The 55,085-nt window shown below is 58.8% G+C and carries 58 protein-coding genes and 3 tRNA genes (2 of these 61 running past the window's edge); 34 read left to right on the top strand and 27 right to left on the bottom strand.

Annotated elements, in window-relative coordinates:
• The 4 genes in view from GOW98_RS10370 to GOW98_RS10355 are tightly spaced (at most 42 nt apart) and all read left to right on the top strand, a layout consistent with a single transcriptional unit that may run on beyond the window.
• Positions 1-300 carry the 3' portion of a GNAT family N-acetyltransferase gene (locus GOW98_RS10370; protein WP_170331663.1) on the top strand. The gene continues 192 nt to the left of window position 1, outside the view, so 300 of the gene's 492 nt are visible here — the last part of the coding sequence; its start codon lies beyond the left edge, outside the window; the stop codon is at positions 298-300.
• 42 nt (positions 301-342) lie between these two features.
• Positions 343-1,023 (top strand): molecular chaperone DjiA, encoded by a 681-nt coding sequence (locus GOW98_RS10365; RefSeq protein ID WP_170331661.1) that lies wholly within the window; start codon positions 343-345, stop codon positions 1,021-1,023.
• A gap of 4 nt (positions 1,024-1,027) precedes the next feature.
• Positions 1,028-2,005 (top strand): endonuclease/exonuclease/phosphatase family protein, encoded by a 978-nt coding sequence (locus tag GOW98_RS10360; RefSeq protein ID WP_170331659.1) that lies wholly within the window; start codon positions 1,028-1,030, stop codon positions 2,003-2,005.
• Positions 2,006-2,043: 38 nt separating this feature from the next.
• Positions 2,044-2,418, top strand: coding sequence for a hypothetical protein (locus GOW98_RS10355; RefSeq protein WP_170331657.1), 375 nt, complete (start codon positions 2,044-2,046; stop codon positions 2,416-2,418).
• A 3-nt stretch (positions 2,419-2,421) separates the two neighbouring features.
• Here GOW98_RS10355 and GOW98_RS10350 read toward each other — a convergent pair whose 3' ends face one another.
• The 5 genes from GOW98_RS10350 to GOW98_RS10330 all read right to left on the bottom strand — a co-directional run bounded on the left by GOW98_RS10350 (position 2,422) and on the right by GOW98_RS10330 (position 8,208).
• Entirely contained in the window at positions 2,422-3,966 is a 1,545-nt protein-coding gene (locus tag GOW98_RS10350) for a Ppx/GppA family phosphatase (RefSeq protein WP_170331978.1), read from the bottom strand.
• Between the two features lie 49 nt (positions 3,967-4,015).
• On the bottom strand, positions 4,016-4,705 hold the full coding sequence (locus GOW98_RS10345) for an HdaA/DnaA family protein (protein WP_170331655.1): 690 nt from the start codon (positions 4,703-4,705) through the stop codon (positions 4,016-4,018).
• Entirely contained in the window at positions 4,706-5,779 is a 1,074-nt protein-coding gene (locus GOW98_RS10340; protein ID WP_170331653.1) for an AI-2E family transporter, read from the bottom strand.
• Between the two features lie 90 nt (positions 5,780-5,869).
• Entirely contained in the window at positions 5,870-6,844 is a 975-nt protein-coding gene (locus GOW98_RS10335; RefSeq protein ID WP_170331651.1) for an isopenicillin N synthase family dioxygenase, read from the bottom strand.
• Positions 6,844-8,208 carry an FAD-dependent oxidoreductase gene (locus tag GOW98_RS10330; RefSeq protein WP_170331649.1) on the bottom strand — a complete coding sequence of 455 codons (1,365 nt, stop codon included), beginning with the start codon at positions 8,206-8,208 and terminating at the stop codon, positions 6,844-6,846. The genes GOW98_RS10335 and GOW98_RS10330 overlap by 1 nt, the downstream gene beginning before the upstream one ends.
• Positions 8,209-8,376: 168 nt before the next feature.
• On the opposite strand from GOW98_RS10330, the gene proS reads away from it, so the two are divergent.
• Entirely contained in the window at positions 8,377-9,723 is a 1,347-nt protein-coding gene (gene proS, locus GOW98_RS10325; protein ID WP_170331647.1) for a proline--tRNA ligase, read from the top strand.
• An 875-nt stretch (positions 9,724-10,598) separates the two neighbouring features.
• Here proS and GOW98_RS10320 read toward each other — a convergent pair.
• Positions 10,599-10,958, bottom strand: a complete 360-nt coding sequence (locus tag GOW98_RS10320) for a hypothetical protein (protein WP_170331645.1) — start codon at positions 10,956-10,958, stop codon at positions 10,599-10,601.
• A 385-nt stretch (positions 10,959-11,343) separates the two neighbouring features.
• Between GOW98_RS10320 and GOW98_RS10315 the strand changes: the two genes are divergently transcribed.
• Together GOW98_RS10315 and GOW98_RS10310 are read left to right on the top strand one after the other, a co-directional pair.
• The gene (locus GOW98_RS10315; protein ID WP_170331643.1) at positions 11,344-12,639 is read left to right on the top strand and encodes a lipoprotein-releasing ABC transporter permease subunit; all 1,296 of its coding nucleotides are present in this window, start codon (positions 11,344-11,346) and stop codon (positions 12,637-12,639) included.
• The gene (locus tag GOW98_RS10310) at positions 12,632-13,318 is read left to right on the top strand and encodes an ABC transporter ATP-binding protein (protein ID WP_170331641.1); all 687 of its coding nucleotides are present in this window, start codon (positions 12,632-12,634) and stop codon (positions 13,316-13,318) included. Before GOW98_RS10315 ends, GOW98_RS10310 begins: the two co-directional genes overlap by 8 nt.
• On the opposite strand, the gene GOW98_RS10305 is transcribed toward GOW98_RS10310, so the two are convergent.
• Complete coding sequence (locus GOW98_RS10305; protein WP_170331639.1) at positions 13,302-13,739, bottom strand: DMT family transporter; 438 nt, start codon at positions 13,737-13,739, stop codon at positions 13,302-13,304. The two genes, GOW98_RS10310 and GOW98_RS10305, sit on opposite strands and share 17 nt — an antisense overlap.
• A gap of 92 nt (positions 13,740-13,831) precedes the next feature.
• Between GOW98_RS10305 and GOW98_RS10300 the strand changes: the two genes are divergently transcribed.
• Complete coding sequence (locus GOW98_RS10300) at positions 13,832-14,236, top strand: c-type cytochrome (protein WP_170331637.1); 405 nt, start codon at positions 13,832-13,834, stop codon at positions 14,234-14,236.
• Positions 14,237-14,239: 3 nt separating this feature from the next.
• On the opposite strand, the gene GOW98_RS10295 is transcribed toward GOW98_RS10300, so the two are convergent.
• Both GOW98_RS10295 and GOW98_RS10290 read right to left on the bottom strand, forming a co-directional pair.
• Entirely contained in the window at positions 14,240-14,908 is a 669-nt protein-coding gene (locus tag GOW98_RS10295) for a hypothetical protein (protein WP_437436855.1), read from the bottom strand.
• Positions 14,909-14,966: 58 nt separating this feature from the next.
• Entirely contained in the window at positions 14,967-15,629 is a 663-nt protein-coding gene (locus tag GOW98_RS10290) for a DNA-3-methyladenine glycosylase I (protein WP_170331633.1), read from the bottom strand.
• 150 nt (positions 15,630-15,779) lie between these two features.
• On the opposite strand from GOW98_RS10290, the gene GOW98_RS10285 reads away from it, so the two are divergent.
• The 4 genes from GOW98_RS10285 to GOW98_RS10270 all read left to right on the top strand — a co-directional run bounded on the left by GOW98_RS10285 (position 15,780) and on the right by GOW98_RS10270 (position 19,488).
• Positions 15,780-16,445, top strand: a complete 666-nt coding sequence (locus GOW98_RS10285) for an NnrU family protein (protein WP_170331631.1) — start codon at positions 15,780-15,782, stop codon at positions 16,443-16,445.
• 71 nt (positions 16,446-16,516) lie between these two features.
• Positions 16,517-17,038, top strand: a complete 522-nt coding sequence (locus GOW98_RS10280; RefSeq protein WP_170331629.1) for a DUF2478 domain-containing protein — start codon at positions 16,517-16,519, stop codon at positions 17,036-17,038.
• 87 nt (positions 17,039-17,125) lie between these two features.
• Positions 17,126-18,373: a D-arabinono-1,4-lactone oxidase gene (locus GOW98_RS10275; protein ID WP_170331627.1), complete on the top strand. Its 1,248-nt coding sequence runs from the start codon at positions 17,126-17,128 to the stop codon at positions 18,371-18,373.
• The gene (locus tag GOW98_RS10270) at positions 18,370-19,488 is read left to right on the top strand and encodes an alanine racemase (RefSeq protein ID WP_170331625.1); all 1,119 of its coding nucleotides are present in this window, start codon (positions 18,370-18,372) and stop codon (positions 19,486-19,488) included. The genes GOW98_RS10275 and GOW98_RS10270 overlap by 4 nt, the downstream gene beginning before the upstream one ends.
• Before the next feature lie 34 nt (positions 19,489-19,522).
• Here GOW98_RS10270 and GOW98_RS10265 read toward each other — a convergent pair.
• Positions 19,523-19,606, bottom strand: a tRNA-Tyr gene (locus GOW98_RS10265).
• A gap of 116 nt (positions 19,607-19,722) precedes the next feature.
• Between GOW98_RS10265 and rlmB the strand changes: the two genes are divergently transcribed.
• The 4 genes from rlmB to GOW98_RS10245 all read left to right on the top strand — a co-directional run bounded on the left by rlmB (position 19,723) and on the right by GOW98_RS10245 (position 22,016).
• Complete coding sequence (rlmB, locus tag GOW98_RS10260) at positions 19,723-20,496, top strand: 23S rRNA (guanosine(2251)-2'-O)-methyltransferase RlmB (RefSeq protein ID WP_170331623.1); 774 nt, start codon at positions 19,723-19,725, stop codon at positions 20,494-20,496.
• 142 nt (positions 20,497-20,638) lie between these two features.
• The gene (locus GOW98_RS26250) at positions 20,639-20,788 is read left to right on the top strand and encodes a hypothetical protein (protein ID WP_367646830.1); all 150 of its coding nucleotides are present in this window, start codon (positions 20,639-20,641) and stop codon (positions 20,786-20,788) included.
• Between the two features lie 106 nt (positions 20,789-20,894).
• A complete protein-coding gene (locus GOW98_RS10250) occupies positions 20,895-21,347 on the top strand; it encodes a YHS domain-containing (seleno)protein (RefSeq protein ID WP_254437971.1) in 453 nt (150 codons plus the stop codon).
• 198 nt (positions 21,348-21,545) lie between these two features.
• Positions 21,546-22,016: a CoA-binding protein gene (locus GOW98_RS10245; protein WP_170331619.1), complete on the top strand. Its 471-nt coding sequence runs from the start codon at positions 21,546-21,548 to the stop codon at positions 22,014-22,016.
• Here the strand turns inward: GOW98_RS10245 and GOW98_RS10240 are convergent.
• From GOW98_RS10240 to GOW98_RS26245, 4 genes are all read right to left on the bottom strand, one after another.
• Entirely contained in the window at positions 22,013-22,579 is a 567-nt protein-coding gene (locus tag GOW98_RS10240; protein WP_170331617.1) for a hypothetical protein, read from the bottom strand. The genes GOW98_RS10245 and GOW98_RS10240 overlap by 4 nt on opposite strands.
• 72 nt (positions 22,580-22,651) lie before the next feature.
• On the bottom strand, positions 22,652-22,969 hold the full coding sequence (locus GOW98_RS10235) for a phosphoribosyl-ATP diphosphatase (RefSeq protein ID WP_170331614.1): 318 nt from the start codon (positions 22,967-22,969) through the stop codon (positions 22,652-22,654).
• Positions 22,966-23,727 (bottom strand): imidazole glycerol phosphate synthase subunit HisF, encoded by a 762-nt coding sequence (gene hisF / locus GOW98_RS10230; RefSeq protein WP_170331612.1) that lies wholly within the window; start codon positions 23,725-23,727, stop codon positions 22,966-22,968. Before hisF ends, GOW98_RS10235 begins: the two co-directional genes overlap by 4 nt.
• 103 nt (positions 23,728-23,830) lie before the next feature.
• The gene (locus tag GOW98_RS26245) at positions 23,831-26,047 is read right to left on the bottom strand and encodes a fused MFS/spermidine synthase (RefSeq protein ID WP_170331610.1); all 2,217 of its coding nucleotides are present in this window, start codon (positions 26,045-26,047) and stop codon (positions 23,831-23,833) included.
• A 243-nt stretch (positions 26,048-26,290) separates the two neighbouring features.
• On the opposite strand from GOW98_RS26245, the gene GOW98_RS10220 reads away from it, so the two are divergent.
• Positions 26,291-26,737 carry a DUF302 domain-containing protein gene (locus GOW98_RS10220; protein ID WP_254437970.1) on the top strand — a complete coding sequence of 149 codons (447 nt, stop codon included), beginning with the start codon at positions 26,291-26,293 and terminating at the stop codon, positions 26,735-26,737.
• A 105-nt stretch (positions 26,738-26,842) separates the two neighbouring features.
• Positions 26,843-27,214 (top strand): hypothetical protein, encoded by a 372-nt coding sequence (locus GOW98_RS10215; protein WP_170331608.1) that lies wholly within the window; start codon positions 26,843-26,845, stop codon positions 27,212-27,214.
• Positions 27,215-27,217: 3 nt separating this feature from the next.
• On the opposite strand, the gene hisA is transcribed toward GOW98_RS10215, so the two are convergent.
• Positions 27,218-27,940, bottom strand: coding sequence for a 1-(5-phosphoribosyl)-5-[(5-phosphoribosylamino)methylideneamino]imidazole-4-carboxamide isomerase (hisA, locus tag GOW98_RS10210; protein ID WP_170331606.1), 723 nt, complete (start codon positions 27,938-27,940; stop codon positions 27,218-27,220).
• 134 nt (positions 27,941-28,074) lie between these two features.
• Here hisA and GOW98_RS10205 point away from each other — a divergent pair, with 134 nt between their 5' ends.
• Entirely contained in the window at positions 28,075-28,473 is a 399-nt protein-coding gene (locus tag GOW98_RS10205; RefSeq protein ID WP_170331605.1) for a DUF2147 domain-containing protein, read from the top strand.
• A 3-nt stretch (positions 28,474-28,476) separates the two neighbouring features.
• On the opposite strand, the gene hisH is transcribed toward GOW98_RS10205, so the two are convergent.
• Together hisH and hisB are read right to left on the bottom strand one after the other, a co-directional pair.
• Positions 28,477-29,115: an imidazole glycerol phosphate synthase subunit HisH gene (gene hisH / locus GOW98_RS10200; protein ID WP_170331604.1), complete on the bottom strand. Its 639-nt coding sequence runs from the start codon at positions 29,113-29,115 to the stop codon at positions 28,477-28,479.
• The gene (gene hisB / locus GOW98_RS10195; RefSeq protein ID WP_170331603.1) at positions 29,116-29,703 is read right to left on the bottom strand and encodes an imidazoleglycerol-phosphate dehydratase HisB; all 588 of its coding nucleotides are present in this window, start codon (positions 29,701-29,703) and stop codon (positions 29,116-29,118) included. It abuts the gene before it with no gap.
• Positions 29,704-29,857: 154 nt separating this feature from the next.
• Here hisB and GOW98_RS10190 point away from each other — a divergent pair, with 154 nt between their 5' ends.
• On the top strand, positions 29,858-30,097 hold the full coding sequence (locus tag GOW98_RS10190; protein WP_170331970.1) for an Lrp/AsnC family transcriptional regulator: 240 nt from the start codon (positions 29,858-29,860) through the stop codon (positions 30,095-30,097).
• Between the two features lies 1 nt (position 30,098).
• Here the strand turns inward: GOW98_RS10190 and GOW98_RS10185 are convergent, their stop codons facing one another.
• From GOW98_RS10185 to GOW98_RS10170, 4 genes are all read right to left on the bottom strand, one after another.
• Positions 30,099-30,641: a hypothetical protein gene (locus GOW98_RS10185; protein ID WP_170331602.1), complete on the bottom strand. Its 543-nt coding sequence runs from the start codon at positions 30,639-30,641 to the stop codon at positions 30,099-30,101.
• A gap of 121 nt (positions 30,642-30,762) precedes the next feature.
• Entirely contained in the window at positions 30,763-31,623 is an 861-nt protein-coding gene (locus GOW98_RS10180) for a GNAT family N-acetyltransferase (RefSeq protein WP_170331601.1), read from the bottom strand.
• Between the two features lie 81 nt (positions 31,624-31,704).
• Positions 31,705-31,779 (bottom strand) — tRNA-Gly (locus GOW98_RS10175).
• Positions 31,780-31,813: 34 nt separating this feature from the next.
• Positions 31,814-31,888, bottom strand: a tRNA-Gly gene (locus GOW98_RS10170).
• A gap of 61 nt (positions 31,889-31,949) precedes the next feature.
• Between GOW98_RS10170 and GOW98_RS10165 the strand changes: the two genes are divergently transcribed.
• On the top strand, positions 31,950-32,189 hold the full coding sequence (locus tag GOW98_RS10165) for a hypothetical protein (RefSeq protein ID WP_170331600.1): 240 nt from the start codon (positions 31,950-31,952) through the stop codon (positions 32,187-32,189).
• Between the two features lie 14 nt (positions 32,190-32,203).
• On the opposite strand, the gene GOW98_RS10160 is transcribed toward GOW98_RS10165, so the two are convergent.
• The 3 genes from GOW98_RS10160 to GOW98_RS10150 all read right to left on the bottom strand — a co-directional run bounded on the left by GOW98_RS10160 (position 32,204) and on the right by GOW98_RS10150 (position 37,385).
• Positions 32,204-32,587 (bottom strand): MAPEG family protein, encoded by a 384-nt coding sequence (locus tag GOW98_RS10160; RefSeq protein WP_170331599.1) that lies wholly within the window; start codon positions 32,585-32,587, stop codon positions 32,204-32,206.
• Between the two features lie 77 nt (positions 32,588-32,664).
• A complete protein-coding gene (locus GOW98_RS10155) occupies positions 32,665-36,102 on the bottom strand; it encodes a pyruvate carboxylase (RefSeq protein WP_170331598.1) in 3,438 nt (1,145 codons plus the stop codon).
• A 125-nt stretch (positions 36,103-36,227) separates the two neighbouring features.
• Complete coding sequence (locus GOW98_RS10150; protein WP_170331597.1) at positions 36,228-37,385, bottom strand: alpha-hydroxy acid oxidase; 1,158 nt, start codon at positions 37,383-37,385, stop codon at positions 36,228-36,230.
• 266 nt (positions 37,386-37,651) lie between these two features.
• On the opposite strand from GOW98_RS10150, the gene GOW98_RS10145 reads away from it, so the two are divergent.
• Positions 37,652-40,045 carry an ATP-dependent helicase gene (locus GOW98_RS10145; protein WP_170331596.1) on the top strand — a complete coding sequence of 798 codons (2,394 nt, stop codon included), beginning with the start codon at positions 37,652-37,654 and terminating at the stop codon, positions 40,043-40,045.
• Here GOW98_RS10145 and GOW98_RS10140 read toward each other — a convergent pair.
• Both GOW98_RS10140 and GOW98_RS10135 read right to left on the bottom strand, forming a co-directional pair.
• Entirely contained in the window at positions 40,042-40,332 is a 291-nt protein-coding gene (locus GOW98_RS10140; RefSeq protein ID WP_170331595.1) for a DUF1330 domain-containing protein, read from the bottom strand. The two genes, GOW98_RS10145 and GOW98_RS10140, sit on opposite strands and share 4 nt — an antisense overlap.
• A gap of 379 nt (positions 40,333-40,711) precedes the next feature.
• The gene (locus tag GOW98_RS10135; protein ID WP_170331594.1) at positions 40,712-40,936 is read right to left on the bottom strand and encodes a DUF1127 domain-containing protein; all 225 of its coding nucleotides are present in this window, start codon (positions 40,934-40,936) and stop codon (positions 40,712-40,714) included.
• A 907-nt stretch (positions 40,937-41,843) separates the two neighbouring features.
• Between GOW98_RS10135 and mraZ the strand changes: the two genes are divergently transcribed.
• The 9 genes from mraZ (at position 41,844) to GOW98_RS10090 (ending at position 51,526) form a co-directional block, all read left to right on the top strand.
• Positions 41,844-42,347, top strand: coding sequence for a division/cell wall cluster transcriptional repressor MraZ (gene mraZ, locus GOW98_RS10130; protein ID WP_170331592.1), 504 nt, complete (start codon positions 41,844-41,846; stop codon positions 42,345-42,347).
• 4 nt (positions 42,348-42,351) lie between these two features.
• The gene (gene rsmH, locus GOW98_RS10125) at positions 42,352-43,344 is read left to right on the top strand and encodes a 16S rRNA (cytosine(1402)-N(4))-methyltransferase RsmH (protein ID WP_170331590.1); all 993 of its coding nucleotides are present in this window, start codon (positions 42,352-42,354) and stop codon (positions 43,342-43,344) included.
• Positions 43,341-43,709, top strand: a complete 369-nt coding sequence (gene ftsL / locus GOW98_RS10120) for a cell division protein FtsL (protein WP_170331589.1) — start codon at positions 43,341-43,343, stop codon at positions 43,707-43,709. The genes rsmH and ftsL overlap by 4 nt, the downstream gene beginning before the upstream one ends.
• A complete protein-coding gene (locus GOW98_RS10115; RefSeq protein WP_170331587.1) occupies positions 43,706-45,493 on the top strand; it encodes a peptidoglycan D,D-transpeptidase FtsI family protein in 1,788 nt (595 codons plus the stop codon). Before ftsL ends, GOW98_RS10115 begins: the two co-directional genes overlap by 4 nt.
• 22 nt (positions 45,494-45,515) lie before the next feature.
• Positions 45,516-46,997, top strand: a complete 1,482-nt coding sequence (locus GOW98_RS10110; protein WP_170331585.1) for a UDP-N-acetylmuramoyl-L-alanyl-D-glutamate--2,6-diaminopimelate ligase — start codon at positions 45,516-45,518, stop codon at positions 46,995-46,997.
• A complete protein-coding gene (locus GOW98_RS10105) occupies positions 46,994-48,388 on the top strand; it encodes a UDP-N-acetylmuramoyl-tripeptide--D-alanyl-D-alanine ligase (protein WP_170331583.1) in 1,395 nt (464 codons plus the stop codon). Before GOW98_RS10110 ends, GOW98_RS10105 begins: the two co-directional genes overlap by 4 nt.
• Before the next feature lie 24 nt (positions 48,389-48,412).
• A complete protein-coding gene (mraY, locus tag GOW98_RS10100; RefSeq protein ID WP_170331581.1) occupies positions 48,413-49,495 on the top strand; it encodes a phospho-N-acetylmuramoyl-pentapeptide-transferase in 1,083 nt (360 codons plus the stop codon).
• 150 nt (positions 49,496-49,645) lie between these two features.
• Entirely contained in the window at positions 49,646-51,046 is a 1,401-nt protein-coding gene (gene murD / locus GOW98_RS10095; protein ID WP_170331579.1) for a UDP-N-acetylmuramoyl-L-alanine--D-glutamate ligase, read from the top strand.
• A 99-nt stretch (positions 51,047-51,145) separates the two neighbouring features.
• Entirely contained in the window at positions 51,146-51,526 is a 381-nt protein-coding gene (locus GOW98_RS10090) for a glycine zipper family protein (RefSeq protein ID WP_170331576.1), read from the top strand.
• On the opposite strand, the gene GOW98_RS10085 is transcribed toward GOW98_RS10090, so the two are convergent.
• On the bottom strand, positions 51,523-52,701 hold the full coding sequence (locus GOW98_RS10085; protein ID WP_170331968.1) for an NAD(P)/FAD-dependent oxidoreductase: 1,179 nt from the start codon (positions 52,699-52,701) through the stop codon (positions 51,523-51,525). The genes GOW98_RS10090 and GOW98_RS10085 overlap by 4 nt on opposite strands.
• 125 nt (positions 52,702-52,826) lie before the next feature.
• On the opposite strand from GOW98_RS10085, the gene GOW98_RS10080 reads away from it, so the two are divergent.
• The 3 genes from GOW98_RS10080 to GOW98_RS10070 all read left to right on the top strand — a co-directional run.
• The gene (locus GOW98_RS10080) at positions 52,827-53,120 is read left to right on the top strand and encodes an antibiotic biosynthesis monooxygenase family protein (protein WP_170331574.1); all 294 of its coding nucleotides are present in this window, start codon (positions 52,827-52,829) and stop codon (positions 53,118-53,120) included.
• Positions 53,121-53,288: 168 nt separating this feature from the next.
• Entirely contained in the window at positions 53,289-54,452 is a 1,164-nt protein-coding gene (gene ftsW / locus GOW98_RS10075; RefSeq protein ID WP_170325742.1) for a putative lipid II flippase FtsW, read from the top strand.
• Positions 54,452-55,085, top strand: partial view of a UDP-N-acetylglucosamine--N-acetylmuramyl-(pentapeptide) pyrophosphoryl-undecaprenol N-acetylglucosamine transferase gene (locus tag GOW98_RS10070; protein WP_170331572.1) — the 5' portion only. The gene runs 464 nt beyond the window's last position; 634 of the gene's 1,098 nt are visible here — the first part of the coding sequence; it begins with the start codon at positions 54,452-54,454; the stop codon falls past the right edge of the window. The genes ftsW and GOW98_RS10070 overlap by 1 nt, the downstream gene beginning before the upstream one ends.

The raw sequence follows: 55,085 nt of genomic DNA, 5'->3' as shown, positions 1-55,085 counted from the left end.
TACGCCGCATTTCGCAACGGCCCGGGCTATGCGCAATGCCGCGAGCACACGATCCAGTTGGCCCCAGAGGCGCGCGGGCAGGGCGCTGGGCGGGCTTTGATATCCGCGCTTGAAGACACGGCGAGGACAGAGAGTGTGCATGTGCTGATTGCCGGCATTTCCTCGGCCAATCCGGGGGCGGTCGCTTTTCACGCGGCGCTTGGGTACACGCAGGTCGGGGTCATGCCCGAGGTCGGATTTAAATGGGGTAAACGGCTGGATCTTGTGCTGATGCAGAAAATTCTTTCGCCTGACGAATAGGTTGCACCTGACAGTTGCGATTTGGGGCGCTAGGGTGCGCTCATGTCGATCTGGACCCGAATATCCGATGCGCTAAGTGCGCTAGCCCAGGGCGAAAGCCTGACCGCCGTTTTTGAGAAGCTGCGCACGCCGCCCGAACGCTCGGTCGCGTTTGCGATTGCTGTGATTGCGCTGGGCGCAAAGATGGCCAAGGCAGACGGTCAGGTGACGCGGGACGAGGTCACGGCCTTTCGCGATGTCTTCCAGATCGCGCGAGAGGATGAGGCCGGCGCGGCCCGCGTGTTTGACATGGCTCGGACAGATGTTGCCGGCTATCAGGACTATGCCCGCAAGATCGCGAACATGTTTGCCGATGACAGCACGACCCTTTGTGACCTGATGGAGGGGTTGTTTCACATCGCCATGGCCGACGGGTTCTATCACCCGAACGAAAACGAGTTTCTGGAACAGGTCAGCCGGATTTTCGGTCAAACCGACGCTCAATTCATGGCCTTACGCGCGCGCTTTGTACCAGACGCGCCCAAGGACCCTTACACGGTTCTGGGCGTGCCGCGTGACATGCCGTTGCCCGATATCCGCAAGGTCTGGCGACAATTGGTGCGCGACACGCACCCCGATGCGATGATGGCCCGTGGCGTGCCCGAAGAGGCCATTCGTCTGGCCGAAAAGAAGATGATCGACATTAACCGCGCCTGGGACGAGATCAACGGCGCGCGGGCCTGAACCGATGCGGCTGGCGACCTACAATATTGAATGGTTCGCCAACCTGTTTGATCGCAGCGACAATCTGGTCGTGGATGACAGCTGGTCCGGTCGCCACAACGTCACAAAAGCACAGCAGGTTGAGGCCATCGCCAAGGTTCTGACGGCGATTGATGCGGATGCGATCCTGATTGTCGAAGCACCGAACTCTGGCAAATCACAGGACACCATCCGCGCGCTGCAGAGCTTTGCCGAAGCCTTTGATCTGCGCACCTCGCACGCGGTGATGGGATTTGCCAACGATACCCACCAGGAACTTGCCTTGCTGTATGATCCTGACGCGCTGACGGTGCGGCACGATCCGATTCCGGGCGACAGGGCAGCCCCGCGTTTTGACGAGGTGTTCCATATCGACCTCGATATCGACGCGACCGAAGATCATGTGCGCTTTTCCAAACCGCCGATGGAACTGGCGGTGCAAACCAAGGCCGGGGCGCAGGTGCGGCTGATCGGGGCGCACCTGAAATCCAAGGCCCCGCACGGGGCCGGGTCGCGGGACGAAGCGATCCGGATCTCGATCGCAAACCGGCGCAAACAGCTGGCTCAGGCGGTGTGGCTGTCGCGTCGGGTCAGGGCGCATATCGAGGGGGAAGAACAGGTCATTCTCCTGGGTGATCTGAACGACGGGCCGGGGCTGGATGAGTATGAGCATCTGTTCGGGCGCTCCTCAGTCGAGATTTTACTGCAGGCCGGGTTGTTCGACCCGCACGCAAAAGGGGCTGACCCGGCACCGTCCACAGCCCGGTTTGCCCGTCAGGACGGGCACCACCTCGAGGCGTTGTTGGACTACATCATGATCAGTGAAAACCTGCGCGCCCGGCGCCCGGCCTGGCGGATCTGGCACCCGATGAAGGATGCCGATCTACGGGATCTGCCAGACTTGCAACAGGCGCTGTTGACCGCATCCGATCATTTCCCGGTTTCGCTGGATATCGACCTCTGACCTTTAATCATGGGGCGTCAGGGTCTATATTTTTAGTTATGAAACATTTGCTTCCGATCTGCGCTGTCACAGCGGTTCTGACCTTGCCCGCCCAAGCCGAGGAAGAAACCGGCAAGTCCCTGATGGAGCAGGGAGCCGAGTTGTTCTTTAAAGGGTTGCGGCAGGAAATGGAGCCCACGCTCGAGGACCTGCAAGGCCTAGTCAGCCAGTTCGGTCCGGCAATGCAATCGTTTTTTGAACAGATGGGGCCTGCATTGGCTGAGCTAGCAGGTGAGATCGAGGATTGGAGTGCCTATGAGCCGCCCGAAATCCTGCCCAACGGCGATATCATCATTCGCAAGAAGCCGTTGCAGGACCAACCGGATGCCCCCGAGAAAACCGAAGAAGAAACGGATGAAGGAACGGAAATTTGACGTTCAGTCCCGGATGATCACGCGAGTGTCCGCCTTGAGAGCGTTCGCCATCGACGTAAACCGTGCTTCGGCCACCTCGTTGAACAATGGTCCTGCTGCAGTCGGCAGCAGTAGGTCAAGCTGGTGCTTCTTGGGGTAGAGGCGCAAGGTCCCCATAGGGGCGTCATTCTGCATCCAGAGCATTGCGCCGAACCGCATGGCCTTGCCCAAAATTTCAGCCTGCCGCTGATCTTTCTCGTCCAATAGCTTGTAAAGCGGTTCGAACCTGTTGCCCTCGCGTTTGTTGCGATACCGGTGCTGCAGGGCAAGGCCGATGAAAATCCGTTCCGAGTGCTTCAACCCGCCCAGATTGGCGCGGGTGACATAGTCAAAACAAACCTCTGCCCGATAATCGGGATGGGCGCGCCAACTGACGTCATGCAGCAGGCAGGCGGCCTTGATCAACCGGATACGCGCCTCGGGGGCTGATTTGAACAGTGGCATGACGAAATCGAACAGGTGTTTGCCGAACCCCGGCAGGCGGGCGTCTTTTGCCTCAGAGAACCGGCTGGCTTCGATCAGCGGGTCGCAGTCGCGCAGTGCTTGCGGCATCTGTTCGTACAGCAAACCTTCGCGAATGCCATAGCTTGAGATCGCAATATCCTTGGGTTTGAACGTCCGTATCAGACGCGCCAGCACATCCATCGCATAAGGGATCAGCGCCATGCGGGAGCTGGACACGCCAGCCAGACTGCGCAGTTCATCCGGATTGCCCTTTTCGATGAACTTGATGGTCTCGTGAACCTGCTTGGTGGTCATGCGGTATTCATGCAGCACGTTCAGCGGGTAACCCCGGCGCAGCATGTCCAACCGGGCAAAGGCGCGCCAGCTGCCGCCGACAAGGAACAGACGGTCGCGTTGCTTGCCCATCTGGTCGCGCAGCTCTTCCATGGTGGCTTTGATGTGGGCCTTGCGCGCCCGCCGTCCGCCCTTGATGTCTCGAAGTTTCAGCGGACCCAGGGCCGAGGTCACTCGGCGACCGACGTCACCGTCGCCGATCTCGGCCAGTTCCATGGAGGAACCACCGATATCGCAGATCAGCCCATAGGCACCGGGCCATCCCAGCAGCACGCCCTGCGCGGACAGCCGTGCCTCTTCCCCGCCATCAATGACCGAGACGTGAAGACCGGTTTCCGATTTGACCTCATCGCAAAAATCCGGGCCATCCTTGGCTTCACGCACGGCAGCGGTGGCGACGACATGCAGGCCCGGCAGGCCCAGATCGTCAGCAAGGCGACGGAACCGGCGCAGCGCGGCCAACGCACGCACCCGCCCTCGGGGGTTCAGACGACCGCTCTCGGACAGGCCCGCCCCCAATTCGCACATCACCTTTTCGTTGTAGAAATAGGCCGGAGACCGCGCGGCCCCGTCAAAGATTACCATCCGGACTGAGTTCGACCCGACATCGACAACGCCGACACGCGACAGCGCGCGCGCCTCGGGGTTGTCAAACAGCGGCTTTCCGAAAGGCCCCCAGTCCGGAATGTCGGTTTCGACGCTCTGATACATGTCTCTTCCAGATGATCCGATAACACTTTGCGAAATCACCGGGATTGGGTCAATTGTCTGGTTCGACATCTATTCCGTCCGAATTCAATACTCTGACTGCCAGAGTGCGCGTTATTTCACGCTTTTCCGAGAGGGCAATTTGATCCAGCCGCGCAACCACCTCGGCCGCGGTTTCAAAGCGGCGGTCCATGTGTTTGACCAGATAAGCGATGACCTCGGGGCCGGGGTTCAGTTGGCGGTCGATGAACAGTTTGGCAAGAACAGCGCCCAACAGTGCGTCGTCGGGCGGATCAAGTGCGACGTGATGCGCGCCTTCGATGCGGCTTTGCAGATCGGGCAACGGCAACTGCCACAGTTTCGGGACCAACCGTCCGGTCATCAGCAGGGCGTGGCCTTCAGCCAGAACAAGATTGTGCAGGTGGAACAAGGTTTTTTGTTGGTCTAGATCATCCGCGATCATCGGCACATCTTCGACCGCAACGGCGGTTCGGGCCAGCGCAGGCACGTCGTCATAGCGCAGGTCGCGGGCCTGAATGATCCGCCCCCCGGTTTCCGCCGCCCAGACATGAGCCAGATGGGTTTTGCCAGCCCCGGCAGGGCCGCTGAGTACCAGCTTGTTGCCGGGCCAGGAAGTGGCCGAAATCATCGCAACGGCCAGTGCGTTGGCAGGCGAGACAAAGAAATCCTCGCGGCCCAGAGCGGTTTTGGCCGGCAGATCAAAGCTCAGTTGTCGGTGCATTTATTCGTCGTCCTGCTTCAGCCCTTCAAGGCCGGTATACAGAGGGCTTTCCAGATAGAGCGAGGTCAGGAACCGGGCCACGACACCCAGCGCCGCGGCAACAGGTACTGCGACCAGCATACCCACAAAACCGAACAAAGCGCCAAACACTGACAAGGCCAGCAGCAGCCAGACGGGGTGCAGACCCACCGAACTGCCGACCAGTTTGGGGGTCAGGAAATTGCCCTCGGTCACCTGACCCAAGGCAAAGATACCAGCGACCAAACCGATATGAACCCAGTCCCCCCAGAACTGGAACAGCGCAAGGCCGATGGCCAACGTGCCGCCAATCAATGCACCCAGATAAGGGATGAAGGTGACCAGCCCGGCAATGAACCCGACGATCAGGCCGAATTGCAGGCCGACGATCATCAGCGCAACTGCGTAATAAGTCCCAAGGATCAGACAGACGGTCCCCATACCGCGTACGAAAGAGGCCAGCACGTCATCAATCTCACCCGCCAGACGTTTGATCGTGGGGGCGTGATCGCGGGGCAGCAGCTCTCCGATCCGGGCGATCATGCGGTCCCAGTCCATCAGCAGGTAAACCGCTACAACTGGTGCGATCACCAGCAGAACGGCGACGTTTATGGCAGAGCCAAGCGATGCGACGACCGATTGCAACAAATCGCCGGTTTTCGATTGCAGCGTTTCGCCGATTGAGACCAGCGCCTGATGCGAGCTGGAATTGGTGTCCAGCAGAGACGGGAAACGTTTCTCAATAAAGCCGCGCAGTTCTTTGAACAGGCTGGGCAGGACCTCGACCAGATCGATCAGCTGGGTGATCAAAGCCGGCACCACCATCAGGATCATCAGGACAAAGCCCAGAACACCGACGATGGTGATGATCCCGGTGGCCGCCATGCGCGACAGGCCCAGATTTTCCAGCCGGTCTGCGATTGGATCAAGGAAATAGGCAATCGCCCCGCCGATAACGAAGGGCAGCAGAACGTCGCCAAGTGCCCACATCAGCAGCACAAATACCACAGCGGCAACGCCCCAGTATCTGAGCTGATCCTTCACCGGCAAAGCCATGGCTGTCCCCTTGTTGTCGGCTCTTGCTGGTGTTCTTCGCTTATGCAGCGTCGTGATGCAAGCGCTTCATGACCCGAGGAAACCGTCGATTCAGTCGCTGAGCGTGCCCAGTTCGGGGGTCGCGTCGTGTGCTTCTTCGTCGGGCCAGTTGGTGCGCCAGATCTCAGCCGACCAGTGGCCGCAATGCACGGACGGACGGTCAAAGCCGGGCAGGGGGTCCAGCAATGGCGCGACGACCACATCATGACGGGGCACGGCGAAATAAGGAAAGGAATAGCGTTCCCGGCCCGAGCGGTTGACCACCCGGTGTGGCGTGGATTTCAGGCGACCGCCCGACCACAGCTCCAGCATGTCGCCAATGTTGACGATGAAACCGCCCGGCGGGCAATCGGGGGTGATCCAGCCTCCGTCGCGGGTCTGAACCTCGAGCCCACCGACCGGATCGGGGGCAATGATTGTCAGCGCGTCGGTGTCCTTGTGCGGGTGGATGCCATAGCCGCCCTCATCTGGTGACTGAGGGGGATAATGCAGCAGCGTCATGTTGGTCATCGGCTGGAGGAACGCATCGCGCAGTTGGCGTTCTGGCAATCCCAATCCGGACTCCAGCGCGCCAATCAGCATGTCCGCCACACGATCCAGCTGTGCCCAATAGCCAAGGATAACCTCGCCCGCCTTGGGCACCTCGCGCGGCCAAATATTCGGACCGTAGAGCGCGCAATCCTTGCGAATGGGCGAATCCGCAGCCGTTTCGCAATGCAACTTATATCCTTCGTACTTGTCGGCCTTGCCCGAGCCGTCATTGGGCGTGAAGAACCCCATCGGAATAAACCCGCGATAGTTCTCACGGGTGATAGCCTGATCCCATTTGGCGCTTTCGTCGATGCCAAAGATGGCCTGCACACAAGTGCGCACTTCGGCGACCGTTTCCAGTGGAATGCCTGTCCCTGTTATCGACAGAAAGCCGATCTCAGTGAAGGCGTCCATCACCTGCTGGACGGTGCGGTCATAGTCGGCATGGTCGGGATCATGCAGCGGGGCGATGTCGATTGTGGGGATACGGTCCATCAGTGAATCCTCACACCCTGACGGTCTAGCTCAGCATGGACAGGGGCAAGGTTCAATTCGTGCACATCCTGATTGCTTTTCAACGACAGCGCCGCCGCGATCCCGGCGCCCTGACCCATAACAGCGCAGCACGCCATGTTGCGGGTGGCGGCATGGGCCACTTTGTCCGCCCCGTGCGAGCGCCCCGCGACCAGCAGGCCCTTGATCTCTTTGGGTAGCATCGAACGATAGGGCACCTGCATATACCGCCCGGTCGTGGGTAGGATCAGGATGCCATAGCCGTCGATGAATTCAGGGTAGATGCCGATCGTGTCCTCGAACCGGCCCTGATGGCGGGCGTCGTTTTCGGTCATGTTGTACACCGCGTTGATCTTGCGGGTGTCGCGGATTCCGATGGTCATCCCGAAATTCCGCAGCCGAGCGTTCTCGCACCCGGGCATGTAGCGACGCAGCGCTTCGATGGCTAGCATCGACTGACGACGGCCCTCGATCTCACCCTTTGTCAGGCTGTCAGGATCGGTGCCGTCGATCTCGGCCAGATGGACGAGGTTCATATAGGTCAGCTCACCTGTGTCATGCATCGCACCCCACGTACCCGCGATGGTATTCAGATGAGGCGGGATCAGACCCTCTTCGATGGCCTGCTGGAAGGGCTTCTTGACAAAGGGCGAGAACATGTCGTCCTCTTTGCCGCTGGTCTCGATGTTCCATTCGCCACCGCCACCCCAATCCTTGTAGGTCTGCGGGTCGGCCTTCACGCCCTCCATAAAGGCGCGCTTGTCGACGCCCGCCAGATGGAACATGACCGAGGCGGCCATCATGTCTTCATGCGCGGTTTTGTGGGTGGGCGCACCGGCCCGATGGGCCACATCTGCGTCTCCGGTGGCGTCGATGACAACCTTGGCCAGGATCGCCTCACGCCCGGCTTTGGATTCGGTGATGATGCCGGTGATCCGGTCGCCCTCCATAATCGGAGCGACGAACTGGCGATGCAGCATCGGATGCACGCCCGCCTCTTCGACCAGCTTGTCGGCAACTAGCTTGAACCCTTCGCTGTCCAGCTCATAGCTGAGCGACTGGCTTTCTGGCACTGCCGCGCCCATATCCTTGGCGCGGGTCTCGAACTCCATGCCGATACCACCAGCCTCAACGGTTTGTTCGTGGCGATACCATGCGAACCCCTCGACGCCCACGGCGGTGATGTTGCCGCCCATGCAGCCGAAACGGTCAACCAGAGACACCTCGGCCCCGGCACGCGCTGCGGCCAACGCGGCGGCAAGGCCCGCGGGGCCTGAGCCAACAACCAATATGTCGGTTTGGTGAACAACAGGGATCTGACGGGCGGGTTCCTGAATGGTCTGCATCGGCGCCTCTTGGAATTTACATTCCTGACACAATTGAGAAACCTGACTGGCGGGTCAATCAAAAAACCGACTGACCTGAAGTCGCAAAATCACCAATGGCCGATTGCCCCCGGCGGGGCTTTGGAATAAGGACCTTTGAAGTCCAAATTCACCCTTAAAGGTTCACCAATGCGCCTCAGCCGTTACTTTCTGCCCGTTCTCAAGGAAAACCCCTCCGAGGCTCAGATCGTCAGCCATCGGCTGATGCTGCGTGCGGGGATGATCAAGCAAGCTTCTGCCGGGATCTATTCGTGGCTTCCGCTAGGCTTCAAGGTTCTGCGCAAGCTGGAAAACATCATCCACGAAGAGCAGGCGCGCGCGGGCCATATTGCGATCCAGATGCCCATTATCCAGTCGGCGGACCTGTGGCGTGAATCCGGGCGGTATGACGATTATGGTCAGGAAATGCTGCGTATGAAGGATCGGCATGACCGTGATATGCTTTTCACTCCTACCGCCGAAGAACTGGTCACCGATATCTTCCGCGGCCATGTCAGCAGCTACAAGGATCTGCCGCTGACCCTGTATCAAATCCAGTGGAAATTCCGCGATGAAATCCGCCCGCGCTTCGGCGTGATGCGGGGCCGCGAGTTCTACATGAAGGACGGCTACAACTTCGACCTGACCAAAGAGGACGCGCTGCACGCCTATAACCGCCATCTGGTCAGCTATCTGCGTACCTATGAGCGGATGGGCCTGCAGGCCATCCCGATGCGCGCGGATTCCGGCCCCATTGGTGGCGATGACACGCATGAATTCCTGGTGCTGGCCGATACCGGCGAGTCCGAGGTGTTCTATGACAGCGCCGTCACCGACCTGACCTTTGGCGACCGTCAGATCGACTATGACAGCCGTGAACAGTGCCAGGCCATTCTGGAAGAGTTCACCTCGAAATACGCTCGCACGGACGAAACCCATGACGAGGCGCTGTTCAACCAGGTCCCCGAAGAGCGTCGCCGCGTGGCGCGCGGGATCGAAGTAGGCCAGATCTTCTACTTCGGCACCAAGTATTCCGAGGCGATGGGCGCGACCGTGCAAGGCCCCGATGGCAAACCAACGCCCGTCCATATGGGTAGCCACGGCATCGGCGTCAGCCGCCTGATCGGCGCGATCATCGAGGCCAGCCATGACGACAAAGGCATCATCTGGCCCGAGGGAGTGACGCCGTTCCATTGCGGTATCGTCAACCTCAAGCAAGGTGACGAGGAAGCGGATGCGGCGTGCGAGAAACTCTATGGCGCGCTGACCGCGCTGGGGCTGGAGCCGCTGTATGACGACCGCAACGAGCGGGCAGGGGGCAAGTTCGCCACCATGGATTTGATCGGCCTGCCGTGGCGCATCACCGTTGGCCCGCGCGGCCTTAAAAACGGCGTAGTCGAACTGACCAGCCGCCGCACCGGCGAAAGTGAAGAACTGAGCCCCGAGGCGGCTGTGACCAAGATCGCCGAGATTTATCAACGCGCAAACAACGCTTGAAAGGGTTGTTCCAGTCTTCAATAGGTTCCGGTCTTTCTTGCTGTGCTACCGCGCAACCTCAGTGACCGAGGAGTTGTCGAGGCTAAACGGGCGGCGCTTATAGCCGCCCAAAAGAACGAAGTCATTGAGCGTTTTTTGGGAGCGGAGGATCGACCAATGGGAAGATTGTGTCGTCGAAAGAACCGATAGCTGAATTTGAGATTGGCCCCGTCTCTGCGCCAGAACGTTTTAAAAGGCAAAAGTCTTCACGACGCCATGAACCGCGCGGCTGAGAATTGCCCTCGGGATATGCAGTACTTTCTCAGAAGAAGAACTGCCTTTTTCTGACGGTTTGCAGATTAACCGTGACGAGATTGGTTAGGATCGACCCGGGTATTTGCTTTGGAAATAGTGTTTTCGGCAGAAGGGGCGAAAGAAGACTCTGCTCGTTGGGGCACGAAATTCGTTGGGGTACGAAGTCCATTTGATTTTGTATCGCGTTCCGTTTTTAAAGATTCCGAACTGATCCGACTAAGACTGCTCTCGAAATCACGATAAGGTGCGATAGAAGTCCCCGCCGATTTTGGTGGAATAACACACTTCGCAGCCGGAAGGTTGAACCGGTTCCCAATAGGTCCGTTGCCTTAGGTTTCGGGTCAACTTGTTGTACCGGTCTCGGAACCAGCGCAACCGTGGATAGCTTTCTTGATAGTCTGACAGTGACGTTTCGGCGAGGCCTACAGCCTTGTCGCACGTGGGATCACTTTGCGGACCAAGCAATGAGCGGTTTTTTAATGTTCGAAACAAATGCCCGAGTGCATGATCAAAATTCACCAAGCCGTCTGACACGGGTGACCGAGGTCCTTGCACTGAATGGTGCAGTCTTACTGGGCTTTTTAGGTGCGTTGCGGTTCTGGCCGTTTTGCCAGAATGTCTCCATCCGCACTGTTGCCGCGTGGTACCACGATCGGACGTCCAAGACGCCGGACCAAGTCCCTGAATTCAAAGCCCAGAAAGTGCAAGCCACAGATCCGTGCATCTGTTGCGCGATCTATGACGCACAGTCGCCCCTGACGGAAAGCCAAGCGATAGCCTTTGTTTTTCAGGATATCGGTCAAACTTGCCCAACTTGGCGCTGTGGCAAAAAGTGGGCGCATTGTTGCCCGCAAAAGCGCAGCAGTTTCGCAATCCAGTTCTGAAGATGCGTTTGGGACCAAAATCGGGTCCAACATTTCGGTATTACTCTTTACAAACATGAGCGACCCCCGCTCTTAAATTGTTTAAATACTGTCCCCCTGTCCCCTAAGATGACAAAGTTTCCCAAAATAAGCAAAAGATGAAATAATATTGCTTAAGTAATGTTGCATTTTGAGTTCATTTTCTCGCGCAACGACCATATTGACTTCATAGCTGAAACAATTGGGGCTTGTCTGTGAACGGTGTCACAACCAAAGGTGTAACCTTTGGAGCTCCTGTCTCCTTTTGCCAGAGCGTGCGGATTCGTTTCAGATGTGATTCGCTGTGTCTTGGGTTCCGCACAGGTCGTAAGGTCGCTCGTCCTAGTGCACGATGGGCATAACCAGCTTGACCATCTGGCGAAATGCCGAAAGGGTCGCGCCAAACGAAAGCACCGGAGCAGACATGGCCAAGACGCCCCCGCCCTTTGCCTCATTCGAATGGAAGATCGCCTGGCGGTACCTGCGCGCGCGCCGCGCCGAAGGTGGCGTCAGCGTAATGACGTGGATCTCGCTGATCGGGATCACACTGGCCGTGTTCGCGCTGATTGCCACGCTGGCGGTGCGGTCGGGGTTTCGGTCCGAATTCGTGGGTACGATCCTGGGGGCCAATGCGCATGTCACGGTCTACTCGGCGGGGAGCTTGGATGCGCAGGGGCGTCTGGACCGCACGATCGAGGATTTTGACAGTGTGGCCGACCGGATTGCGCAGGTGCCGGGCGTGGTTCGTGCGGCGCCGCTGGTCAAGGGGCAGGTGCTGATTACCAATCGCGAACGCAGCAGCGGGGTCGAGGTATTTGGCATCCAACCTGACGATCTGTTGGACCTGCCGGGTATTGCCGAAAGCGAACAGGCGGCGGGTGATCTGTCCGAATTCCAGAATGAGGAGTTCGTCATTGCCATCGGCTCGGGCGTTGCGCGCAGCATTGGTGCCACGGTGGGGGATACGGTCAAGCTGACCTCGCCCAACGGTGTAAAGACCGCCTTTGGCACCTCACCGCGAGTCAGCGCCTATCGGGTGGTCTATGTGTTCTCTGCCGGGCGCTATGACATCGACCGCACGCGCGTCTACATGCCGTTCGAGCAGGCGCAGAGCTTTTTCAATCGCGAAGGCGTGGCTGATGAGATTGAGGTCATGGTCGAACGCCCCGAAGAACTGAATCCGATCGTGATTCCGATACTTGAGGCCGCTGGCGAGCGCAGTCAGATCTGGACATGGCAGGACGCTTCGGGCGGGTTCCTGCGGGCGTTGGAAGTAGAAGACAACGTGATGTTCATCATCCTGTCGATCCTCGTTCTGATCGCGGCGATGAACATTGTCTCGGGCCTCATAATGCTGGTGAAGAACAAGGGGCGCGATATAGGCATCTTGCGCACTATCGGCCTGAGCGAAGGGTCGGTCCTGCGAGTGTTCTTTATCTGCGGAGCATTCACGGGGATTATTGGCACGGTGATGGGCGTGGTTCTGGGGTGTCTGTTCGCGATCTATATCGACCCGATTTTCAGCTTCGTGAACTTTGTCATGGGCGGCGGTGTCTGGGACCCCTCCATCCGTGGAATTTACGCTTTGCCCGCTGAGTTGCACCTGTCAGATGTGCTCAAGGCTATTGGGCTTTCTCTGGGCCTGTCTTTTTTTGTCACCTATTTCCCCGCCCGCCGCGCGGCGCGGCTGAACCCGGTTGAGGCGCTGCGCTATGAATGATGTGACGATGCGGCTGGATGGTCTGACCAAGACCTATCTGAAAGGCACGCCGGGCGAGGTTCAGGTGCTGCGTGGTGCCGATTTAGAACTGTGCGCGGGTGAGGCGGTCGCGCTGGTTGCGCCCTCTGGCGCAGGTAAATCGACACTGCTGCACATCGCTGGTCTGCTGGATACGCCCGATCATGGCTCGGTTGAGGTCGCTGGGCAGAGCGCAACGGGCAAGGGCGACCGGACCCGCACTGCTTTGCGGCGGCGGGATGTGGGGTTTGTCTATCAGTTCCACCATTTGCTTCCGGAATTCACCGCTTTGGAAAACATCACCCTGCCGCAACTGGCCAATGGTGTTTCGGAAAAGGCGGCGCAAGACAGGGCGATGTCTCTGCTGGACCGTGTCGGCGTCGCGGCGCGTGCGGGCCACCGCCCTGCTGCCTTGTCCGGGGGCGAGCAGCAGCGTGTAGCCTTCTGCCGAGCGCTGGCCAACAAACCGCGCGTCCTTTTGGCGGATGAGCCGACGGGAAACTTGGACCCAGAAACTTCAGATCAAGTGTTCGACGCGCTGATGGCGCTGGTCCGTGACGAGGGGCTTTCAGCGTTGATTGCGACTCATAACATGGACCTTGCAGCCCGGATGGATCGCAAGTTGCGGCTGGACGGGGGTGTGCTCAAGCCAGTTGAGTGATGGCGACCCCTGCAGCCATCACGGCGATGCCGCCAGCGCGTATCCATGTCAGCGGGGTGACCTGTGCCCCGAACAGGCCGAAATGGTCGATGGCCGCGGTGCTGATCAACTGCCCCAACAAGACAAAGAATACCGCGTTTCCGACGCCGAAATGCGGTGCGACATGGGTTATCGAAAGCACGTAGAACGCAATCAGGACGCCAGCCAGCAGCAGATGTTTCGGGGCTTGGGCTATTTTGGACAGCGCCCCGAACCCCGGAAACAGAACCATCACCAGCGCGGAAGCGCCGAAAGCGATTGCGAACAGGACAACGGCAGCGGTGGTCGGTGACTCAATCAGCCGTCCCAAGGCCGCGTTCAACGCCGCAAGGATCGGCACGCCAATCCCGGCGGCCAGCATGATGGCTGCGTATTGTGTCATTGCCTGTATCCTCCTGCTGCGTTGATCTGGATCATTGCGGCAAGCTGGCTCTCGGGCAAGCCTGTAAATGTCAATCGGGGCAGGAGGATATGATGATCGGACCGATACGGAATGCAGTTTCAATAGGCCTGCTGGCTCTGGCGACACAAGCCAATGCTCAGGATGTCGAGACGGGTGCCGAGCTGTATCGGCACTACTGCGCGACGTGTCATGGGATTGATGCCACCGGGCATGGCCCGATGGCAGGTGTGCTGGTTATTCAACCAGTCGACCTGACCAAACTGACCGGGGAAGACGGCGTGTTTCCAACCGCCCGCGTCGTAGGGCGGATCGACGGGCGCGACCCGTTGGTCAGCCACGGCAGCCCGATGCCGGTCTATGGGCCTTACTTCGACGGCCAGGACACCTCGATGAAAACGCCTGAGGGGCAACCGATCCTGACGAGCCAACCGATTGTGGATCTGGTCGCTTATCTGGAGACACTGCAGAAGCAGTAGGCGTTAGTGGCAAATCCCGTCGATTTCCGCACCACTCCAGGGAATTACGATGTCACGCTCGCGCGGTTGGTCTGGCAGTGCTGAGAGATCGAAGTGCACGCCCAGCATGTCATGCAGACGCTGGGTGCGCGGGGCCTTTGGGTCCAGCGCCCGACAGCAGACATATTCTTCGACAATCGCGCCCTGTTGTTCAAACCCGTAGGTCAGAAAATCGGACGACGTGTTAAGATCAAAGAGATATGGGTCCTTGTTGCCGCCATGTTCGGCCGCGGCCCGCAACGGGTGATAGCCGGTGGTTTTACGGTTCTGCCATTGCCAGACATGGGTCAGTTCATGTGCCAGCAGCATGGCTGCGATCAGGTTCATCTGCTCGGGGAAGTCGGACATGTAGTCCTCAAGATACCAGTCGCGCGTGAAATAGACCTTGTTGAACAGGGCAACGGCGGCGGGTTTTGCAGTTACGACGCCCTCGGTCGGGGGTGGCAGGATACGTTCACGGCAGGCAAGGCGCGGGCGTTCCTTGCGGTAGAAGGTGATTGGCGCAACCGGGGCACCTTCGACCAGACGCACGCGGTCCAAATTCAACGTCTCACCTTGAACAGCGCCGGCAAAGGCGCGTTCCTCATCCGTCAGCGGTCGCCCGCAGGAGGTAAGCAGGAAAAGAAACGTCATCAAAATGCGCCAAGCCATGTTCAAAGCCTAATGTGAAGCGCTCTCGCTGCAACTGGTTTTACAGGCTCATCGCCAATACCCGGCTAATTTCGGTCAGTGAGCGACCGGATTGGTTCATCCATGTGTTAAAGGCATCCTGCACCGCCGTCATTGCCTTTTTGGAACCGGGCGCCTTATCGACCACACCTTCGGCAACCAACCGTGCTGTGACATCGCGCGACAGGATGAAACTATCGCGTCCGGCAAAGCGCATGGCATATTGGGCCGAGGCCCCGCCCAGACGTGATCCGCGTTTGCCCAGCATAGCCAACAGGCCGATATAGTCGGTCGAAGGCCAGCCACCCAGAATCTGACCGACCCCGCCTTCCTGTCTCAACTCCAGCAGAAACGCGGCATTGTCCCGGACGGTTGCTATCTTGGTGCCGTTGCGAACGATGCGGGTGTCCTGCAACAGCGAGTCGAACTTCTCATCATCCATAAAAGCGCAGCGACCAACGTCAAAGCCGTCAAAGGCAGTCTCGAACCCGTCCCACTTGTTTTCTATGACCTTCCAGTTGAACCCAGCCTGAAAGATGCATTTTGTGATGACCGAAAGCCACCGATCATCCGGCATAGCGGCCAGCTCGGTCACGCTTTTGGGTTTGCTCAGCATTGCCTCCAAAGCGTCAGGCCCGCCGTGGCGGTCGGCGGCCATGGTAAAAATCTCATCGAAATGGTGCATCGGAGTCCTCCGACGGCAGGGTCGCGTGTTCGTCGCCGGGTTGCAAGCTCTGGTTCTTGTCCGAATACTGCTTGCGCGTCCGACTTGATTTCGGACAAAGACCACCCCGTATCAGGGGCGTAAACCAAGGCACCACTTACGGAGATTGAAATGCTGGGTTGGGGCCTTTTCCTTGCTGCGCTTGTTACATTTCTGCTGACGCACATGATTCCGGCGCGGCCCGCGATGCGCGGCCGATTGATCGAGGTGATGGGGCGTAGGACGTATTTCGCGGCGTATTCTGTGTTGTCGCTGCTTGTGCTCGGCTGGTTGATCGTCGCCGCCGCACAGGCGCCTTATGTCGAGGTTATCCCGCCGTTCCCCGTACTGCGCTGGGTGCCACTACTGGTGATGCCGGTGGTGTGCTGGCTGGCCGTAGCCGGGATGTCGATCCAGAACCCGTTTTCCTTCGGCGGCTTGGGGCATCGCCCGTTCGATCCGGAAAACCTTGGCATCCTGCGTGTGACGCGCCACCCTTTGTTGGCGGCGCTGATGCTGTGGGCGCTGGCGCATTTGCTGGCCAATGGCAGCCTGTCTCATGTGATCCTGTTCGGTCTGTTCGCTGGATTCGCCGCGCTGGGCATGGCTTTGATCGACCGGCGTAAAGAGCGTGAGATGGGGATCGAATGGACACGCTTGTCCCGCAATACCGCGCGATTTTCTCTGCGGGCTCCGCGCCCCTGGCCCAGCCTGTGGGTTTGGCTGGTTTCACTTGCCGCCTTTGCGGCTCTGCTTCATCTGCACGCGCCTGTGATCGGCCTATCCCCGTTACCGTAACGCGGGGAGTGGCCGTGCAGGGTCTCGCGTGCTATCTGGAATGTCACACTTTGGACTGAGAGGGTCTTTCAATGTATCTGGCCTATGTCACCACCACCGAACGGGGCGCCACCGACCGCTTGCTGAGCGCCGTTGCCGAGCATCTGCAGGCCGCCGGAGCCCATCTGGCCGGTGTGGTTCAAACCAACACCGAATGCGCCGACAGCAGCAAATGCGACATGGACGTACGCGTTCTGCCGGACGGAGAGACCATCCGTATCTCGCAATCCTTGGGTGAACATGCGCGCGGCTGCCGTCTGGACCCTGCGGCGTTGGAGCAGGCGGTGGGATTTGTCACCAACTCGCTCGAAGATGCACCGCAGCTGCTGATCATTAACAAGTTCGGCAAGCACGAGGCTGACGGGCGTGGGTTTCGCCCGGTGATCGCCGAGGCGCTGGCGCAGGATATCCCTGTTTTGGTTGGCGTGAATGGTCTGAATACTGAAAAGTTTCAGGAGTTCACCGGAGATGCGGCTGAACAAATCAGCCCCAGCGTCGAGGCCGTTACCGAATGGTTCGATCGCGTTACGGCGCAACGTGTAGCTGCAGCCTGACGTAAGTTTCGTTGGGTAACGCACTGTAAACCTGACTTGTTTCAACCTGCATGTGCTGCAATCCTCTGACCTCGGAGGAGGCAGTACATGTGGACCAACTGGGCCGGAAACCAGAGCGCGGACACGGCGATCACGCGCCCCAGCACGATTTCCGAATTGCAGCAGGTGATGGCGGAATCGTCCAGCCTGCGCGTCGTCGGGGCAGGTCATTCCTTTACTCCCATCGTTGCGGGCGGGGACCGGATTTTGGACCTGTCCAAGCTGGATTTACCGACTTTGGGCGACGGGGTTGGTGACCGCATCTGGGTCAATGCAAATGCGCGGCTGAGGGATCTGTCTCCGGCGCTGGCCGCGCAAGGGCTGGCCTTTCGCAATCTTGGCGACATCAACGCGCAATCGCTGGCCGGGGCGGCTTCGACCGCGACGCACGGGACCGGGCGCACGCTGCCCTGTCTTTCGGCAGAGATTACCGCCGCGAAGCTGATCACCGCGGATGGGGATGTCCTGTCCACCGACGACATCCCGCTTGAGATGGCACAGGTCACGCTGGGGATGCTGGGCGTTCTGACCGAGGCGCAAATCTCGGTCGTGCCGAAATACAATTTGCGCCGCCGGGTGCGGTTGGCCGATCTGCAGGACAGTCTGGCTAATATGCATCAGAACTGGGCCGAGAACCGGAATTTCGAGTTTTTCTACATCCCTTTCACCGGCAAGGCCGTTGAAATCCGCCACGACCTGTCCGATGCGCCCGAAAGTACGGCGCCGCGTGATCTGGACATGATCGCCGTCAAAGTGCTGAAACTGGCGCGGAATGCAGGCAAGTTCAGCGGCGGGCTCCGTAGTATGCTGCTGAAGCTGTTGACCCTGGCGCAATCGGACGAAGACTACGTAGGCGAAAGCTGGCGAGTTCTGTGCAGCGACCGTCACATTCGCTTCAACGAGATGGAATATCACCTGCCGCCAGACTTGGCCGGGGACGTGTTGCAAGAGGTCATCACCCGTCTGCACCGCGATCACAAGGATATCTATTTCCCGATTGAGGTGCGCCAGACCGCTGGGGACACGGCCTGTCTATCTCCATTTCAGGGCGGTCCGCGGACTTCGATTGCCGTTCATACGGACGCGAGGGAAGATCACCGCAGGTATTTCGACGCGCTGGAGTCGTTGTTTGTCGAGGCAGGAGGGCGTCCACACTGGGGCAAGATGCACAGTCTGACCCACAAGGAGCTCTCGGGAATATATCCAGATTTCGACCGCTTCTGCGTGCTGCGAGAACAACTCGATCCCGGCGATAAGTTCCTTACCCCCACATTGGCCAGGCTGTTTCGGCCATGAGTGAGTACCTGCAAAACCTATCCGAAACGCTGCGCGCCTATGGCGTGGATAAGCCGGTCGCCGTGATCGATCTGGATCGGCTGGAGGCAAACTGCGCCCTTGCCGTCAGCGGGGCCGATGCCGGGTTTGATTGCCGTCTGGTCGCCAAGTCTCTGCCCTGTCTACCGCTGTTGAATCACATACGGGGGCGGATTTCGACCTCGGGGCTGATGACCTTTTCCGAGCCGATGTTGCGAGCGCTTTTGCAGGCCGAGCCCAAAACGGATCACTTGATGGGCAAGCCGCTCCCTGTCAGCTCAGTCGCGCGGGTTTTGTCGGAATGTCCAGATGCCTCCGCACGCGTTCAGTGGTTGGTCGATTCTCCGGAACGGCTGCAGGCATATCTGGCCCTTGCAGCGGGTCGGCAATCGGTCCTGCGCCTGTCACTGGAAGTTGATACCGGCCTGCATCGGGGCGGATTCCAGCCCGAGCACGTGGCAGAAATTGCACAGGAAATCGACGCCAACCCCAATGCGCGACTGTCCGGTGTAATGGGGTACGAGGTGCATCTGGCGAAGCTGCCGGGTTTCCTGCGCAAGCGCGCCGTTCGCGCCTGTGCTGACGCGTTCGATCTCGCCGTTTCTGGTTTGCCGAACAGGGGCAAGGGGCTATGCCTGAACACCGGCGGCAGCCTGACGTTTCAGTCCTATCGCGCGGGGGATAACGCGACCGAAATTGCTTTCGGTTCGGTATTGGTAAAACCCACGGATTTCGAACACGCCACAACTCAGCGCTTTCAACCCGCGGGGTTCATCGCGTCACCGGTTCTGAAAACCATGCCGGGTAACCCGCTGCCCGGGTTGAATTTTCTGGCTCGGCGAAAAACTGACCTTGCGATTTTCGGAGGGTATTTCCCGGCCAAGCCCGTATTCCCCTACGGATTTGGCTATTCGTCCATCTTCGGACGGTCGAGCAATCAGGAGGTCTGGACAGGTCCGCAAGCCGCCACCGTCAAACCCGGTGACATAGCCCTGCTCCGCCCAAGCCAAAGCGAGGCGGTGCTGAACCAGTTCGGGGTCATACTGGCGGTCAGGGGGGAGCAGGTGGTCGCGGAATGGGAATGCCTGCCGAATTAACGGCCGGTTGCACTTTGTCACCATCTGAGGAAGATGGTGGGCGACCCTGGAATCGAACCAGGCGTGCGTCTCCGCGAGGGAGTTACAGTCCCCTGCCACACCTTGCGGCCTGTCGCCCACTGTCAGGCGTTGCACCTGACGTGGAGGCGTGATTACTAGCGCCTTAAAGGAGCGTCAACAGGAAAATACCGCTTTGACGCAGGAAACCGAATTCCCGGCCCGGAGGCCCAAGAAATGAAGAAACCCAAGTGGGTCGTTGAAAAGGAACAGGCGCGCAAAGCGGCTGCTGCGGAAACCGTCTGGCTGTTCGGTCTGCACGCCGTGCGCGATGCTTTGATGAACCCCAAGCGGCAGAAACTACGCTTGATTGTGACGCGAAATGCGCAAGACAAACTGGCAGAAGCGATTGAATTCGCTGGGATCGAGGCCGAAATGGTCGACCCGCGCAAATTCACCGCGCCTATTGATCCGGGGTCCGTGCATCAGGGTGCAGCTCTTGAGGTCAAGCCGCTGGACTGGGGCGGGCTTGCCGAGAACTGTATCGGGCGCGAACACCCCCGCGTGATTCTGTTGGATCGTGTGACCGACCCGCACAATGTCGGGGCGATTCTGCGCTCGGCCGAAGTTCTGGGGGCCAGTGCGGTGATTGGCACGCGGCACCATTCGGCACCGGAAACCGGTGCGCTGGCTAAGACCGCCAGTGGCGCGCTGGAGCGTCAGCCCTATCTAAGGGTCCGCAATCTGGCCGATGCCATTGTGGAACTGCAGAATATGGGATTTCTGGTGCTGGGTCTGGACGGTGAGGCGAAAGACACCATCGAAACGGCACTGGGCGGAAAACTGGACCAGCCTGTCGCGTTGGTGCTGGGGGCTGAAGGGCCGGGTCTGCGGCAAAAAACCAAGGAAACTGTGGACTTTCTGGTGAAAATCGACGCAGCGGGCGGGTTTGGTTCCCTCAACGTCTCAAATGCTGCCGCGATCGCCCTATATGCCTCAAGGCACAGATAGACAGGAGAGTCTCATTTCCAGCCCGTCGAAAATCGCCACCTGCTGCTATTGCGGGACCCGTGCTGCACTTGTCCTGAAGGGTAAGCAACGTCACGAGTTAAGCTGTTCAAGCTGCGGTGCGCCGTTGCATGACCTCAAGATGGTGCCCAAGCGCAAACTGGTCGAAAAGCAGACTAAGCGCGATATGGGAAAATTTGCGGGATCGCCTAAGAAAAAGAAGAAAAAGAACAAGGGTGTGTTCTCGCGGGTACTGGATGAAGCGTGGGATGTGATCGAGGATATCTTTGACTGACGTGGCGCTGGTGCGACACAGGTGATCACAACCCCGTTAAATGGGGTTCCACTGGGCGGTAAAAATTGCATCTTGAGACCCTGATGTCTGAAATCCGAATACCGTAATGCTGATCCGACGTTTCCTTCTTGGCGCGATGTTCGCCGCTTTGATCGCTCCTGCCGCGACGGCGCAGGAGATGCCCGTGTATTTTGAGGCGGATGGAGCAGCCTTGGCCGGGTATGACCCGGTTTCGTATTTCAAGGGCGACGCACCAGTTCAGGGGCAGCCAAAATACGCGGTGGTCTGGAAAGGGGCCGAATGGCATTTTGCCTCGGCTGAGAACCAAGAGGCATTCGAGCGTGATCCACGTGCCTTTGCGCCTCAGTTCGGTGGGTATTGTGCATATGCCATGGCGAAGGGGATTCTGGTCAGTACCGACCCGCTGGCTTGGCAAGTGGTCGATGGTCGTCTGTACCTGACCCACTCGCCTGAGATTGAACAGATGTGGCGCGAAGCGACGGCTGAGTATATCCGAATGGCCGAAGCGCACTGGCCCGTTGTTCTGTACGAGCAATAAGCGGAGGTCCGCTCTTTGTGACATGTCATCACAAAAATGCGCACCCCCTCTTTTTTTCTCTCAACTTATGCCTAAATGTCACAGTGACCGCGGAACGGAACTGCCGCGGGTCATTTCACTGTCCCTCGTTCCAACAACTGGCGCTCAGGTTCGACCTGGGCGCTTTTTTCTTTTAGGCACCCGGATTAGGGTGCCTGCATGAGCGAGCATTCCGACGATTTTCTGAAAGACATCCTGCAGCGCACCAAGGTGATTGCTGTGGTTGGTGTGTCAATGAACCCGGTGCGGCCCAGCTATTACGTTGCGCGATATCTGTCGTTGAAGGGCTATACGGTCATCCCGGTCAATCCCGGACATGCAGGGACCGAGCTGTTTGGTCAGACCGTCAGGGCCTCACTGACCGAGATTTCCGAACCAGTGGACATGGTCGATATCTTCCGCCGGTCCGAGGCCGTGCCGCCGATTGTGGATGAGGCGTTGGCTGCTTTCCCAAACCTGCGCACGGTCTGGATGCAAATCGGAGTCGAGCATCCTGAAGCTGCCGCCACAGCACAGGCGCGCGGCGTGGACGTGATCATGAACCGTTGCCCCAAGATCGAATATCAGCGCCTGTTCGGCGAGTTGCGCATGGGGGGATTTGCCACCGGTGTGATCTCGTCTAAAATTTAGCCGCCGACATAGGGTAACAATTCACCGTATTGTTCCTGCTGACGCTTTTGCAGCACGACCTCGCGCGGCACCCACTCGTACTTCGTGTCTTCGACCAGCGGAGACCAGAACAATACGCCACCGTAACGCCACGGATCCAGCACCACGCCGTCATACATCGTCTCACCCTTGCGGCTGATGATGGCGGTGCTGTGGTCGATCCTGAACGGGTTGTCTGCATTTGCAATGGCGCGGTGCAGGTCCAGCGTTTGGAAGTTCTCTTGCTTCAGCCGGCGTTCGATATCTTCGGCCCAGTGCCAGCACAGCCCGCGCGGGCGCACACCTTTGTTGACCTTGGCGTTGTGGATCAGCGGTGGGTCGGTGATTTCATACTCCTGAACCAACTGTGCAGTATAGGAATAGGCGACACGGGCGGCGCGGTCGGCTTCTTCCGGGTCGATATCGGGGCCGAGGTTACGGATTTCGGACGCCAACCGTTGCACGTCATCCCCGCTGGGTGGCGGCGCGATTGAACACGCGCCCAGCGTCACTAGGGCCAGAACAATGGCCAAAGCTCGGATCATCCTAATGCCCTTTGATCTGTGGATCGTGAAGCCCGATCATAATGGGAAGGGCAGGGGGACGGAACCCCGTGCTTAACCCTTGGGGCGCGCGGCTTTTTCAGCGATGCCGCTGATGCCCTGACGCCGTGCCAATTCAGTGAGAACATCGTCGAGCGCCACGTCACGAGCGGCCAGCATGACAAGCAGGTGATAGAGCACATCCGCAGCCTCAGCCGTCAGACCAGCCTTGTCGTTCTTGACGGCTTCGATGATGGCTTCAACGGCCTCTTCCCCGAACTTCTCGGCGCATTTCTCAGGGCCTTTGGCCAACAGCTTGGCGGTCCAGCTGGAATCCGGGTCAGCCCCCTTCCGCGCCTCAATAGTAGCGGCCAGATCGTGCAGAATGCTCATGTTAGCCTCATGGGGATACCCGCGGCGGCCATGTGTTCCTTGGCCTTGCGGATGGTGTATTCGCCGAAATGGAAGATCGAGGCGGCAAGCACGGCACTGGCCCCGCCTTCGGTCACGCCTTCGACCAGATGGTCCAGATTGCCGACACCGCCTGAGGCGATCACCGGCACATCCACAGCATCGGAAATCGCACGCGTCAGAGGCAGATTGAACCCAGCCTTGGTGCCGTCGCGATCCATCGAGGTCAGCAGAATCTCACCAGCGCCTTTAGAAACGACGGTTTTGGCGAATTCTACCGCGTCGATGCCGGTGGGTTTACGACCGCCATGGGTGAAAATCTCCCACTTTCCGGGACTGACTGTTTTGGCGTCGATGGCGCAGACAATGCACTGGCTGCCGAACTGATCCGCCGCTTCCGCGATCACATCCGGGTTGGCCACTGCGGCCGAGTTGAAGCTGACCTTGTCGGCGCCCGCCAGCAGCAGGGCGCGCACGTCATCCTTGGTGCGCACGCCGCCCCCCACCGTCAGCGGCACAAAACACTGTTCCGCTGTACGCTGAACCACATCGAACATGGTGCCGCGATTTTCGTGCGTGGCGTGAATGTCGAGAAAACAAATTTCATCTGCGCCTGCCGCGTCGTAGGCCTTAGCGGATTCCACCGGGTCGCCGGCATCGCGCAGGCCAACAAAATTCACGCCCTTGACCACACGGCCATCAGCGACGTCAAGGCAGGGAATGATGCGGGTCTTCAGCATGTCGGCGTCCTTTGTTGCCGCACCTCTACCGGCAAAGCTGCGCCGAGGCCAGAGCCGAAAACTGGATAGCGCCGCGCCGCTGGTTGTGCAGCGCGGCGCGGTGTTAGTGTTTTGCGAGTATTCTGAGGGCTGAAAGCAGGTTGGCTTTGTCGTCTGTCCAGGGAGCCCGACCATCGGTGGTCAGCAACTGCCAATTCCCAGCACTGGCAAACGCATCGATACGGTCTTTGTCGCGGCTTAGGATCACGACATAGGTGCTCAAAGCTCCTTGTTCTTGCGCTTCGGCGTCCACTTTGTCCGCCTGAACCGCCGCGTGTAGCCCTAACGTTTCAGAAGCCCGTGCCAACTGCGGCGCCAGATCGTAGAACTTATTGGAAATGTGGAAGACCAACGTGCCGCCTTGGTTCAGTTGGCGCAAATAGGCTTCGATCGCTTCCTGCGTTATAAGGTGCAGTGGAATTGCATCTGAGCTATAGGCATCGAGCACCATGATATCAAAAGAAAACTTTTGGTGCTCCAGCACAATTCGCGCGTCGCCCAGATGAGTTTTCGAATCCGGAGCGCATTCGGTCATATACGTGAACAACTCCGGATTGCGGGCAATGCGATCCACTGTCTCGTCGATCTCAAAAAAGTCCCAAGTCTGATGGGGCTGCCCGTAACAAGCCAGCGCACCGGTCCCAAGGCCGACAATGCCGATATTGTCAGAATTCAAACCGTAGTCCGAAGTCAGGATTTCGGCCATTGGTCCGTCAGGGTGGTAGTACGAAGCTGCCACCGGTCGCGTGCCGGGCGGGGTGTGCCTTTGCAGACCGTGCGTAGTGGTGCCGTTCCTGTATACCCGGAACTCGCCGAGATCATAGACAGAGTGAGTGCCGAAAAAGCTGCGATCGCTGAAATGCAAATCTTGCTTTGGGAGCATGGTTGGCAGAAGAATGATCACCAGCACCCCTGCTATGCGAGCCGGTGCATTCCGGAACGCCAGCATTAACATGGCAACCAGAGCGGTGGTTGCGATCATGAGGACTGTTTCTGCATCCGCTGTGCTCCCGTCCTTGAACATGCTGATCGCAACGGAAATCGGGGCGGCAACGGCAATCCCAATCAGAGCATCACGCATTTTGAATGATCTTGCGTGGAGCAGAAACAAACCGCCCGCCGCAACAAGTGTTAGGGCAAATTCAATTTCCTGATTAAAAACAGCGGGCGCAATAATCGAGTTGAATAGCCCGCCGCAAGCACCTCCGACGGAAAGTGCAAGGTAAAAGGTTGTGAGGTGTTCCGCAGGAGGCCGGAGATCATAAAGAAGCCTGTGTGCATACAGGGCGACAAAAAACAGCAGCGGAATATACACCAGCATAGCGGTCAAAGGCTGTTGCGATGATCCGATTATGGACAACATCGCGACGCCAAATGCCATCATCAGCAGCACCGGAGTTCTGAGGCCGCTCAGGGTGAGCTGGCGCCACTTTGCGAAGGCAATAATGAACGTCAGGATATAGGTGGCCAGCGGTACAACCCAGATTAATGGGATGGCACCAAGGTCGGTGCTAAGCTTGGTTGTGGTGGCCAGCATCAAGGACGAAGGGATGAAGGCGATGAACACCCAAGCGGCAATTGTTCTTGCGCTCAGGGCCTTGCCCGCCTCGTGTGACGTTTCCTTGGTGACGGTTTCGGCGGGGCCGCGCAGGGCGATCATGCCGCTGATTGCCAGGAGAATGCCGAAAACAACAAAACCGACCGACCAGAACACGCTGATTTCACGGGCGCCGAAGAAAGGATCGGCAAGCAGTGGAAAAGACAGCAGTGCTAGTAGTGATCCGACGTTGCTTGCCGCATACAAAAAATATGGGTCATTGGCCGAAGGCCCGCCGGACCGCGAATACCATGCCTGAAGCAACGGCGCGTTCGCAGACAGTACGGCAAAGGGAACACCTACGCCCACTGCAAACAAAATGAGTGTTTGCAAAGCAATGGATTGCGATGAGTCAAACCTCCAGCCCTCTTGCGTGGCCAATGGAAGGAAGCTGAGCGCCAGCAGCCACAGGGTTAGATGCGTTACGAGTTGCCAGCGCAGAGTAAACCAGCGGGTCAGCATGTGAGCATACAGATACCCGAGGATCAGCATCAGCTGAAAAAACAGCATTGCCGTGGTCCAGACCGCCGGAGTTCCGCCGATTTTGGGTAAAACGAGCTTGGCAAACAGCGGTTGAACAAAAAACAGCAGACTGGCGCTGACAAAAATTGACGCGCAAAAACTGATGACCGGGGCATAGTTGCGCCAATTTTCAGTGGGTTGCGATACGTTTGAAAAGGACACAATGAAACTCCGGCATAAGATTTCGCATCAGCCGTATTGGTGAATTCTGACCTTTTTGCGGCTGATCTGTGCAAACTCGTTGCGAATCTGTGGAATTGTTCACGATTTGCGTTCGGTTGTCGGGCGTGCAGAGGGTGATAGAGATCGAGGTAACCGGCAATAGCCCGCCGATGCCGGAGTTGTGATTGCCACATCTCTCAAACCTGTGAAAACTGTCCCCAAATTCATCAGGAGATCAATGAGATGCGCAAACTCATTCTGACAACCGCTTTTGTAATTGGAGGAGCTGTCGCCGCAATGGCAGACGATATTATCAAGGTGAATACCGACAAATCGGTCTCTGAGGCGCTGGATGCGCTTGAGGCTGCTGTCGGCAACGCGGGCGCGACCGTGTTCGCTCGCATTGACCACGCGGCTGGGGCCGAAAAGGTTGGTCTGACTATTCCGGCAAATCAGGTTCTGATCTTCGGCAACCCGGCGCTGGGAACACCTGCGATGCAGATCGACCCGCGCGCCGGTCTGTTCCTGCCGCTGAAAGTGCAGGCTTACGAGGACGAAAACGGTCAGGTCTGGCTGGCCTATGAAGACCCGAAAGAGACGATGGACGAGCTGGATGACGTTGAGAAATCCCCCGTCATCGAAAAGATGCGCGGCGCGTTGGCCAAGCTGACCTCGGTCGCCGCTCAGTAAGTTCTGCAGCTACTCTGGCGCGGGGTGTCCTCAGTGATTTTGGGGCTGTGCCAATCTGTGATAAGGTTGGCGCATTTCAAAATACACAAATTTGGAGGACAGCTCATGAAAATTGCGGCAAAGAAGATCGGTGCGGTGGCGTGTGTTCTCGTAGTTGCCAGCGGGGCACAGGCTCAGGACTTCATGTCTCAAAAAGAGCTGCTGGCGACCATTCCGGGTGCAACGGTCCGGTCAGTTTCAAACCAGGACAACAAGACACCGTGGGTGCAGGCGTATAGCTCCGGGCGCAAGAAGGGTAAGCTGGCCGGCAACTTCGGTGGCGATACCTATGACGGAGAATGGTACGTTGATGGGGATGCCTGGTGCGAGAAGACCGGTGACTGGACCGGGTGTTTTCAGTTTGTAAGAATAAGTGAAAAAGAGCTGCAACCGTACAAGGATGGGCGGCCCCGAAAACACACCTGGAAGCTGGAATAGCTGTTACGCGCTTAGTGCAACCAGCGCCTCTTTCAGGTCAATCGCGCCATCATAGAGCGCCCGGCCGGAGATCGCGCCGTTCAGGTCCACGCCGCAATCGCGCAGCGCGATCAGGTCGTCCAGTGAGCTAACACCGCCTGAGGCAATCACCGGGATCGACACGGCGCGGGCCAGGTCGGCGGTGGCTTCGATATTCGGGCCCTGCATCGCGCCGTCGCGGTTGATGTCGGTATAGATAATAGCGGCGACGCCTGCGTCCTCGAAGCTGCGGGCTAGATCGGTAACCTGCACGTCGGTTTCCTCGGCCCAGCCCTTGGTGGCAACCATGCCGTTGCGGGCATCGATGCCAACGGCGACTTTGCCGGGGAAGGCTCTGGCCGCTTCGCGCACCAGATCGGGGTTTTCCACCGCGACAGTGCCCAGAATCACGCGGGCCAGTCCTTTGTCGATCCAGGTTTCGATGGTGGCCATATCGCGTATGCCGCCGCCTAGTTGGGCGGGGACGTCGCAGGCTTTTAGAATGGCCTCGACCGGGGCTGCGTTGACCGGCTCACCGGCGAAGGCTCCGTTCAGGTCCACCAGGTGCAACCATTCGCAGCCCGCTTCAACAAAGGCGCGGGCCTGAGCGGCCGGGTCTTCGTTGAATACGGTGGCCTTGTCCATTTCTCCGCGCAGCAGGCGTACGGCCTGGCCGTCTTTGAGGTCGATGGCGGGGTAAAGGATCATGATCGGCGGCCCTATATCAGTGTTACACGCGCGGGATATCGCACAGGCAGGGCAGGGGATGCAACGCGACGCTAAGTCATTCTTGCCCGTGCGCGCATCGCTCGTCAGACTGACGACAAATCAGGGAGGAAATCATGAAGAAAATTACCCTTGCGGCAGGCTTTGCAGTTCTGGCAACGGCGTCTTTAGCCGATCCGGCCGATGGTCTGTGGAAGACACAGCCGGGCGACGAAGGCGGTTATCTGCATGTCACCATCGCTCCGTGCGGTAGCGCGATCTGCGGCACCATCGACAGTGCCTTTGATAAATCCGGCAATCAGCAGCTGGCCTACGAGAATCTGGGCAAACAGATCATCTGGGACATGGAGCCGGAGGGCGACGGTACCTATGCCAATGGTAAAATCTGGGCGCCGGACCGGGACAAGACCTACAATTCGAAAATGACCCTGGACAGCCAGAACGAACTGACTGTCAAAGGTTGCGTTGCGGGGGGGCTGGTCTGCCGTGGACAGACCTGGACGCGCATTCAGTAAGCTTTACGGAGCCCAGGTCAGGAAGTTCCCGATCATCCGCAGGCCTACATCCTGGCTTTTTTCCGGGTGGAACTGCATCCCAACCATCGTGTCGCGGCCAATCACGGCCGTGACTTCTTGCCCATAGTCCACATAAGCCAACCGCTGCGCCGGATCGCTGACGCGGAAATGGTAGGAGTGGACGAAATAGACGTGGTCGCCGGATTCCACCCCGTCAAACACGGGATGTTCGCATTCCAGAACCAGATCGTTCCAGCCCATATGCGGGACTTTCAGCGCCCGGTCCGAAGGTTCGATCCGCACCACGTCGCCTGAGACCCAGCCCAGACCGTCGGTTTCGGTGTATTCGTGACCCTTTGAGGCCATCAGTTGCATCCCGACGCAAATCCCCAGAAACGGGCGGCCTTTCTGTTCGACAGCCTCGACCATCGCGTCATAGATGCCTTTGTGCCCGCGCAGTTCGGCGGCGCAGGCGGGAAAAGCTCCGTCGCCGGGCAGAACTAACCGGTCGGCCCGTGCGACGACATCTGCGTCCGAGGTTACGACGACTTCGCCCGCCTCAACCTCGCGCGCCATGCGCTGAAATGCCTTTTCGGCCGAGTGCAGGTTGCCGCTCTCGTAGTCAATGATGGCGGTCAGCATTTACAGCGCACCCTTGGTGGACGGAATCGCATCCGCTTTGCGCGGGTCGGTTTCGACTGCCAGCCGTAGGGCGCGGGCAACGGCTTTGAAGGCCGCCTCGGCGATGTGGTGGCTGTTGAACCCGTGCAACTGGTCGATATGCAGCGTGATACCGCCATGGGTGCTGAGCGCCTGAAAGAACTCGCGCACCAACTCGGTGTCGAATGTGCCGATCTTCTGGGTCGGCAGGTCCACATTCCAGATCAGGAACGGGCGCGCCGACAGATCCAGCGCGCACCGCACCTGCGCGTCGTCCATGGGCAGGTGGCACTCGCCATAGCGACGGATGCCCTTTTTGTCGCCCAAAGCCTGCGTCAAAGCCTGACCCAGCGCGATGCCGGTGTCCTCGACCGTGTGGTGGTCGTCGATGTGATAATCGCCCTTGGCGCGGATCGTCATGTCGATCAGAGAATGGCGCGCAAGCTGGTCCAGCATATGGTCAAAGAAGCCAACGCCGGTCTGGTTGTCGTACTGGCCGGTGCCGTCCAGATTGACCTCGACCGAGATCTCAGTCTCGGCGGTCTGACGGCTGATCTTTGCGCTGCGCATGGGCGAATTCCTTTTGCTACAGGCGCGCTTATAGACGGGGATGGGCGGGCATTTCCAGACCGCCCGTCGCATTCAACGCAAACTGTTGCAGGGGATTGCGCCCGGACGCGGCCCGTGTCAGCCTGCGGGCAAGTCAACCAACAAGGCCCGGCCCATGTCCACCTGCGTTTTCATCCAGATCCGCTGCAAACCCGGCACCACGTACAAGGTGGCCGAGGAAATCGCCCTGCGCGAAATCCACTCCGAGCTGTATTCGACCAGCGGAGAATTTGACCTGCTGCTGAAACTCTACATCCCGGAAACCGAGGATGTTGGCCATTTCATCAACGAAAATCTGCTGGTGATTCCCAACATTGAGCGGTCCCTGACCACGATGACCTTCAAGGCGTTCTGAGTCAGATCACCGTTTCCGAAGCAGGGGGGTGTTGGGCCACGACCAGTGCAGCGCCGCTGTTCGATTGCCTGTCCGCCGCGCCAGCGCGAAGCAACTGTAGCAGGCCAAACAGCAGCATCAGCGGAAGAGCAAGAGTTACCAGATGATTTCCACCCGCTAGCAGCGACCAAGCGATACCGGCTGCGCTGATCGTCAGTAAAACCGCAGCGTGCCTGCGCGCCTGTTGGGCATTTTCGGGTTTGTAGGTCAGAAACCCGTTGCGAGAAAACAAGGTCAGGTAAAGACCGGTCGCAAACACGCTGCCCAGAACAAGAGAATCGATGTTTGCGATCATCATACCTGCGGCATGGCTGTTGCCAGCCAGAAACAGCACTTCAATCAGCGGCGTGATCGCGACCATGAAGAGATTGATGCCCAGCAAAATGGGGTGCGGACTCATCAGTTTTTTCAGATACGCAACACAAACGACCGCCGCCAATACAGTCCCGACCCATCCTGTCACACGCAAGTCATCCGTGGCGCGGGACAGTACCAGAAAGCTCAAACCTGGCAGATTTTCGAAAACATCGAGCAGGAGGCGCTTTTGTTGGTTCCCTATCATTCGAAAGACGTCCCCGAATTTCTTGAATGCATTGAGTACTTACTTTGGATAATAAGCGGGCCCGTTAGCCCAACTCAAACGTCGTGACGCCGAATATACGGCTCAGATCGATATCCGGCTTGTAATTGGAGTACATCCGGGCTGTCTCAAATACTTTCTCTAGCCCAAGCTTCGTGGCCAGTGCAAAAGCAGCTTCATTCGGTTGCGGTATGTCGATGAAAACCTCGTGCCCGCTATGTTTCGTCGGCAAAGTCTCCAATAGACTGGCCAGCAGGCTTTCGGCTATGTCAGCGCGGTCTGCGAACAGTGGTCCGACCTTGTAACCATTCTTGCACGGGCGCATCGTTGCGTAGCCCTTGATTTGACCGTCCTCGGAATACACGCGCGAAATATGGGTTGGCGCGCTGATCCACCTTTGCAGAAACGCGTCGCGTGGGGCAGGGAAGAGTTGGCGGTCATAAGCAATTAACGCGTCGGAGGCGGTGGTGAGGGGTTCGACACCAGTCGATGGTGCTAGTGCCCGCCGAATTCCCGTTACGGTCTCCGAGAAGCGGTGATTGTTGTAGGCGAAAGTAAAGCCAGACTTGCGATAGTTGTGCTGCTGGTCGACGACTCCATCCAGCCCAATGTTGTGTTCGGCGCAGTTTTCCAGTGCATGCTGCCAGATCGCAAGCCCGTGGCCAGAGCCTCGGTGCTCGGGCCGGACGATATAGAAGCCGAGGAACGCAAACGCGTCGTCGTATTGGACGACCGATATAGAGGCGATCATCTCACCATTCAGAAACCCGCCCAGAAACCCGTCAGTATCTGCACCATGGAAACAAGCGGCATCATGATGGCCGGGGTTCCATCCTTCGTGTCCGGCCCAATCCACAGCCTCCTGCAACTCTTCTGCGGTAAGGGGGCGGATCACGTAGGCAGACATCGGGGCATCCTGTGTTGCGGAATACAACCAGAATGGTGCAAAGCCTGCGAAAGAACCAGTATGTTTGGAGAGGTTGGTATCTGGAGCGGGCGAGGCGATTCGAACGCCCGACCCTAACCTTGGCAAGGTTATGCTCTACCCCTGAGCTACGCCCGCATCAGATACATATGTTGGTCCGAAGACCTCTCAATGGAGCGGGCGAGGCGATTCGAACGCCCGACCCTAACCTTGGCAAGGTTATGCTCTACCCCTGAGCTACGCCCGCGCCGTTGAGTGAGGAGGGATGTATTAATTCCCACGCGGGGCTGCAAGCGGAAAAATACAAAATGACGGAAAAATCTTTCGACGGAATCTCGCGCGCCGTCCGTTCAAGACCTAGAGCATTAAAAAACAAGAGGGTTCGAGGACAGGAAATGACACGGATCGCAGATATGAAAATGGCACTGCTTGCTGCATTGATCGTATTAACGTCAGTGCTTTGTGCGCCGGACGGGGACAGGTTGAGTGAAGTTAAGCCGGTTCTTATGAAAGCTCCGCTGATTGAAACGCGGGTTTTGGCGGGTTGACCCCGCCACCCGGATCACAGCGCCATCACGAGATTAGCAATGGCCGCCACCAGAATGGCAGCGAATGTCAACAGCATCCCGATCTGGCGCAGAATCATGATCTGAGGGTTTCGACCAAACCCATATGCGTGCAACAAACGGCCCGCCAGCAACATGAGGCCCAACAGATTTACCATCAGCCCACTGGCCCCCTGCAATTCGACCATGGCGATCAACAGCAAGGCAAAGGGGGCATATTCGGCGCAATTTGAGTGTGTCCGCATCGCCTTGAGCATCGTTTTGTCACCGGCATCCCCGACCGATATTTTCGCGCTGCGACGGACGGCAATAACGTTGAGACTGAGCACAACGTAAAGAATGGCAATCAGGGCAGCGTAGATCGGGGTAATTGCAAGCATGAGGGGCCTCCGGCGGATCAAAGAAAAGGCCGCACAGTTTCCTGCGCGGCTCTTCAAAGATTAACTGGATTCTTGTTTTATTCCAGTTCGATCAACAAGTCCTTGGCGTCAATTTGACCGCCGGGCTGGACGTGGACAGCTTTGACCACCGCGTCGCGTTCGGCGTGGATGCCGGTTTCCATCTTCATCGCTTCGATGGTCAGCAGCATGTCGCCTTCCTTGACCTCCTGGCCCGCAGTCACAGCAATAGTTGCCACGACACCCGGCATCGGTGCGCCGACATGGTTGGCGTTACCTACCTCAGCTTTCGGACGCGCTTGTGTGGTTGCTGTCACCAGACGGTTCGGAACCCGGATCACACGCGGCTGACCGTTGAGTTCAAAGAAGACTTTGACCTCGCCTTTCTCGTCGGTTTCACCGATAGCCTGGCAGCGGATTTCCAGTATCTTACCCGGATCGATCTCGGCCGTGATCTCTTCGCCCGGCTCCATTCCGTAGAAGAAGGTACGCGTCGGCAGGGCGCGGACCGGACCATAGGTGCGGTGGCGACCCATGTAGTCCAGGAACACCTTGGGATACATCAGGTAACCGTTAAGGTCTTCGTCATCGACCTCTTTGCCTTCCAATTGCTTGGACAGTTCGGCGCGGGTGGCTTCCAGATCAACGGCGGGAACATCCTTGCCCGGGCGTTCGGTGTTGGGGGCCTCGTCCTTCAGCACCTTTTGGATGATGGTGTCGGGGAAGCCGCCCGGAGGCTGACCCAGGTTGCCGCGCATCATGTCCACGACCGATTCGGGGAAGGCCACGTCTGTATCCGGGCTTTCCACGTCATCGCGGGTCAGGCCCTGGCTGACCATCATTAGCGCCATGTCACCAACAACCTTGGACGATGGTGTCACCTTCACGATGTCGCCGAACATCTGGTTCACGTCGGCATACATCTGGGCGACCTCGTGCCAGCGCTCCTCCAGACCCAAGGAACGCGCCTGCGCCTTGAGGTTGGTGAACTGACCGCCGGGCATCTCGTGCAGGTAAACCTCGGATGCCGGGGCCTGCAGGCTGGATTCGAACGCCGCATACTGACCGCGCACCGCTTCGAAGTAGTCGCTGATCTCGCGGATCGCTTTGATGTCCAGACCAGTGTCACGCTCGGTGTGACGCAGGGCTTCAACCACGGTGCCCAGTGTCGCCTGCGATGTGTTGCCCGAGAAGCTGTCCATTGCGCAATCCACTGCGTCCACACCCGCTTCGGAGGCGGCTAGGATGGTGGCGCTGGCGATGCCGGCAGTATCGTGCGTGTGGAAATGGATCGGCAGGCCAACCTCTTCCTTCAGCGCGCGGATCAGAATCTTGGCCGAGGCTGGTTTCAGCAGACCGGCCATGTCTTTCAGGCCGAGAACATGTGCGCCCGCGTCGCGCAGCTCTTTCGCCATACCGACATAGTATTTCAGGTCATACTTGGCGCGGTCCGGGTCCAGAATGTCACCAGTATAACAGACGGTACCTTCACAGATTTTGCCGTTCTCGATCACCGCATCCATGGCGACGCGCATGTTTTCAACCCAGTTGAGCGAGTCGAATACACGGAACACATCGATATTCTGCGACGCCTGACGCACGAATTCCTGAACCACGTTGTCCGGGTAATTAGTGTAGCCAACACCATTGGCCCCGCGCAGCAGCATCTGGGTCATCAGGTTCGGCATCGCCTCGCGCAGATCGCGCAGACGCTGCCACGGGCATTCCTGCAGGAAACGATAGGCCACGTCGAAGGTCGCGCCGCCCCAGCATTCGACCGAGAACAGTTGCGGCAGGTTCGCGGCGTAGGTCGGAGCCACTTTGATCATGTCGATCGAGCGCATCCGGGTCGCCAACAGCGACTGGTGACCATCCCGCATGGTGGTGTCGGTGATCAGCAGTTGCCGCTGCGCTTTCATCCAGTCGGCCACAGCCTGCGGGCCTTTTTGCTCCAGCAGATTGCGGGTGCCCATTTTGGGCTCACCCTTCATCGCAGGGGGCTTAGCTTCCTTCAGGTCGGCCCGCGGCTCGGGACGATCCTTGGTTTCAGGGTGGCCGTTGACGGTGATGTCCGCGATGTACGTCAGAACCTTGGTGCCACGGTCGCGGCGTTTCTTGAACTGGAACAGGTCCGGTGTCTCGTCGATGAATTTGGTAGTGTATTCATTCGACAGGAAGGTCGGGTGTTTCAGCAGGTTCTCAACAAAAGCGATGTTGGTGGACACTCCGCGTACGCGGAATTCACGCAGGGCGCGGTCCATCCGGGCAATTGCCTTCTCGGGCGTTGGTGCCCAAGCGGTGACCTTGGTCAGCAGCGAGTCGTAATAGCGTGTAATTACCCCACCTGCATAGGCGGTGCCGCCGTCCAGACGGATACCCATACCCGTGGCTGAGCGATAAGCGGTGATGCGACCGTAATCCGGGATGAAGTTGTTCAGTGGGTCCTCGGTTGTCACGCGCGTCTGCAGCGCGTGGCCGTTCAGGCGAATCTCGTCCTGACTGGCTTTACCAGTAGCCTCGGCCAGCGTCTTGCCTTCAGCAATCAGGATCTGAGCCTGAACGATGTCGATGCCGGTCACTTCTTCGGTGACGGTGTGTTCCACCTGTACGCGGGGGTTCACCTCGATGAAGTAGAACTTGCCGGTGTTCATATCCATCAGGAATTCGACAGTACCGGCACATTCGTAGTTCACATGGGCGCAGATACGGCGGCCCAGATCACAAATCTCGGCGCGCTGCTCTTCCGTCAGATACGGGGCAGGGGCGCGTTCCACGACCTTCTGGTTCCGGCGCTGGACCGAGCAGTCCCGCTCATACAGATGGTAAATCTCACCATGCTTGTCGCCGAGGATCTGAACCTCGACGTGGCGCGCGCGGGTGATCATCTTTTCCAGATAGCCCTCGCCGTTCCCAAAGGCGGCTTCGGCTTCGCGGCGGCCTTCCAGCACTTTTTCTTCAAGCTCGTCCTCGGACAGGATCGGGCGCATGCCGCGCCCGCCGCCGCCCCAGCTGGCCTTCAGCATAAGCGGATAACCGATTTCGGCGGCCTCGGCCTTGATGGCGGCCATGTCATCGCCCAGAACTTCGGTTGCCGGGATGACCGGCACGTCAGCGGCGATCGCGACCTTACGGGCACTGGCCTTGTCGCCAAGGGCGCGCATGGTTTCCGCCTTGGGGCCGATAAAGGTGATGCCGTTCTGCACACAGGCATCCACGAAATCAGGGTTTTCGGACAGAAGGCCATAGCCCGGATGAATCGCATCAGCGCCGCACTCCTTGGCCACGCGGATGATCTCATCAATGCTCAGATAAGCAGCAACCGGTCCCATGCCTTCGCCAATGCGATACGCCTCGTCCGCTTTGAAGCGATGCAAGCCCAACTTGTCTTCCTCGGCGAAGACCGCGACGGTGCGTTTGCCCATCTCGTTGGCTGCCCGCATGACGCGGATGGCTATCTCGCCGCGGTTGGCGATCAGGATTTTGTTGAAGTCGGTCATATCAGGTCCCGGTCTTGGTGGTTTGGCCGTGTTCATAGGCGGACAATACGCGCTCGTATATCAGTCCTTCTGGGTAGAACCGGCATGTTATCGCTCGCAAACGCCGCCTTTTTGACGAGATTGTCTTACACACGCTGCGTTGCAGCATCAACTTTTGGGATTACCGACGGGATTTCCTGCAGGTTTGGAAGGCCCATTTGGCCCATATTGGCAATCATGTCCTGGCGCAGGATGTCGATGACATGCGCAGGACCACGTGTGCCTAAGGCACTGAGGCCATACAAAAATCCGCGCCCAAGCATGACAAAATCCGCGCCCAATGCTATCGCGCGCAGAATGTCCAACCCGCCCTCGATGCCACTGTCAAAGATCAGCGGCAGATTAGTCGCACTGCGGATCGCCGGAAGCACATTGATACTGGCCGGTGCGCCGTCAAACTGGCGACCTCCGTGATTCGAGACCCAAATGGCATCAACTCCGGCATGTTGCAGCCTCTGGGCATCGTCAGCCCGCATGACGCCTTTCACGATAAATGGCCCGTCCCACGCGTCCCGCAGCCATTTGACATAGTCCATGTCGGGCGAGGTGCGCAGCAGGTAACCAACATGAGCCGTTGGCGGAAGGGCGCTATGCCCATCTATATACTTGTCCAACGTCCGCATCCTGGGCATTCCGTTTTGCGCCATGCCCAAAGCCCAGGTTGGACGCAGGGCGATCTGGGCCAGCAGGCGCGGGGTCAACCTGGGTGGTTGAGTCAGGCCCGACCGTGTTTGCCGTTCCCGCCGCGAAGCGACCGGAACATCAACGGTTAGAACAAGTGTCGAGAAGCCAGCCGATTTGACGCGATTCAGAATGTCGGTGCGAATGTCCGGGTCTTTCGGTGGATATAGCTGAAACCAAGCGTTTTTTCCCAGATGGGGGGCCAGGTCCTCGGGGCTCTGGCTGGCGACGGTGGACAAAGTATAGGGCAGTCCCGCATCAGCGGCTGCACACGCCAACAGCTTCTCCGCGTTTGGCCAGACCAGCCCGGACATCCCGATCGGCGCGATGCCGAAGGGTAAGGGGAAGTCCTGCCCCAGAAAACGCGTGCTGGTATCACACTCTATCGGGCCATGCAGGATGGAGGGCAGCATTTCCACCTGATCCAGCGCGGCCCGGTTTTTATGTAATGTGGTTTCGGTTCCTGTACCGCTCGCCAGGTATTCCCAGACAAAAAACGGTACTCTTCGCCGCGCGCGACGTTTCAGGTCGGCAATGCCGGGAAATGAGCTGTGTAAATCCATACGAATTGATCCGACCTGCCGAGCGATTCTGCAAGCTTTCCAAGCGGCTGAGGCGAGTGAGGCTGGTTTTCAGGGCTGCCTGAGCTTCGCGCCAGTGTTGCGCTGGCATGGTGGCTTCGGCTGATACGAACGCAAACTTATCCAAAAATTTAGCACGGCGCGTTGCTGCGTAGCAGGTGGAGCAGGTGGAAAAAGAGTTAAAATCTACGCGAACAAGGGGTGAACAAACCCTTTCCCTCGACGCATAGACAGCGTAGTTTGAGTACATGAGCAGTTTCGACGAAATGGACGCCTTTGAAGGCGCATCACTGTCCGCGCGGGCTATGGCTGCGCGCCCCGCGCCCTATCTGGATGAATTGAACCCGGCCCAACGCGAGGCGGTGGAGCGGCTGGACGGTCCGGTTCTGATGCTGGCCGGGGCAGGGACGGGTAAGACCAAGGCCCTAACCGCGCGCATCGCCCATCTGCTGAGCACCGGGCGTGCGCGCCCGAACGAGATTCTGTCGGTCACCTTCACCAACAAAGCTGCACGAGAGATGAAAGAGCGTGTGGGTCGCCTGTTAGGGCAACCCGCTGAAGGGATGCCTTGGCTGGGCACGTTCCATTCGATCTGCGTCAAGCTGCTGCGCCGCCATGCGGAACTGGTCGATTTGAAATCAAACTTCACAATTCTGGACACGGATGATCAGCTGCGCTTGCTCAAACAGCTGATTCAGGCTGCCAATATCGACGACAAACGCTGGCCCGCGCGGATGCTGGCAGGAATCATCGACGACTGGAAAAACCGAGCCCTGACACCAGACAAGGTGCCTGCCGCGGATGCCGGAGCCTATAACAACAAAGGTATTGAACTCTACGCCCAATACCAGACCCGTCTGTGCGAGTTGAACGCGGTGGATTTTGGCGACCTGCTGCTGCACATGGTCACGATTTTCCAAACCCACCCGGATGTGTTGGAGCAATACCAGCGCTGGTTCCGCTACATTCTTGTGGACGAGTATCAGGATACCAACGTCGCCCAATACCTCTGGCTGCGTCTGCTGGCCGGGGCACATAAGAATATTTGCTGCGTCGGCGACGACGACCAGTCGATCTATGGCTGGCGCGGGGCCGAAGTGGGCAACATCCTGCGGTTCGAAAAGGACTTTCCAGGTGCATATGTGGTGCGGCTGGAGCAGAACTATCGTTCGACCCCGCATATTCTGGCCGCCGCGTCGAACGTCATCCGTGGCAATGAAAGCCGTCTGGGCAAAGAGCTTTGGACCGCTGCCGAAGATGGCGAAAAGGTTCGTCTGATCGGCCATTGGGATGGCGAGGAAGAGGCTCGCTGGATCGGTGAGGAAATCGACGCGATGCAGGGCGGTACGCGCGGTGTGCGGCCGATGAACCTTGATGAGATGGCGATCCTCGTGCGCGCCTCGCACCAGATGCGGGCGTTTGAGGATCGGTTTCTGACCATTGGTCTGCCTTACAAGGTGATCGGCGGCCCGCGATTCTATGAGCGGATGGAGATCCGCGATGCCATGGCCTATTTCCGGCTGGTGGTTAGCCCCGGCGACGATCTGGCGTTCGAGCGGATCGTGAACACGCCGAAACGCGGTTTGGGCGACAAGGCCCAACAAACGATTCAGATAATGGCGCGGGAAAACAGCGTTTCGCTCATCGATGGGGCGCGGATTGCGGTCGACAATGGCCTGATCAAAGGCAAAGGCGGCAAAGCGCTGCGCGAGTTGATCGACGGGCTGGCACGTTGGAATGCGATGACGCGCGGTCCGCGGATCGAGGTAGAAGACGACTCGGTGATTGATGATGGCGCGCCGATGCGGTTCGGAGAGCCCGAGGTCTCGCATATTGAGTTGGCGCAGATCATTCTGGACGAATCCGGCTATACCGCCCACTGGCAGAACGAAAAGACGCCCGAGGCGCCGGGCCGGTTGGAAAACCTCAAGGAACTGGTCAACCAACTCGACAACTTCGAGAACCTTCAAGGATTCTTAGAGCATGTCAGCCTCGTCATGGATAATGATCAGGAGGGCGATGGGGCCAAGGTCTCGATCATGACCCTGCACGCGGCCAAGGGGTTGGAGTTTCCCGCTGTGTTCCTGCCGGGTTGGGAAGACGGATTGTTCCCGTCGCAGCGGTCGATGGACGAATCCGGTCTCAAGGGCCTCGAGGAAGAGCGGCGGCTGGCCTATGTCGGTATCACCCGCGCCGAAGAGGTCTGCACGATCTCCTTTGCCGCCAACCGGCGGGTATTCGGGCAATGGCAGAACGCGATGCCGTCGCGATTCATCGACGAATTGCCCGAGGACCATGTCGAGGTGTTGACGCCTCCGGGCCTTTATGGCGGCGGGCAACCAACGGCTAGCATCGAAACCCGAGCGGCCGAGGCGAACGTCTACAACTCACCCGGCTGGAAACGGATGCAGGCGCGGCAGGGGCAATACGGCACGTCGCAGCCGCGCGAAAGCCGCAATACGGTGATCGACGCTACCGCAGTAGCCAGCTTCACCCTGGGCGAACGCGTGTTCCACCAGAAATTTGGTTATGGCGCCGTGATTGGTATCGAAGGCGACAAGGTCGAGGTGGATTTTGACAAGGCGGGCACGAAAAAGGTGGTCTCGCGATTTTTGTCGGCCAAGGACGACGTGCCGTTCTAAAGCCCTTCAACCAGAACCATGTTCGTTGTTGCTGTGCGATGTCGGATTTTGGCCAGTTCGATATAGTCCGGGTCGTCCTTCCATGCCTTTGCGGCCTCAAGGGATGGAAACTCCATCAGGACTATTCCGTTCTCGGCCCAATTGCCTTCGATCACGTCGATGGGTTTGGATGAAACTGTCAGTAGACGACCGCCGTGGCGGTCAAAGATCGGCATGAAGCCCTCAAGGTACGCCTGATAGCCCTCCGGGTCGTGGATCGAAATCTGCGCAATGAAATAAGCGGCCATTGGGAACTCCTCACAACTCGTTTGGGGCTCCATTCTACATACAGCCCCAAAAAAAGAAAAAAACGGCGGTTCCCAGGGAGGAGGAGAGGGAGCCGCCGTTCTTTTTAACATCAAGGCAGGGAGGAGGAGAGCCCCGATGTATCCGAACCCGGGTTTGATCCCGGTATGAGGAAGACGCGGCGACGTCAGGGAGGAGGAGAGACGTCGCCGCGCACTTTCAACACCGGGAAAGGGAGGAGAAATACCCGGTGTGTCAGTTTCCGGCGTTCAGGGCCGGTATAGGGTGCGGCGACATCAGGGAGGAGGAGAGATGTCGCCGCTGATATACAGGTCCTAAAGGGAGGAGGAAGGACCTGATCTCGGTTATGTCATTGCGCGCTTAGTGCGCGACGTGTTCTTCGGCCGCTTGCATCGCCAGACGGCGGATCATCGAGCGGTGCAGGCCCAGATCGGCCAGTTCGCGATTTGTCAGCCCGGACAGTTCGTTCACTGTCTGGCGGTAGACGCGATGGCGAACAAAACGGGTCTTTACAGCCTCAATCAAAGAGGCCAGGCCGGTCGCCGGAGCGCCCTTCAGCGCGGTCTGTTGTGTTGCTGCAGCCATCTGCGTTACTCGATTTTTCTTGTTGTTGCCGGTGTAACCCGGCGGTTGCTTGAGATTGAAAATAGGCTAATGCTGCAGATGCACAATAGCCCATGTCGTCAATGCTGCTATGCGGCAATTGCATAGATATCAATAAGTTGGATGTCTGATAGGTTAAAAGCCTTTAAAATAAGGATTTTACTATAGTGTTGAATGCTTCTGCCTGTGCCTGGGTGGCAAGGCTTGCGCGGTATCGCTTCTTCTTTGTGCATCTTTTGTAAAATTTATGCGTTCTGAAGTCGCTAGTGGGTGGAGTTCCTTATCGACGGGCATCACAGCGCTGTATGGGAATTCATGGGCGCGGAGTGGGCAGGTCTGGAATCGAGGCTTCGATGTGCGTGCGGCCGAGCGATTCGTTTATTGATTCAGGAAGAATCGACGTCACGGGGTAAGAAATTGCAGCTTACTCCAAAATTTCTGGGAAAACATGGGACAAGGTGGGCGATAAGTATTTTTACCATATGTAGTGTTGTGTTTAATCAAATACGGTATTTGTAGCGCTTTTTGATTGTTTTCATTTGTTTTCAGTTTGAGTATTCTACTGACTCACCAATCTGTTGTTAAAAATTCCTGTTGATTTCCATGAATTCCCATGGCATCCCTTATACATCCGATGAGGACGAGGTACATGGGGCGCCAAACGACCCCGAACCAATAAAAACAGGTTTCATACAGGCATCTCGCTTTCATCACTCTAGAGATCCGGCGCGCGGGCGAGCAGACATCCCCCCAGGTGGCGCGCGCAGCTGGACATCCCGCAAAGCGGGCCAATGCGGCGGGTTGATCAGTGGCAGCAGATCAACCCGCCGTTTTTCATCCGGGGGGAACGTGAATTTTAGGTGGGGCGCAAGCGAAAGGGACAGTCGTCTTGGCGCGCAGGTTTAGAGGTGAAAGCCACCACAAGGTGGATACGAAGGGCAGGGTGTCGATCCCGGCCTCGTTTCGCCGTGTGCTTGAAGCCTCTGATCCCAACTGGCAGCCCGGTGACACGCCTGAACTGGTAATTGTCTACGGCGACCACCGTCGCAAATTCTTGGAATGCTATACCATGCAGGCGATCGAAGAGGTCGACGGCAAGATTGACGCGCTGCCGCGCGGCTCGATGCAGCGGAAGATGCTGCAGCGCATGTTCCATGGTCAGTCCTTCCCGACCACCGTGGACGAGACGGGGCGTCTGGTGTTGCCCGCCAAGCTGCGCAACAAGATCGGGCTTGAGGGTGAGGCGTTCTTTATCGCTGCTGGTGACACGTTCCAGATCTGGAAGCCTGAGACATACGAATCTGAAGAACTCGCCGCGGCAGAGGATTGGCTGGACGAACAGCCCGAGGACTTTGATCCTCTGGTGTATCTAGACGGCGTCGGGGAGGCGTAGCGGCATGGCCGGCGCTGAGACCCCTTCCGACAAACCTCATATCCCTGTTCTGTTGCGCCCGTTGCTGGCCGCCGTGGCACCGGTCTCTGGTGTGTGGCTTGATGGCACCTTTGGCGCGGGCGGTTATACGCGCGGGCTGTTGGATGTCGGGGCCGACAAGGTCATCGGCGTGGACCGCGATCCGCTGGCCTTTGATATGGCCGCCGACTGGGTGGGTGAGTATGGCGACCGGCTGGTGATGCAGCCCGGAGTGTTCTCGCGTTTGGATGAATATGCGCAGGGTCTGGACGGAGTGGTGCTGGACCTCGGCGTTTCCTCGATGCAGTTGGATCAGGCCAAGCGAGGCTTTTCCTTCATGAAGGATGGCCCTTTAGACATGCGCATGAGCCAAGAGGGTGAAAGCGCCGCTGATCTGGTCAATACAGCGACCGAAATGCAGTTGGCCGATATCCTGTTTCATTACGGTGAGGAACGCGCCAGCCGCCGCATCGCCAAGGCCATCGTCAAGGCGCGGGCAGAAGAGCCTATCATTACGACCTTGCGTCTGGTCGGGATCATCGAATCCTGCTTGCCGCGCCCCAAGCCGGGCCAATCGCACCCCGCGACTCGCAGCTTTCAGGGGCTGCGGATCGCAGTGAACGCGGAATATGAAGAGCTGTTTCAGGGGCTTATGGCAGCCGAGCGGGCGCTGAAGCCGGGCGGGCAACTGGCCGTCGTGACCTTTCATTCCATCGAAGACCGCATGGTCAAACGGTTCTTTCAGTCGCGTGCTGGCAAGACCGGGCGCGCCAATCGCTATGCGCCCGAGGTGGAACAAGAGCTGCCGCAATTCACGCTCAAGACCCGCAAGGCCGTGGGTCCGGACGAACAAGAATTGCAGGAAAACCCGCGCGCGCGTTCGGCCAAGCTGCGCGTGGCGGTGCGGACCGAGGCTCCGGCGGGGGAAATTGATGCCCGCGCCATTGGGATGCCGCAACTTGGGGGAAGGGCGAAATGAAGAGTGTTTTGTATGTGTTGACCGCTCTGTGTGTGTTCGGACTAGCACTTTGGGCGTATCAGGAGAACTACCGCACCCAGCAGGTTGTGAAAGAAACTCAGAAGTTGCAGCGCGAGATCGGCATGGCGCAGGTGCGGCTGGCCGTTTTGAACGCGGAATGGGCTTATTTGAACCGCCCTGATCGGCTGCGTGAACTGGCCGACCTGAATTTCGAACGTCTGGGCCTGTTGCCGCTGCGCGCCGAGCAGTTCGGCCGCGCTGACCAGATTTCTTACGCCGAGGACCCGGATCTTCCCATAGTCGACCCGATTGAGCTGCAGGCCATCACCAGTACTCAGGCGCTGGGCGAGGTGCAGATTCCATGACCCGCACGCCCCTGCGCCCCCTGGCCCTAATTCTCGACGCCCGCGCTCGGGGCGAGAACCCCAAGGCGATTGAGCGCGAGAATATCCGACAGCGCCACGAAGATATGAAAGACCGGGCCCGCGCCCGCGCCGAAGGGCGTCTTTTGGTTTTGGGCCTGTTCTTCTTCTGCGCTTTCTCAGTCGTGGGCGTCCGGATGGGTATGCTGGCCACGTCCGAGGCGCAAGAACCGCTGGCCAGCGCCCCCGGAGCCGCGATTGCCATGCAGCGGGCCAATATCGTCGACCGGGAAGGGCGCATTCTGGCGACCAATCTGGATACCTATTCGGTTTATGCTCAGCCGCCTCTGATGATTGATCCCGTTGCCGCCGCCGATCAGTTGGTGGCAATCTTCCCCGATCTGGAAAAAGAACGACTGGTCAAGGACTTCACCGGCAACCGCAAGTTCCTGTGGATCAAGAAACGTATCTCGCCCGAACAGAAGCAGGCGGTGCATGATATCGGTGATCCCGGCATTCTGTTCGGCCCGCGTGAGATGCGGCTGTACCCGAATGGCCGTCTGGCCGCGCATATTCTGGGCGGCTCCGGCTTTGGTCGCGAGGGCGTCAGCGCTGCCGAGGTCATCGGCGTGGCCGGTGTTGAAAAGCAGTTCGACGACTACCTGCGTGACCCGGCCAACGGCAACAAACCGCTGCAACTGTCGCTGGACCTGACCGTCCAGGCAGCGGTCGAGCAGGTGCTCTACGGCGGCATGAAGATTATGAACGCCAAGGGGGCTTCGGCGGTTCTGATGAACGCGCACACGGGTGAGGTGGTCTCGGCCGCTTCGCTGCCGTCTTTTGATCCGAATGACCGGCCGCGTCCGCCAACTTCGGGGTTTGATCCGTCGGATAGCCCCTTGTTCAACCGCTATGTGCAGGGTGTCTATGAGCTTGGTTCAGTATTCAAAATCTTCACTGCTGCGCAGGCTGTGCAGCTAGGGTTGGTGAACTCTGAAACCATCATCGACACTTCGGGCCCGATGAAAATCGGTCGCTTTCCCATAGGCGAGTTTAACGGCAAGAACTACGGCAAGATCAGCGTTGCAGACGTGATTGTTCACAGCTCGAACAGGGGCACCGGACGGCTGGCGCTGCAGATCGGTGCGAAGCGGCAGCAGAACTTTCTAAAATCGCTGGGCATGTTCGATCCGACCCCGTTCGAGATTGTTGAGGCAAGAGGCGGCGAACCGCTCAAGCCCAAGAAATGGGGCGAGCTGAGCACTGTGACGATTTCCTATGGCCACGGACTGTCGACCAGCCCGATGCATTTGGCTGCCGGTTATGCAGCCATTGCCAATGGCGGGCACTATGTCAGCCCGACCATCCTGCGAAAGAACGGCCCCCAGTACGGTCCGCGCGTCTTGTCGGACAGCGCAGCCACACAGGCGCAGAAAATGTTACGCAAGGTGGTGACGGATGGCACAGCCAGCTTTGGCGATGTGACTGGTTACGACGTGGCAGGCAAGACAGGTACGGCGGATAAACCCAAGCCGCGCGGTGGCTATTACGACGACAAGGTGATTGCGACTTTTGCCACGATCTTCCCGGCTTATGATCCCAAATATGTGCTGATCGTCACGCTGGATGAACCGTCCATCGTTGCCTATGGCGAAAAGCGCCGCACGGCGGGCTGGACGGCGGTTCCTGTGGCTGCAGAACTGATCGGCCGCATCGCCCCATTGCTGGGCTTGCGTCCCCGGCTTGAGCCTGAGGCACGCGCTGCTATAACCCTGACCTCAAATTAGGCTGTCCAACAAAAGGTGGGTCATGGGCATAAGGACGAAAACACTCAGCCAACTGGCCCTGACCGCAAGGGGCGGCGCAAATCCCGAGATCACCGGGCTGGCCGTTGACAGTCGTGAGGTCAAGGACGGTTACCTGTTCGCAGCCCTTCCCGGCACTCGCGTTCATGGCGGTGAGTTTATCCAGTTCGCCCTGCGTATGGGCGCTGCGGCGATTTTGACCGATGCCGAAGGCGCTGACATCGCTGCCGAGGAACTGGCCGCATCGGATGCCGCGCAGATCGTAGTCGAAGACCCACGTCAGGCACTGGCCGGATGCGCGGCGCTGTGGTTCGGCGCCCAACCGCAGACGGTAGTGGCCGTCACCGGGACGAACGGAAAAACCTCGGTCTCGACCTTTGTGCGCCAGATTTGGATGGAGCTTGGTCACGCTGCGGTCAACCTCGGAACCACAGGTGTCGAAGGCGCCTGGACCGCACCGCTGGCGCATACCACGCCCGAGCCGATCACCCTGCATCGTTGCTTGGCCGAAGCGGCCGACAACGGCGTGACCCATGCCGCGATGGAGGCCTCCTCGCACGGGTTGGAACAGCGCCGTTTGGATGGAGTTCATTTGGCAGCCGCAGGTTTTTCCAACTTCACGCAGGACCATCTGGACTATCACGAAACCTTCGAGGCATATTTCGCCGCCAAGGCCGGACTGTTCGACCGTGTTCTGCCGCAAGACGGCACCGTGGTCATAAACATGGATGACCCAAAAGGGGCCGAGGTGCGCAAGATCGCCGAGGCGCGCGGTCAGTCGGTTCTGACCGTCGGGTCAGGTGATGTTGACCTATGTCTGATGAACCAACGTTTCGACTCGACCGGGCAGGACTTGCGTTTTTCTTGGCAGGGCAATGTGTTCCAGACGCGTCTCAACCTGATCGGAGGGTTTCAGGCCGAGAACATCCTGCTGGCCTGCGGTCTGGTGATTGCCGCCGGTGAGGATCCCGAACACGTGTTCGAAACCCTGCCGCATCTGACAACCGTGAGGGGGCGTATGCAATTGGCTGCCACGCGCGAAAACGGGGCTGCGGTGTTTGTCGATTACGCCCATACCCCGGATGCAGTGGCAACCGCGCTCAGGGCGATGCGCCCGCATGTCATGGGCCGTTTGATTGCTATCGTTGGCGCTGGTGGCGATCGCGATGCCACCAAGCGCCCGTTGATGGGGCAGGCCGCTGCTGAGAATGCAGACGTAGTATTTGTCACTGACGACAACCCGCGTAGCGAAGACCCGGCCACTATCCGCGCCGCCGTCCTTTTGGGCGCGCCAGAAGCCACCGAAGTGGGCGACCGGGCCGAGGCCATCTTGCGTGGAATTGATGCTCTGCAACCGGGCGACGCATTGTTGATAGCGGGCAAGGGTCATGAGACCGGCCAAATTGTCGGCGATCAGGTTCTGCCCTTCGACGATGTGGAACAGGCCAGCATCAGCGTCGCGGCGCTGGACGGGAGGGTGGCATGACGCTCTGGACTGCGGCTGAGGCTGCCGAAGCTACCGGTGGGCGCGCCACCTCTGATTGGGCGGTGAACGGCGTGTCGATTGACACAAGAACCCTCCAGCCCGGAGACCTGTTTGTGGCGCTAAAGGCCGCGCGGGACGGGCATGATTTCGTGGCGCAGGCGCTGGAGAAAGGCGCGGGTGCCGCGTTGGTTTCACGCGTGCCTGAAGGTGTGTCCGAAGACGCGCCTTTGCTGATCGTCGATGACGTGCAGACAGGGCTTGAGGCGCTGGGGCAGGCGGGCCGCGCCCGAACGGATGCGCGGGTGATCGGTGTGACTGGCAGTGTCGGCAAGACCTCGACCAAAGAAATGCTGGCCTGCATTCTGGAAACGCAGGGAAAAACCCATGCCAGCGTGGCCAGCTACAACAACCATTGGGGCGTGCCCCTGACGTTGGCGAGGATGCCGCGTGACACCGAATTCGCGGTGATCGAGATTGGTATGAACCACCCCGGAGAGATTGCCCCGCTGGCGCGGCAGGCCCGTCCGCATGTGGCGCTAGTGACGACCGTGGCGGCTGTGCATCTTGAGGCGTTCGAGTCGGTTGCGGGCATCGCCCATGAAAAGGCCGCTATATTCGAAGGGCTTGAAACCGGGGGCGCGGCGATTGTGAATGCCGATATCGATCACGCGGACATTCTGCGCCAGACCGCGCAGGACCATGGGGCCGGGATCGTGGATTTTGGTCGCAAAGCTGTGGACTATAATCTGACCGATGTGACGCAAGGCGCCGACTCGGTTCATGCCGGGGCGACTGTTGGCGATGCGGTCATTGCTTACGACGTGCAATCCGCTGGGATACATTTTGCCATGAATGCGTTGGGGGCTCTGGCGGCCTGTGTCGAGATGGGCGTCGATCTGGATGAGGCTGTCATCGGGTTGCGCCAATGGTCTCCGGTCAAGGGGCGGGGCGTGCGCGAAACGCTGTCATTGGCGGCGGGCGGACAGATCGAGTTGCTGGACGACAGCTACAATGCCAACCCGACCTCGATGGAGGCCGCTTTGGATGTGCTGGCCGCATCACAAGGTACGCGCCAGGTCGCTTTTCTGGGTGATATGAAGGAGTTGGGTGGGCAGGAAATTCCCATGCATGCCGGAATGGCGGATGTCGCGGCTATGGTGCGTGTGGATCAGGTCCATTGCATCGGCCCGCTGATGAAAGCCTTGTATGACGCGTTGCCCGAAGAAAAACGCGGGCTCTGGTTCGAAACTAGCGCCGAGATGGCCGAACGCCTGCCGGAATTGATCCGCGCAGGGGATACGGTGCTGGCCAAAGGCTCGCTCAGCATGGCGCTAGCTCAGATTGTTGACGGTTTGCGGAAAATGGGGCAAGGGAGCGCGCTTGAACCATGATTGCCGCCTAGGAAAGGTATTGTAATGCTGTATTGGTTAACCGCCCTGTCGGATGGAGGGGATTTTTTCAACCTCTTCCGCTACATCACCTTCCGTGCGGGCGGAGCCTTTCTGACGGCGCTGATTTTTGGCTTCATTTTCGGCAAGCCGCTGATCAATGTGTTGCGTCGCAAACAAGGCAAAGGGCAGCCGATCCGGGACGACGGTCCCGAAGGCCATTTTTCCAAGGCCGGAACGCCGACCATGGGCGGTTTGCTGATCGTAGGAGCGTTGGTGACATCAACGTTGGTCTGGGCTCGTTGGGATAACCCTTATGTCTGGATGGTGCTGTTCGTGACTCTGGCCTATGCGGCCATTGGCTTTGCGGATGACTATGCCAAGGTTTCCAAGCAGAACACAAAAGGCGTGTCTGGCAGGACACGGATGGCGCTGGGAGTGGTTATCGCGGCATTGGCATCGCTTTGGGCGTCTCTGCATCATCCTGAAATGTTGCAAAATCAACTGGCCGTACCGGTATTCAAGGATACGCTGGTCAACCTGGGGATATTCTACATTCCCTTCTCGATCGTCGTAATCGTGGGCGCGGCCAATGCGGTGAACCTGACGGACGGGTTGGACGGGTTGGCGATCATGCCAGCGATGATTGCAGCTACGACCCTAGGGATCATTGCCTACGCAGTCGGTCGTGTTGACTTTACCGAATATCTGGACGTGCACTACGTGCCTGGAACTGGGGAAATCCTGATCTTTACCGCAGCTTTGTTCGGCGGCGGCCTGGGCTTTCTTTGGTACAATGCCCCGCCTGCTGCCGTGTTTATGGGCGATACCGGATCGCTGGCTTTGGGCGGTGCGCTGGGTGCGATTGCAGTGGCTACTAAGCACGAGTTGGTTCTGGCTGTGGTCGGCGGATTGTTCGTGGTCGAGGCGCTGAGTGTGATTATTCAGGTGCTTTACTTCAAACGTACCGGTCGGCGGGTGTTTCTGATGGCGCCGATCCACCATCATTATGAGAAAAAAGGCTGGGCCGAGCCGACCATCGTGATCCGGTTCTGGATCATCTCGCTGATCCTGGCGATGATCGGTCTGGCGACTTTGAAGGTCCGGTAACGCTCCCGCCAGGTTCGGCGGACCTGCGGTCCACCTGCCCCCTGTTGGGCCCGGCTCGCGCTGACGCGCGAGCCTTTTGCCGCTCTTGCCATCGGAGTTTTCTTCTGTGCAGTGTGGCCGTCAATTAGACGTCAGAAGAAGGTGGGTAGTATGATCCCGGTCAAAGGGTTTTCAGGGCAGAAGGTTGCGGTTCTGGGGCTTGGTCGGTCGGGGCTGGCCACGGCGCGTGCGTTGCGAGCGGGTAAGGCCGAGCCGGTCTGTTGGGATGACAACCCGGCCGCGCGTGAAAAGGCCGAAGCCGAGGGGTTTGTCTGCCTTGATCTGCACCGTCACGGGGCGTTTGACGATATCGCGTCGTTGATCGTCTCACCCGGTATCCCTCATCTTTACCCCGAACCGAATCCGGTGGTGGTTGCAGCGCTTGCAGCCGGGGTGCCTGTGGACAATGACATTGGCCTGTTTTTCCGGTCCTTTGCAGGCCCGGAATGGAACAACTACGACACGCCTCCGCGGGTGATCGCGGTGACCGGGTCGAACGGCAAGTCGACCACTGCTGCCTTGATCCATCACATCCTGACTGAGGCTGGGCGCGAGGCGCAACTGGCGGGGAATATTGGGCGTGGTGTGTTGGATATTGACCCGGGCGGCGATGGCTCGGTCGTGGTGCTGGAATTGAGCAGTTATCAGACCGAACTGGCCCGGTCACTGACGCCGGATGTGGCGGTATTTACCAACCTGTCGCCGGATCATCTGGACCGCCACGGCGGGATGGGCGGCTATTTCGCAGCCAAGCGGCGCCTGTTTGCCGAAGGTGGTCCAGACCGCGCGGTAGTCGGGATTGACGAAAAGGAAGGCGCGTTTTTGGCGGGGCAACTGGCTGAAGGCCCGGCGGATGACCGGGTGATCCGCGTTTCAGTAGCGCGCAAACTAACAGGGCCGGGCTGGCAGGTCTTCGCGCGCAAGGGGTTTTTGTCCGAATACCGCAAGGGGCGGCAGGCCGGGTCGATTGACCTGCGCCAGATCAAGGGATTGCCAGGGGCGCACAATCACCAGAACGCATGTGCGGCCTATGCCGCCTGTCGTGCGCTGGGGTTGGCGCCGCGCGTGATTGAGGATGCGCTGCACAGCTATCCGGGGCTGCCGCACCGTAGCCAGATCATCGCTGAAGCGGATGGTGTGACCTATGTGAATGATTCCAAGGCAACCAATGTGGATAGTGCGCTGAAGGCGCTGACGGCGTTCAAAAAGATTCGCTGGATTTGCGGTGGGCTTGAGAAAGAAGGTGGTTTGGCGGCGCTGAACGGCGCGGCGGATCAGGTGCTTAGGGCCTATGTGATCGGGCGCGAAGCCGCGAAATTCGCTTTGCAGCTTGAGGCCGAGGCGCAGGTCTGCACCACTATGGAAGAGGCTGTCGCTCAGGCCATGGCAGATGCCCAGCCGGGTGAGACCGTATTGTTAGCTCCGGCGGCGGCGAGTTTCGATCAGTATGACAACTTCGAACAGCGCGGAGATGATTTCGCGGAACAGGTCCTAAAGCGGCTGTCGGATTAGTCGTTTGCAATAGACCGCCGGTTAGGCCAGGCTGTGGTGCTATTTGCTTGACGGGCCAAGACAATTACGTTTGGCTCCGGGCAAATTCAAAATGAGGTCATGACTATGCCATTCCGTAAGCTCTCTTTGATCCTGCCTGCCATTCTGGTTGCCGGCGCCTGCACCAATACCGGTGCCAACTACCAGCCTGTTGTCGATGGACCGGTTGGTCCGAACTACAACTTCGATCTGCAGCAGTGCCAACAGCTTGCCGCATCACAGTCCAGCGTTGATGGATCGACCGCAGGGAATGCGGCAATTGGCGCAGCAGGTGCTGCCGCTGTTACCGGGATTGTTCAGGACAGCAGTGACAACCTGGGTCGTGCGGCTGTTGCGGGTGCCTTGGTCGGTGCCGGTGCAGACGTGATCAACAAGAACCAGAACAAAGAAGTCATCGTGCGTAACTGCATGCGTGGACGCGGTTACAACGTCGTCGGCTAACGCCCGGCGATTGCAGTTCCTGCGGCGTGGCCCGAGGACCACGCCCACTGGAAATTGTAGCCGCCAAGCCAGCCGGTGACATCCACCGCTTCACCAATCACATAGAGGCCGGGGACATCCCTGGCCTCCATTGTTTTTGACGACAGGTCCTCCGTGTCAATCCCGCCCAGTGTGACCTCGGCGGTGCGATAGCCTTCGGTGCCCGAGGGCGTTAGCTGCCAATTGGACAGTACAGCGATCAGGTCGCTCAGCGCGGTGTCGGACTGGTCGGCCAGATTGCCTTGCATCGGAATGTGTTGGCTCAGGTAATCCACCAGCCTTGCGGGCAGGTGGCGGGCCAGTTCGGTTGTCAGCGCTTTGCGACCACTGCTTTGCCGCTGATCGCGCAGCAGGTCGAACAGGGGCAGATCGGGGATCAGGTTCACCCGGATCGTCTCGCCCTCATGCCAATAGGACGACAATTGCAGCACCGAAGGCCCGCTGAGGCCGCGATGAGTGAACAGCAACGCTTCGTCAAAGCTGGTGCGGTCGTTCGACAGGCGTGCGGGCAGAGAAACACCCGAGAGTTCCTTGAATTTTCCATCCGAAAACGTGAAGGGTACCAGCGCCGCGCGCGTCTCGGTCATCCGTAAGCCGAACTGTTTTGCAATGTCATAAGCCAGCCCGGTTGCACCCATCTTGGGGATCGACTTACCACCCGTGGCCAGTACCAGATTGGTACAACTCAAGCTGAGGCGCAGGCCCTCGCGGTCAACCTTCAGCGCGAACCCGGCCTCGGTCTTGCGCAGGTCTTTCACCTCGGTTTGAACCCACAGCTCGGCTCCGGCTTGTTCCATCTCATCCAGAAGCATTTGGATGATCTGTTTCGAGGACCCGTCGCAGAAAAGCTGCCCCAGTGTTTTTTCGTGCCAGGCGATGCCGTGACGCCCAACCAGATCGACGAAATCCCATTGTGTGTACCGTGCCAATGCAGATTTGCAGAAATGCGGGTTCTGCGACAGGAAGTTGCCAGGTCCCGCATACATGTTGGTGAAGTTGCAGCGCCCACCGCCCGAGATGCGGATTTTCTCACCCGGAGCCTTGGCATGGTCGATTACCAATACGCGCCCACCGCAATAGGCGGCGCACATCATACCGGCTGCACCGGCACCAAGGATGATCGTGTCGTAGGTCATGCGCAGCGCATGGCGTGAAATCGCGGGGATGGCAAGTGGTAGCCGTTTCAACGGACGCACGGGCTTTGTGTTAAAATCGTGTCGTAAGGAATTGAAATCTGACCCGCGCAAAGGAGGGTTCCCCGATGATCATGCGAATATTCCAAGTCACAGTGCGCCCCGGCAAAGAGGCTGAATTTTCGAAGTTTTTCCACGAGACCGCGATCCCGTTGATGCAAAACACCGATGGCATCGTTCAGGTTCTGCCGGGCGCACCGCGGTCCGATACACCGCGCGAGTTCAGCTTTGTGATGATCTGGAACAGCCTGGACGCGCTGAAAGCCTTTGTCGGTGACGATTATCAAAGCCCACACATTGATCCGGCCGAGGCTGAACTGGTCGAATCCAGAACGATCAAACACTATGATCTTGTTGCCTAGGTGATCCGAATTTCCGGGAACGGAGCCTTGAATTCAAACCGTTGCCCACGGGGCGCTAATTTCCGCAACCGGCCCGTCATTCTGCTAGCCCAAACGCCAAAATCCCTGTAGGGTCTCAATCAGACCCCGAAAACGGGGCGTTAACGAGGCAGAGAGTGGCGGTATCTCATGACTGAGATGGTGTATGGCGCGGTCCAGGACCAGCGCGGTGAACCGATTCTACCAAAGTGGTGGCGGACAATTGATCGCTGGACGATGTCCTGCGTGCTGATCCTGTTTGTCATCGGGTTGTTGCTGGGGCTGGCCTCATCACCACCGCTGGCAGGCCGAAACGGGTTCGATCCGTTCCACTATGTCGAGCGCCAGGCGCTGTTCGGTGGACTGGCGCTGATTGCGATGCTGCTGACCTCGATGATGTCGCCGACGCTGGTGCGGCGTCTCGCGGTACTGGGCTTTTTGGGCGCGTTTGTGGCGCTGGCTTTTCTGCCGGTCTTTGGCACTGATTTCGGGAAAGGCGCGGTGCGGTGGTATTCGCTGGGCTTTGCTTCGCTGCAACCCTCCGAGTTTCTGAAGCCCGGCTTTGTCGTCGTTGCCGCATGGCTGTTGGCCGCGTCGCAGGAGATCAATGGCCCTCCGGGTCGGTTGTGGTCCTTTGCGCTGTGCATGGCCATCGTCGGGATGCTGGTGCTGCAACCCGATTTCGGTCAGGCCTGCCTGATCCTGTTTGGCTGGGGCGTTATGTACTTCGTGGCCGGTGCGCCGATGCTGTTGCTGGTTGGCATGGCCGGTGCAGTGGTGCTGGGCGGTATGTTTGCCTATTCAAACTCGGAACACTTCGCCCGCCGGATCGATGGCTTCCTCAACCAAGAGGTCGATCCAACCACTCAGATCGGTTATGCCACCAACGCCATCCGCGAAGGCGGCCTGTTCGGTGTTGGCGTGGGGGAGGGGCAGGTGAAGTGGTCTCTGCCCGATGCGCATACGGATTTCATTATCGCCGTTGCGGCCGAGGAGTTCGGCCTGATCCTGGTGCTGATCATTATCGCGCTTTATTCGATAATCGTGGTGCGTTCTTTGCTGCGGCTGATGAAGGAACGCGACATGTTCATCCGTCTGGCGGGCACCGGTCTGGCTTGCATGTTCGGCGTGCAGGCGATGATTAACATGGGCGTCGCAGTGCGCCTGCTGCCCGCCAAGGGCATGACGTTGCCGTTCGTCAGCTATGGCGGGTCGTCGCTGATTGCGGGTGGCATTGCGGTCGGGATGCTTTTGGCGTTTACCCGCACACGCCCACAGGGCGAGCTTGGTGACATTCTGCGCGGACGAGGTTGATGACCAAACCCTATCTACTGATTGCGGCGGGCGGCACCGGGGGCCACATGTTCCCGGCGCAAGCCCTGACCGAAGCGATGCTGCACAAGGGCTGGCGCGTGCGCCTGTCCACCGATGCGCGCGGCGCGCGTTATACCAGCGGCTTTCCGCATTCGACCGAGATTGTCGAGGCATCCTCGGCCACCTTCGCGCGCGGCGGTCTGGCCGCCAAAGCGCTGGTTGGACCCAAGATTGCCGGGGGCGTCACCAGCATGGCATTTCAGATGATGCGAGACCGGCCGGACGTTGTGGTGGGCTTTGGCGGCTATCCGTCGATCCCGGCGCTGGGCGCGGCGACGATGCTGAAAATCCCGCGCATGATCCATGAACAAAACGGCATTCTGGGTCGGGTGAACCAGCTGTTTGCGACCCGCGTGTCACAGGTGGCCTGCGGTATCTGGCCCACCGACCTGCCCGAGGGGGCAAGGGGCGTGCATACTGGTAACCCGGTTCGCGCCGCCGTGCTGGAACGCGCAGCGGCAGGCTATATCCCGCCCGGCGACTATCCGATGTCGATCCTCGTGATGGGCGGCTCACAGGGCGCGCGCATCCTCAGCGATGTGGTCCCCGGCGCGATTGCTGCCTTGCCCGAAG

The organism is Ruegeria arenilitoris, assembly GCF_013032445.1.
GTDB lineage: Bacteria > Pseudomonadota > Alphaproteobacteria > Rhodobacterales > Rhodobacteraceae > Ruegeria > Ruegeria arenilitoris_F.
This window is presented reverse-complemented; position numbering and strand designations above follow the sequence as displayed.

Bases quoted from the DNA above. Each gene is read 5' to 3' on its own strand.
- GOW98_RS10365 (WP_170331661.1), top strand. From the start codon at position 343: ATGTCGATCTGGACCCGAATATCCGATGCGCTAAGTGCGCTAGCCCAG.
- GOW98_RS10360 (WP_170331659.1), top strand. From the start codon at position 1,028: ATGCGGCTGGCGACCTACAATATTGAATGGTTCGCCAACCTGTTTGAT.
- GOW98_RS10355 (WP_170331657.1), top strand. From the start codon at position 2,044: ATGAAACATTTGCTTCCGATCTGCGCTGTCACAGCGGTTCTGACCTTG.
- GOW98_RS10350 (WP_170331978.1), bottom strand. From the start codon at position 3,966: ATGTATCAGAGCGTCGAAACCGACATTCCGGACTGGGGGCCTTTCGGA.
- GOW98_RS10345 (WP_170331655.1), bottom strand. From the start codon at position 4,705: ATGCACCGACAACTGAGCTTTGATCTGCCGGCCAAAACCGCTCTGGGC.
- GOW98_RS10340 (WP_170331653.1), bottom strand. From the start codon at position 5,779: ATGGCTTTGCCGGTGAAGGATCAGCTCAGATACTGGGGCGTTGCCGCT.
- GOW98_RS10335 (WP_170331651.1), bottom strand. From the start codon at position 6,844: ATGGACCGTATCCCCACAATCGACATCGCCCCGCTGCATGATCCCGAC.
- GOW98_RS10330 (WP_170331649.1), bottom strand. From the start codon at position 8,208: ATGCAGACCATTCAGGAACCCGCCCGTCAGATCCCTGTTGTTCACCAA.
- proS (WP_170331647.1), top strand. From the start codon at position 8,377: ATGCGCCTCAGCCGTTACTTTCTGCCCGTTCTCAAGGAAAACCCCTCC.
- GOW98_RS10320 (WP_170331645.1), bottom strand. From the start codon at position 10,958: ATGTTTGTAAAGAGTAATACCGAAATGTTGGACCCGATTTTGGTCCCA.
- GOW98_RS10315 (WP_170331643.1), top strand. From the start codon at position 11,344: ATGGCCAAGACGCCCCCGCCCTTTGCCTCATTCGAATGGAAGATCGCC.
- GOW98_RS10310 (WP_170331641.1), top strand. From the start codon at position 12,632: ATGAATGATGTGACGATGCGGCTGGATGGTCTGACCAAGACCTATCTG.
- GOW98_RS10305 (WP_170331639.1), bottom strand. From the start codon at position 13,739: ATGACACAATACGCAGCCATCATGCTGGCCGCCGGGATTGGCGTGCCG.
- GOW98_RS10300 (WP_170331637.1), top strand. From the start codon at position 13,832: ATGATCGGACCGATACGGAATGCAGTTTCAATAGGCCTGCTGGCTCTG.
- GOW98_RS10295 (WP_437436855.1), bottom strand. From the start codon at position 14,908: ATGACGTTTCTTTTCCTGCTTACCTCCTGCGGGCGACCGCTGACGGAT.
- GOW98_RS10290 (WP_170331633.1), bottom strand. From the start codon at position 15,629: ATGCACCATTTCGATGAGATTTTTACCATGGCCGCCGACCGCCACGGC.
- GOW98_RS10285 (WP_170331631.1), top strand. From the start codon at position 15,780: ATGCTGGGTTGGGGCCTTTTCCTTGCTGCGCTTGTTACATTTCTGCTG.
- GOW98_RS10280 (WP_170331629.1), top strand. From the start codon at position 16,517: ATGTATCTGGCCTATGTCACCACCACCGAACGGGGCGCCACCGACCGC.
- GOW98_RS10275 (WP_170331627.1), top strand. From the start codon at position 17,126: ATGTGGACCAACTGGGCCGGAAACCAGAGCGCGGACACGGCGATCACG.
- GOW98_RS10270 (WP_170331625.1), top strand. From the start codon at position 18,370: ATGAGTGAGTACCTGCAAAACCTATCCGAAACGCTGCGCGCCTATGGC.
- rlmB (WP_170331623.1), top strand. From the start codon at position 19,723: ATGAAGAAACCCAAGTGGGTCGTTGAAAAGGAACAGGCGCGCAAAGCG.
- GOW98_RS10250 (WP_254437971.1), top strand. From the start codon at position 20,895: ATGCTGATCCGACGTTTCCTTCTTGGCGCGATGTTCGCCGCTTTGATC.
- GOW98_RS10245 (WP_170331619.1), top strand. From the start codon at position 21,546: ATGAGCGAGCATTCCGACGATTTTCTGAAAGACATCCTGCAGCGCACC.
- GOW98_RS10240 (WP_170331617.1), bottom strand. From the start codon at position 22,579: ATGATCCGAGCTTTGGCCATTGTTCTGGCCCTAGTGACGCTGGGCGCG.
- GOW98_RS10235 (WP_170331614.1), bottom strand. From the start codon at position 22,969: ATGAGCATTCTGCACGATCTGGCCGCTACTATTGAGGCGCGGAAGGGG.
- hisF (WP_170331612.1), bottom strand. From the start codon at position 23,727: ATGCTGAAGACCCGCATCATTCCCTGCCTTGACGTCGCTGATGGCCGT.
- GOW98_RS10220 (WP_254437970.1), top strand. From the start codon at position 26,291: ATGCGCAAACTCATTCTGACAACCGCTTTTGTAATTGGAGGAGCTGTC.
- GOW98_RS10215 (WP_170331608.1), top strand. From the start codon at position 26,843: ATGAAAATTGCGGCAAAGAAGATCGGTGCGGTGGCGTGTGTTCTCGTA.
- hisA (WP_170331606.1), bottom strand. From the start codon at position 27,940: ATGATCCTTTACCCCGCCATCGACCTCAAAGACGGCCAGGCCGTACGC.
- GOW98_RS10205 (WP_170331605.1), top strand. From the start codon at position 28,075: ATGAAGAAAATTACCCTTGCGGCAGGCTTTGCAGTTCTGGCAACGGCG.
- hisH (WP_170331604.1), bottom strand. From the start codon at position 29,115: ATGCTGACCGCCATCATTGACTACGAGAGCGGCAACCTGCACTCGGCC.
- hisB (WP_170331603.1), bottom strand. From the start codon at position 29,703: ATGCGCAGCGCAAAGATCAGCCGTCAGACCGCCGAGACTGAGATCTCG.
- GOW98_RS10190 (WP_170331970.1), top strand. From the start codon at position 29,858: ATGTCCACCTGCGTTTTCATCCAGATCCGCTGCAAACCCGGCACCACG.
- GOW98_RS10180 (WP_170331601.1), bottom strand. From the start codon at position 31,623: ATGTCTGCCTACGTGATCCGCCCCCTTACCGCAGAAGAGTTGCAGGAG.
- GOW98_RS10165 (WP_170331600.1), top strand. From the start codon at position 31,950: ATGACGGAAAAATCTTTCGACGGAATCTCGCGCGCCGTCCGTTCAAGA.
- GOW98_RS10160 (WP_170331599.1), bottom strand. From the start codon at position 32,587: ATGCTTGCAATTACCCCGATCTACGCTGCCCTGATTGCCATTCTTTAC.
- GOW98_RS10155 (WP_170331598.1), bottom strand. From the start codon at position 36,102: ATGACCGACTTCAACAAAATCCTGATCGCCAACCGCGGCGAGATAGCC.
- GOW98_RS10150 (WP_170331597.1), bottom strand. From the start codon at position 37,385: ATGGATTTACACAGCTCATTTCCCGGCATTGCCGACCTGAAACGTCGC.
- GOW98_RS10145 (WP_170331596.1), top strand. From the start codon at position 37,652: ATGAGCAGTTTCGACGAAATGGACGCCTTTGAAGGCGCATCACTGTCC.
- GOW98_RS10140 (WP_170331595.1), bottom strand. From the start codon at position 40,332: ATGGCCGCTTATTTCATTGCGCAGATTTCGATCCACGACCCGGAGGGC.
- GOW98_RS10135 (WP_170331594.1), bottom strand. From the start codon at position 40,936: ATGGCTGCAGCAACACAACAGACCGCGCTGAAGGGCGCTCCGGCGACC.
- rsmH (WP_170331590.1), top strand. From the start codon at position 42,352: ATGGCCGGCGCTGAGACCCCTTCCGACAAACCTCATATCCCTGTTCTG.
- ftsL (WP_170331589.1), top strand. From the start codon at position 43,341: ATGAAGAGTGTTTTGTATGTGTTGACCGCTCTGTGTGTGTTCGGACTA.
- GOW98_RS10115 (WP_170331587.1), top strand. From the start codon at position 43,706: ATGACCCGCACGCCCCTGCGCCCCCTGGCCCTAATTCTCGACGCCCGC.
- GOW98_RS10110 (WP_170331585.1), top strand. From the start codon at position 45,516: ATGGGCATAAGGACGAAAACACTCAGCCAACTGGCCCTGACCGCAAGG.
- GOW98_RS10105 (WP_170331583.1), top strand. From the start codon at position 46,994: ATGACGCTCTGGACTGCGGCTGAGGCTGCCGAAGCTACCGGTGGGCGC.
- mraY (WP_170331581.1), top strand. From the start codon at position 48,413: ATGCTGTATTGGTTAACCGCCCTGTCGGATGGAGGGGATTTTTTCAAC.
- murD (WP_170331579.1), top strand. From the start codon at position 49,646: ATGATCCCGGTCAAAGGGTTTTCAGGGCAGAAGGTTGCGGTTCTGGGG.
- GOW98_RS10090 (WP_170331576.1), top strand. From the start codon at position 51,146: ATGACTATGCCATTCCGTAAGCTCTCTTTGATCCTGCCTGCCATTCTG.
- GOW98_RS10085 (WP_170331968.1), bottom strand. From the start codon at position 52,701: ATGACCTACGACACGATCATCCTTGGTGCCGGTGCAGCCGGTATGATG.
- GOW98_RS10080 (WP_170331574.1), top strand. From the start codon at position 52,827: ATGATCATGCGAATATTCCAAGTCACAGTGCGCCCCGGCAAAGAGGCT.
- ftsW (WP_170325742.1), top strand. From the start codon at position 53,289: ATGACTGAGATGGTGTATGGCGCGGTCCAGGACCAGCGCGGTGAACCG.